This window comes from Streptomyces sp. CA-142005, assembly GCF_050942335.1.
GTDB lineage: Bacteria > Actinomycetota > Actinomycetes > Streptomycetales > Streptomycetaceae > Streptomyces.
Genome location: NZ_CP192079.1, coordinates 1 through 55,238 on the forward strand (window position 1 = coordinate 1; position 55,238 = coordinate 55,238).

Consider the following 55,238-nt stretch of genomic DNA (forward strand, 5'->3'; position numbering starts at 1 on the left):
CCGCAGACACGACGCGCCGCCGCTACGCGGCGGACAACTCCCTTGCTCCGCAAGGGAGTTGCTCGGATCGGCACTCCGTGCCGATCGGCCGGATTTCTCCGAAATCCGGCCACAGAATTCGCTCCGCGAATTCCTGAAAACGCGGCTAAAGGGCGCCGGTGGCCTTTCCGTGACAGCCGGTCAATAACTTGCAAACCTTCTATATTCCAAATATCTCCCTCTATGAATCGGGGGGTTTGAATTCCCTTCCTTAGTCCCTGATTTAACCCTTCCTCAATTCCCTTTTCCCAGTTGAATTATGCAAGGCGAGAGTACACCCATCTTTCCGGAAACCCGTGGCCAGAGGCCAAGCTGAGCGTGGGCAACTCAACACCGGCAGCTCTGGGCCGCGCCAGCAGGCCCAGAGCTGCACCCACCACCCCGCCCATCCCAGAGGACAGGGATCCGGCACCACACCGGCCCAGCGCGGCGGCGGAGTCGACGCGCAACACATCCCCACACTGCTCCCCCATCCCCGAAGCATCCACCGCACACCCGCCCCGCCCCAACTCCTCACTCTCCTTCAACCGGCGCGGGATAAGTGGCAGCAGAGGGGATGTCAGCGGGGCAACCACGCACCCGCAGGGAGTTGACCTGGGGCGACGTAGAGGCCGGCCGCCAGGCCGCGCAACCTCCAGCGCAACATCTGACGCAACATCAAGCGCAACGCTGTATGCAACGCGGGGCGCAACGGGTCTTCCAATCAACCCTGAGACACACTATTATTTGAAGTCCTGGGGGAGGCGACCCTCGGGAACCGCAGAAAGCCAACGAAGGGGAAGACGTGGAGATCCAGATCTCTGACGGAATCGTCCGCCGAGTACACGGCGGTAAGGATGCACCCATGACAGGCCTCGCAATTCAGGCCCGCACCGTTGCAAACTTCCTGCCCCTGCTCGTCCAGCGGGTAGGCGCGAACATCGTGCACAACTCCGACGCGAATTACACCGGAATTCGGTTCGACACCAAGGTTGGCCCGGTGGTGCTGGAAATTCCGACGGGTGACCGTCCTTACCGTCTCGTTCACGAGCTCCCGGAGCCGGACGAGAACGGGCGCACCGAAGTGGAAATGCGGCGATTCCCGCAGATCTACAAGCCGCAGGGAATCGCGCACATCACGGCCGAGTTTCTCCAATCGCGTGGGTTCCTGAAGTAATCCTCCGGGGTGCCCCGGTCGGGGCGCCCCCCTTCACCCGGCATCACCGAGAGGAGAGGGACAACCGTGGAGAGTACGCGGATTACGGAGCAGCCCGAGGAGGCCAGGGCCCCGCTCACGGACGCGGAGCGGGAGCAGGCGACTTACGCGCTGCTGGAGTTGGCGCGCAGCGAGAGCGACCCGAGCGCGCTGAGGGTGCCGAGAGAGCAACTGGAGTTGATCCGGCCGTTCTTCGAGTTGGGTTGGGCGATGGGTGTGCGCACCGGTCACACGGGCCCCGCCATGGTTGACGTGCCGGTGGACCGCACCTCGGTCGCGCGCGCGTTCGTCCTGCTGATGTCCGAGCGTGTGGCGGATCAATTGGTGATCGCGGTTGCGCGGAGTCTCGACCCGCAGCACGCCGGACCGGTGCTGTGGCAAAAGGTCGACTACCACGGCAGTGTGAGACAGCGTCACGGGACCTATTGGGTGAACGCGATTCACGCCCACGCCGACCCGTTCGGTGAAGCCCCCGAGCTGCGCTACGACCTGTGCGAGATGCGCGGTGTCAGGCCAGTGCCGATGGTCACGAATGTGCGCCGGTCGAGTCTGACGCCGTTGCCCGTGTACCGCATGAGCTGAGTGTGCTGGTCGGGGGTGGGTTCACTCACCCCTGAAACACACTATTATTGAATTTGTTCGGGGGTGGTGGCCCCACCCCCGAACCGCAGAAGCCAACACGAAGGGGAGAACACGGCATGACTCAGCAGTTCGCCGAGCGCGCCACGAACGTGGCCTCCACGGGTGCACGTAACGCCGACCTCTCCGACCTGGTCCGCATCCTGGAGGACCAGAGCCGGCGCAAGCTGGACGTGATCGCTCCCGCGTCCGCGCTGCGGTTGCGTGAGGGAAACGTGCACGTCGAGGGTGTGGAGTCCCTGATTACCGAGGACGGTGTCACGGACGTGGACGGCATCTACCGGCCCACCGCCGTGGCCGACGAGGGAATCGCGGACAAGCTTCGTATCCCGCTCGCCTACTTGCGCCGAATGCGCGCCGAGAACGTTCCGTTGTTGCACGAGAACGTCAACGCGTGGCTGTGTGAGGAGCCGGAGCGCCGTTTCATGCTCCGCGCGTTCCGGGGCGACAGCGGCCCCGGCATGCCGTCCGCCGAGGGCGTGGCCCGCGCGCTGCTGTCCGACAGCTACAAGCTGATGGACAACTTCGACATGCTGCTGGCCGCCCTGGAGGGGGTGCAACAGTCCGGCCACCCCACGCGCGTGACCGGGTGCGACCTGACGGACCGGCGCATGTATGTGCGCGTGGAGTCCGAAGCGGTCGCCGTCCGGGCCCGCGAGTTGCTGCGCGGCTACCGCTCCCCGTTCGATGGCCGCAGTGGTGACGAACTACCGATGATCTCGGCCGGTTTCGTCATCACCAACAGCGAGGTCGGTTCCGGGGCGTACACCATCACACCGCGCGCGGTCATCCAGGTGTGCCGCAACGGCCTGACGGAGACCAAGGACGTCATGCGCGCCGTACACCTCGGAGGCAAACAGGACGAAGGCGTGGTGTCCTGGTCCGGCCAGACCCAGCGCAAGACGCTGGAGCTGATCACGTCCAAGACCGCCGACGCCGTGCGTACGTTCCTGTCGCGGGAGTACGTCGAGGCCAAGGTGCGCACGATGGAGGCCGCCGCCGGTAAGACGCTGCCCGAGCCAGCGAAGACGATTGAGCACGTCACCAAGACGCTCAGCATCGGTGCCGAGGCCAAGGACATGATTCTGTCGCACTTCGTCCGCGGCGGTCAGATGACAGCCGGTGGCGTGATGCAGGCCGTCACATCGACCGCGCAGACCCTCACCGACGCCGACCAGGCCGCCGCCCTGGAAGCGCTCGCACTGCCCGCCCTGACGGCCGCCGCCGCGCACGGCTGACAGACCCCCGTGCGGGCCGGGAACCTCCCCGAGCCCGGCCCGCACGGGCCCCACACCCCGCCCAAGCGCGGGCGGGTGCCCCTCCGACCATCCGGGGCGCCCGCCCGGTCCCAGAGCGCGGAACATTCCCCCACCGGAACACGGAGCGCGCCCGCCCCGGCCTCCGCCGCATAGCGGCCGCGGCGGGCTGCAGAGCAGGCCGCGCGCCCGCGCCCAGAAAACCGCCGCCGCGCCACACGACACGTACGCCGACCCCGGTGCTCACCGCCCCGTGCGCAAGGAGTACCCGCACATGCCCGCCCCCCGAAACTCACCCGCCCCGACACCGCCGCCACGGCGACCGCCATGAGCCGCGCCCTCGCCTTCGGCGAGCGCTGGGCGGCAGGCCCCAGATTCACCGAACCGACCGAAGCCGCCGCCCATGACCAGCCCGAGCCTGACCATCGACACGCCCGCCAGCTCCCTACGCGCCACCGCTACCTCCGCCAGGATGGCGCGTCGTCTTCGAGCTGGGCGGGGCGATGCGCGGCAGTGTGCACGTCCCCGGCGCCCACCGCCCCACCGCTGGGACCGGTTCACCGCCGTGCGCGCCTGTCTCGGCCCGGTAAACGCGTTCCAGGCCACCGCCCCCGCGAGGGCCTGCCGCGGCCCGCCTGCAGCCGCAGCGGTTACCGGGGCAGCCTGACTCTCTATGACGACGGCTACACCCACCGCCCCCGAGGTCGCGGTGTATCCGATGGAGTCCGCCGCCGGGCACGAGCCGTCCCAGAAGACGGCGGCGACGCTCACCGCCGTCCCGCGCGCCTGCGCCGCCCATGTCGCGCCTGATGGTGTGACCGCCCGGCGACGCCATCGTCGGACACCACCTGCGCGGCAGCGGCCGCACCAGCACCGACCTGCCCAGCGTGCCGGCTGGCCCCTTCATGCCCGAGTGGCGGCAGGACGCCGACCTGGTCGCGTAGGAACGGGGAAGCCCCGCCCGTGCGCCTCGGGGGGATGCGCGCGGGCGGAGCCGTATGTAGGCGGTCAGAGCCGCTGTGACCAGCTACCCCGCGACAGGGTCGCCGAGCCGTCCGGGTCGATGCTCACCCTCGCACCGTAGACCGGAAGGGCGCCACTGCGGTTGAGCCGATTGCGGATGCGGTCCATCTCCGACCACAGCCGCTGAGGGCCGCTCTCGTGCACCACCGGCGAGTCCAGGAACCCGCCGGCCGTCGCCCGCGCCCACGAGCCGTCCGGATGCAGCAGCCACACCGTGCGGCTCTCACCGTCCTGGTCCTGACGGTAGAGGAGGCCGGGCAGCTGGAGTTCCAGCATCGACATCACATCCCAGGCGTCCTCCGGATACAGCAGCGGGTACCGGCTGGTGAAGGTGTGCTCGCCTTCGCCGTCGGCCGCGCCCTTCCACGTGTCCTCGTCCTGGTACTCGTAGTCGTCGCCGTGCCGGGTACGCATGAACCCCGCCCGGTCCCACTCGATCTGACCCACTGCGCTGCCGTCCGCCTGCTTGTCGGCGGTGAGGATCAGCCCGGTCCCCGCGATGGTCGTCACCAGTCGGCCGCCCGGGCGCAGCGCCTGCAGCCACGACGCCGGGATGGGGCGTACGGACACGGTGGAGACGATCCGGTCGTACCGGCCGGGAAGGGGCCCGGTAATGTCGCACACCTCCAGGTTCGGGCGCTCCCCGATGAGCCCCAGCCGGTCGCCGGCCGACGTCACCAGGTGCTCGTCGATGTCGATGCTCGTGACGTTCTCCGCGCCGAGCCGGGCGCAGGCGAGCGCGGTCCCGTATCCGGTGCCGGTGGTAACGAGCAGCTGGTGGTCGTCTGCGATCATCGCGTGCCGGTACATACGCACCACCAGGCTCGGCAGCGTCGAGGACGACGTCGGCACGCCCCCGTCAAGGACATCGCCGTCGTTCGCGCGATCGGCGTGGTGGGTGCCCACCTGGGTCGTCAGCGACCGGTCGCTGTAGGCGGCTGCCAGCCACGCCTCTTCGTCCTCGTCCCCTGCGCGCAGGGCCCAACTACCGTCACCCTGGTTCTCCCACCAGCGGGGCACGAACACGTGCCGCGGCGTTTCGGACACGGCGCTGTGCCAGCGGGACTCCGGGCGTACGACCTGGTGAGCCAGAAGCCGGGCCCGTGGAAGCCACTTCATCGGTCCAACCGTTCTCTCGTCGTCCTAGTACGCAGGATTGCAGGCTTCGGTGTTCGCCGGGTTGCAGTCGCTGGAGTCGTCCGGCGGGCACGCCGCAGCGCTGCGCGGCGGGATGCTGGCTGCGGTGTCCTTCCACTTCTGCCCGCCGAACACCGCAGCCAGGCCCTCGGTCTTGGCATTGCCCGTCGGCAGGAACCGGCCCAGCACGCACGGGGTGACCGTGCCGTCCGTCATCACCGCCGCGCGCCCCTTCGCGCACCGCCCGCACAGATCCTTCGTGCTCGGCAAGTGCTGCTCGCCGCGGCCGACGCTGCGCACACGGTCCACGTTCACCGTGCGCACACCGAGGGCCAGCAGCTCCTTTCGGGCCTGGCTGACGCGCTGTCCCTCGAACACCTCGACGACGCCGACCTGGAGGGGGATGCGGCGCTGGAGGGCCTGGATGATGTTCGCCCGTGTCGCGTCGTGCGAGCCCTTCCGGCCGGTCACCCGGTCGTGCTCGGCCGCGTCGTCGCTGTAGTACGACGTCCCCAGGGACACCTTCGGGTGCGCGAACAGCTCCCAGTGCTTGTCGCAGACCTCGAAGAGGTTGCTGTAGACCTGCACCTGAAGCGCGAGCGCCAGGGCGCGGTGCACCAGGGCGTCAAAGGCATCGTGCTGGGTCGGCTCGCCGCCGATGAACTGCACCTTCCTTACGCCGACTTCGGCGGCCTCGCTGATCAGGCGCTTCCAGTCGTCGGCCGTCATGCTGCCGTGGTCGCGTTTGGGACCGGCCTTGGCGTAGCACAGGGACGGGCAGGTCAACTGACACCGTCCGGTGATCTCCAGTTCCAGGAACTCCGGCACGGCCAGCCGGGCAGGTGCCTCGGGGGCGATCGTCATGGTGCGTCTCTCTTCCTTGTGTTGGCGGTGCATGACGGCCCGGCGCGGGGGGGGCGTCGCCGTGGGGGGAACGGTTCGCAACAGTGCGCTCCCGCGCCGGGGGTCGTACCTGTCCGGTGGCCCGGGCCGTCACGTCACCGGGCCGCCGGACAGAGCAGCGGGCGCCGACTACGCGGCGTCCGGGCAGGACGGCTCCTCCGGCTGGCCCAGCGGCGTATCGGGCTCGGCCCGCGACGCGTGAGACTTGCCGGTAGCGCCGTCGTAGACGGTGATCCCGAGCAGCGTCCAGGCGGCGATCTGGCCGGCCACGAACAGCGCGGTGACGGTGCCACCTAACGGGTCCAGGCGCCTCATGTGATCACCGGCGCGGCCGCCTCGTGGCGGTGGTTGTGGGCGGACATGACCTTCAAGAGGGAAGGCGGGTGGAAGACACCGGCCGGGCGCGTCAGGGGAAAGCACGCCCGGCCGGCGTCGCTCAGGTGGCGTGCCTCGGGTCGGCCAGGCGGCAACCGCCGCTGTCCGGGGCCGCATCCGGGCCCGGCGGCTACAGCGCCGAGAAGACGTGCGCCGGCGGTCTTCCCGTCCGATGTCGGCATGTGATGGCGGCCCGTCACTGGTCGCCGCCCCTGATCGCGATCTCAGCCCAAACGCGTTTCCCCCACGGGAGGAGGTCGGTTCCCCAGCGGTCGCAGAGGGCATCGACCAGTACCAGGCCCCGGCCGCCGAAGTCGTCCAGCTGGGCGTGGTGCATCTCGGGCATGCGGCGCGACTTGTCGGCCACGGCGACGCGAAGGCGGTCGGGATGCGGCTGCTCGGCGATCACGCGGACACTGTGGGAGTGAGCGTGCCGGACTGCGTTGGTGGCGAGTTCGGACATCAGGAGTGCACCAGTCTCTGCAGTGTCGGCGCTCATGCCCCACTCTTCGCATGCCTCGCGGACCATCTGACGCGCTACCGCAACACTGGCGGCCTCGCTCGCGAGGGTGACGCTCTGGCGTGGGACCTGCCCAGGCCCTACCTGCTCGTCGGTCATCGTCATCGTCAACGCCTTGGTCGGGGCGGGTGAGAGTCCCGCCCGCTGTATCTCGGAGAGAAGCAATGCGGGCGAGGCAGCCGCGAGGAGCAATCATTTGTTCGCCCCGCGGCGGCTGACAGACAGTCAACGACCGTGAAGGGGGACGAGGAGACTCCAGAAGGTGACTCCAACCCGGAGTCACGGAATCACGGAGCCACCTCAAGCCTGTTGGTCGTAGCATCGGTTCACCGCTACTCGGGGGAGTCGCAGATGGACCGCCAGTCACCGGACCCACGTGAGGTCATCGCCGGTCTGCTCGGGGATGAGCGCCTCCTCAAAGCGTGCGCCCAGCGGGACATGGGCGCGGTGTTCCGCATGCTCAATGCGCGGGGGGTCAGTACACGGCGCATCGCTGCCGCAGTCGACATCACACAGGGGCGCTTGTACGACTACATGAACGGCAAGAGCCGGGTGGAAAAGCTGACCCTGTTCGAGCAGATCGCCGATGCCTTCCACGTCCCGGGCCACCTGCTGGGGCTGGCCCGCCGGTCATGGGAGCCCGCGCCCGCAGCGCCGGAACATCAGCAAGCCGATCATGCGCCGCCAGACGATGACGACCTGGTGGCCATGGATCACTTCCGCAGTGCCGACCGCCAGACCGGCGGCGGCCGGCTGTACGGGGCCGTCGTCAGGCACCTGAGTGACCGGGTAGCGCCCCGGCTGGTCGACATCGGCTCCGGCCCGCAGGTGTTCGCCGCCGCAGCGGCGCTTACCGAGATGGCCGGATGGATGGCTCACGACTCCGGCCACAACGACCGCGCCGCAGGCCACTTCGCCCGCGCTCTCCCCCTGGCCCGGACGTCCGGTGACCTGCCGCTGGCCGCCCACGTCGCCGCCAGCAGCAGCCACCTCGCCCTTCAGACCGGAGATGCGGCAGGGGCTGTCGGCTGGGCACGGACCGGGCGCGACCTGGCGGCCCAGGGCCCGAGGATTCCTGCGCTGACGGCGCGCCTGCACACCATGCAGGCGCGGGCCTTAGCGGCCGCGGCTCAGCCCATTCCGGCCGCCCGTGCGCTGGACGCCGCCCACAGCGATCTCGAAACGGCGCCCGCCGCCGACCACCCGTGGCTGAGCCCGTTCGACGCCGCCGCGCTGGCCAGCGAGTCAGCACTGATCCTGCGCGACCTGGAGCGCTACGACGAGGCGCTGACGCACGCCGAACGGGCGGTGACGCTGCGGGAAGCCGGACGGACACGGTCACTGGCACTGAGCCGGATCAGCCTGGTGGACATCCATGTGCGCCGCGGCGACCTGGACGCCGCGGTGAGCGTCGGTCACGACCTGCTCAGCACGAGCCCGACCCTGAGTTCCGTCCGGGTCGTGCAGCAGCTCGACGGGCTGCGCCGGCTGCTCCAGCCGCACCGCGCGTATCCGCCGGTAAGGGACTACCTGGCGCGGTTCGACGACGCGCGCCGGGCGAGAATGCTCCTCCTGGCCGACATCATCCCGCCGTCACCGGGAGGCACCACCCCATGAGGCCCACCCAGACACCCACCCCCGCCGACCCCGACGCCTGGAACGCCTACCTCGCGGAAGGCAACGCCAAGCAGGCCCGCAAGCGCGTGGCGGCCGATGTGCTGCTGCGCGACAGCTCCGGCCGCGTGCTCCTGGTGAACCCCACCTACAAGCCCGGCTGGGACCTGCCCGGCGGGATGGCAGAAGCAAACGAGCCACCGGAGGAAGCGGTACGCCGGGAACTGGTGGAGGAACTCGGCCTCCACGTCACGCTGCGCGGGCTGCTCGTGGTGGACTGGGTCGCACCGCACGGCCCCTGGGACGATCAGCTCGCGTTCATCTTCGACGGCGGCACGCTCAACCAGGACCAGGCCGACCGGCTACGACCGCGAGACGAAGAACTGTCCGAGGCCGCCTTCGTCACCGCCGCCGAAGCCGGTCTTCGCCTGCGGGAGCGGATACGACGGAGGTTCGAGGGCGCCTTGAAGGCACTCGACGCAGGACGGCCGCTGTACCTCCGAGACGGCACACCCCTGATGTGACCAGCGCACAGCACCAGGCCACAACGGCGCACCAGCCGCGGCGCCGTGCCTCGAGGGGCGGGGCGTAGGGAGCGCCGCATCCGGTGCAGTGTGCGAGGCAGGAGGCGGATTCCTCGGCTGCGGCGGGCGGTTCGACAGCTCAGCGCGTGGGGTTACCTGAGTTCGGCGGAGTACGAGGCACCGGGAACCCCCCATCCGTTGGTGCCTGCGCCGATGCCCGCCACGATGATGTCGTCGACGAAGTCGTCTTCGAACTCGTCGTCGGTGAGCTCGCCGGCCAGCCAGAGTTCCTCGATTTCGTCCCAGTCGCCACGACTCCCGTCAATACGCAAAGGTGCGGCGCGACGGTTGCCGCGCTCACATTCGTCGCCAGCCGTCTTGACGAGGCCGCTGATCTCGAACTCGCCCCCCTTGACGTGGTCGGGGATCGGGTCGGCGGGGACGATGGCGGCGTTCTTGTAGGCGGTGTGGATGATGTCGCGGCAGCTGCGGCGGATGTTGGACTCGGGATCGGACAGCCCGTTGGTCAGGACCTCCGTGGCCTGTGGGCCCGGCCATCAGTCACCGTGCGACGGCTGCGCCGCTCCGCACTGAGACGACGACCACTGCCGATCTTTCCAAAAGGCATACTGCTGCTGATGACGACGACCACCCAGCGCCTTCTCGACCTCGCCGCGGCCGCACCGGACAGCCTCGACGAGGACCTGGTGCTGCTCCTGCGCGAAGCGAGCGAGCTGTACCAGCAGGGCTTTGACAGCCTGCGCCATACGGTGGCGGCCCGCTTCGCCGGGCTGTCCTGCGGGGATCTGGTGGCGGCCGCGACCGCGGCCGGCATGCCGTGCAACGTATCCCAGGACCGCAACGAGCTGCTCCTGCTGCTCGCCCTGGCCGAGTGGGAGACGACCCCGGCGGCCCTGGCCTACACGGAGATGGCCGAGGACGCGGCCCGCCGCGGCGTCTGCCTGATCCCGGAGGGATGACTTCGTTCTCGTGCCAGCCGGGACAACCTCCAGCGCACTGGACCCCCAACCCAAACTCCTGCCATTATGTGAGTTGTGGGCCGGGCAGGCCGGCTCGCCTCCGACAGGACGGACACCTCTGCCATGACCTCGCGCCGTGAGCCTCGCCTGGCCGACGCTGCCGAGATCGCGGCCGAACGGGGCCTGACGCCCGCGCGGATCAGCAGCCTCTACAACAACCGCGCCGAGAACGGCTTCCCTGAAATCGCCAGCATGCGCGGCCGCGCCCGCCTGTGGGACCACGCGCAGGTCAGCGAGTGGTTCGCCAGCCGCCCGCCGGCACGCCTGCGCGAGCACACACCGCCCGCCCGTGACCCGCAGGACCTGCTGAACGCCGCCGACGCCTCGAGATTCCTGGGCTACAAGAATCCCAACCAGGTCACCACTTTCGTCCGCGACCACCCCGGGTACTTTCCCGACCCGGACGCCGTCGAAGAGCTGGGCACCGCCGAAAACCCCTACCGCCGGCAGCTGTGGCGCGTGCAGACCCTGCTGGACTGGATGGCCACCCGGCCCGGCCGCGGCAAGCACGCCGGCGCCAAGCGCACCGCCCCCGCACTGCCCGACGTCCCCGTCGACGGCGACCCCGACGAACTCCTCGGAGCGACTCACGCCGCGGCACTGCTGGGGTTCAAGAGCGTCAACTCCTTCTCCAGCAGCCTCTCCCAAGGCAACCTGCCCTTGCTGGAAACCCCCGACGCACTCACGGAAAAGGGCGGGCGCCGGCGGTGGACGCGCCGGCGGATCCTCGAGCAGGCCGCCCAACCCCGAGGCAGAAACCGGCGGTGAGCGCGCCTTCGCCCACCGCCCCATAGACGCGGCATCCGGTTACGGGTCGTTGGTCCCTTGCGGACCGGGTGCCGCACGATGGCCGGCATGGCGTGGCTCGCCACCACGCCCCGCAGCAGCCCAGCTGCTGCGGACCGGCCATCGCCGAACTTCTCGCAGGGCCGCCGCCCTCTTCCTGGTTCGCCAGCGGCCCTTGCCGAGGTGGTGGCGAACCCCCCACAAGCACAAGCTGCCCTGGCGCGGGTGCGGCCCGTGGTCGGGGCCATGGATGTCGGTCACGGCGCTGGCCGCGCGGCTGTTTCGGCCTCGTGACCATGGTCGGGACTTCATGGTCGGGGGTCTGGTCGGGGCCGACGGGTTTCCTCAGAAGACCGAAGGTTTCCGTCGGAGACCGCAGACCGCGGAAGGAAGCACCGCCATGAGCAGCGCCGCACGGAGCACTCCGGCGACAAAACTGGCCCCCAGCCCCGCTGAGCCCCTGGCCCACCAGACACTGGCAGCGCTCGCCCAGCACCGCATCGCCACCACCAGCCAGTTGCGCCGGATGCTGCGCCCGGACGGCACACGACAGCTGATGTCCCGCGTTCTGAACAGGCTGCGCTCCGACGGCTTCGTCGACTGCACGGTGCTGCCGGACGCGAACCGCACCCGCACCAAAGCCTGGTATCTCACGCAGGAAGGCGCGCGGCTGACCCGGGACCTGCCCGTCCTGCGGGGGCGGCCGCCCTACCCCATCACCTCGACCACGGCAGCGTCACTGAAGACCCCGCACACGCTCGCCGTCGTACGCGCCCACCTCGCCTTCGCCCAAGACGCCCGCCGGCTCGGTCACGAGCACGGCCCCTGGGACTGGACCCCCGAGGTGTCCCACTCCATCGGCGAGGGCGAGCGGCTCGTCGCCGACGCCCTCATGTACTACACCGTCGTCGAGAGCGAGCACCGCCGAAAACTGCGCGCTTTCGTCGAAGTCGATCGCAGCACCATGAGCAGTGAGCGGCTGGCCTCGAAGCTGATCGAATACGCGCGTCTGTTCCAGCACGAGATCCAGCCCGTTGGCCGTCGCAAGCCGCACGGCACCGGTCCTGCCTGGCTCCGCTGGTACCCAATCTTCCCGCGCGTCCTCTTCGTGCTCACCGGCGCCTCCCAGGCCAGGCTGGAGAATCGGATGAGTGACATGCAGGCGATGGTTGCCCACCACCCGCTCGTAGCGGCCCTCGCCCGCGAAGCCCCCCTCGGAGCCGCCATACTGGAAGACCTTGAGCAACACGGTCCCGCCCAGGCCGTGTGGACGCCCCTGGTCGGCGACAAGCCCCGCCCCTGGACAGACCTGTGAGTCGCCTGCGCAAGCAATAGTCGTTGATCAGCTTGCCGTTCCCAGGACCTCGGTCCTGAAACGGCAGTCATTACTGTCGGGGGCGTCTGACCAGCGTCGTCCTGCCCCCACATCGCTCTCAAACGCCCTGGCACAGCGGCGGCGAGGTCCGTCGCGTGCTGCCGTACTCGCCGATCGGCCTGTACATCCCGATCTTGCCCTGAGAGCGCTGCGGGGCGAGTCGGTGTTTCCGGGGGATCCGGCCGACTGACTGTGCGTGGCATGTCGGTCAGTTCAGTACCTGTACCTCTCGCACGTTCACGGTGAACGTGCTCTCGCGTACTTCGGTGAGCTGGCCGGTCCCCCCGGCACCGCCCATCACGCGCCAATCGACGGTCCAGGTGGCCGTGGCCGTGCAGTGGAACCGGCCGTCGTCGGTGGTGGAGATGGTGTCATAGACATGGCCGCAGTCCGGCGACATGGCCTGGCCGAACGACGTGTCGTACTTGGTGCCGGGGCCGTTGCACACCACCGGTTCGGTGCCATCACCCATGTTCCACGAGATCGTGGACACCTTCGCCGTGGCCGTAACCGTGACACCGCCCGCTGTCGCCGTAGCGGTCTCTGGTCCGTACGTCGTCGGCGTTTGGTCCACCCACATCCACATGGGCATGCCGATCACGTACTTCCCACCCGCACGTGGGCTGGCCACCTTGGGGCCCACGAGCTTCATGGCATCCACCGCGCGGCGTGCGACGACTTCCGGATCGATCGTGGGCGTGGCCGGGGCGGTGCCGTCCGGGATCCACACCACCCCGAAACGGCCGGTGTCCGGGCACCACACGCGGTAGACCGCGCCCTTGCCGCCCTGGCGCTTACCGTCCTGCATGGCGAGGTTTTCCGCCGGAGGCTGCGGGGTGAGCTTCTCGTAGGTGCACTTCGGCACGCCAGAACTGGCGGCGCTCGAAGTGCCGGCCGAACCTTTCCCGTCGCCTGAGCCGCCTGTGCCGGGCACGCTGGTGCTGGCCTGGGCGCACACCTTCACGTACATCGACGTGCCATGACAGACCCCGCCGGACCCGCCGCCGTCGGTGTGCGCTACGGGCGCGAGCACGCCCGCCAGGAGCGCTGCGGCCGCCGTCGCACGTCTCAGCATGAGCCGCCACCTTGGGTGTTGATGTCGGTCACCATCCAACGGCCCTGCCAGCGCTCCGCCTTCGCTGTGGCGATGTACCGCAACGGTTGGTTGGTCGGGAGCGGGATCACCCTCTTCGTCCTCGTGTCATACGTCTCGTACTTGGAGAGGTCGACGCAGTCCGACAGCGATGCCTTCGGCGTCGTGGTGGTCATGTCGAGGTCGGTCACCTTCGCGTCGTGCCCGATCTCGCCGCGCACGACTGTCCCGGCCTCCTTCATCCGGTACAGGTCCACATCGATCTTCGACAGGGCGTCGAGGGTGGCGTACTTCTCCAGCGCCGTACCCTTGGCCGACGCCTGCCGATAGGCCTTCGCCTGCTCTGTCGTCATACGGTTGTACGCGGCCAGCACGGCCACCTTCTGGTCAGCGTGCGGGTCGGGCGGCGCGGTCAAACCGGCAGACGCCGACGTGGGTTTCTGCGAGACGTTCGGAGCCGTGGCCGGGGCCTTGGCGTCCCCATCGCTCCCGCCGCATCCGGCGAGCACCCAAGTGAGCGTCACAACCCCGCACAGCACCGCCGCACCGCCTGCCACGCGACCTCCAACCGCGCGCTCCTGTCGTGCCGCCACCACTCGGCCTCCCCCATGCGTTAGCAAATCAGCAACCATCACCGTAACGCACAGCACAGAAGCGACTACAGCACTTTCGGCCGACCTCGCAGCAAACGAATCCTGCCCGTCCCGACGGGTTCCGGCCATCTGCCTCCGGCAACCGCGGAGACAGAGGTGTCGGCGAGCGTTCTCGGCTGCCCCTGGGGCTGAGCCAGCGGTAGCGGTCGGGCCCAGGCAATGCTGCATCTCTCGGTGCGACCGTCGGCACAAGTCGGTCCGTATCCGAGAGCTCCAGGGCTCGGGTGGATGCCGTCGATGGGTGGCGAGTCGTTGTCGGTGACGTACAGGGCCCTCTACGACGACGTGGACACCCCCGACGCCCCAGAGGCATGGAAGACTGCGTCGCCCAGGACGATCCACCGGTCGGCGGCGTAGAGCTTGGCCAGCGTGGACAGCCGCGGGAAGAGGTTGGGTTGATGGATGGCGCATATCCCGCCAGGCTGCCGGAGGGGTGCCGTATCAGCTGTTGATGAGGCGGCTGTCGAATCCGGCGCGCAGAAGGCGCTCGTAGGCGTCATAGACGTCCCTTGGTACCTCCTGCTCGACGGCGAAGCCGAGCTTCGGGTACTCGATCACCCGTTGCAGGTCACCGACGAGCATGTCGACGACGAGCTTCTCGTCGCCGATGGATTTGATGTAGTCATCCAGTTCCAGCGGCTCGGAGGCGCAGACGACGTGCACCTCGGGCCACAGCTTGCGGCACGTTGCGTACGAGCGGCGCTCCATATAGGGCTTGGAGATCAGCAACAGCGACTCGACCTGAACGCCGGCTTCGGCCAGCAGTTCGCGGGAGAAGGTGATGTTCTGGCCGGTGTTCGCCGCGTTCGGCTCGACCAGGATCACCTCGCCTGGTACGCCCAGGCTCAGGGCATGCTCGCGGTAGTGGACGGCCTCGCCGCGCGGGAAGCGGGCGCGGGTGGTGGGGCTGTTGCCGCCGCTGAAGACCAGGACGGGGAAGAGGCCGGCGCGGTAGAGGTCGGCTGCCGCGGTGGCCACGCCCAGATCGTGGCTGCCCAGTCCGATCGCCGCCGAGCAGGGGCGCGGTCGGTGCCCCATCTGGTGGCAGTTCCAGATCAGCGTCGCATCGTGGAACTGCTCGTCGGTAATCTGGCGCTGCTGGTGCCTGGGCACTGACACTCCCTGGCTCATTGCTGCCGGCCCTTTCCGATGCCCTCGATGCCCCGTAACTGATGGCTCAGCCCATACTGCCGGGCTACCAGTGCCGCTTGGTCGAGGACGGACAGCCCATCATTCCGGGTCGCCGCATCCGACAGAAGGATGTGTCCATAGGCAGTGTCCAGCCGCACCCGCTGCATTGGGGAGTCGACCGTACCGGTCGTGCGTGCGATGTCGATGTAGTACAGAGCCTGCTTCAGGTCGCCAGTGCCGCGGTGTGCGAGGGCCAGTTGGCTCACCGAGCTCCTCGAACTCGCGGGTGGCGGTCGCCATGACCTCGGTGGCGTACTCGTTGTCGCCCTCCTTGCTGAGCGCGGTGCCGACCCACAACCGGGCACGAGCTCGGTTTTGCGCCGGCTGAGACGCTCGTCGGTGATGAGCCGTTCATAGCTGCGGGCGGAGGTTTCCAGCTAGGCGGACATCTCCTGCACCACGGCTAAGGACAGCTCGATCTGGGCCACTCGGCGTGGGATGTCGAGCTGGGTGAACATGCCGCGTGCGGTCAGGTAGGAGTGAGAAGCGGAGAGAGGTCCAAGGATCGCTCCCTGGTCTCGTTGGAAGTCGCCGAGCAGAACAAGTGAACGGCCGTACAGGTAGATGCCCTTGTCATCGAGGGCATGGGGGTCGTGGCCGGTCAGCCAGCGGTTCAGCAGGGTTGAGGCGAAGGGGAAGTTCTGGCGGCTGATGCAGACCACGGCGCGCTCGATGTCTTCAGTCCAGGTCTCGTAGTCCGCCGAGCGGGTGCTCTTGCGCTCGGGGAACAGCAGCGCCTCGAAGCGAGCTTGGGCAGCAGCATCAGCGCGGGCAAGGGCGGTGTCGAGGATGGCCTGGGTGTCCGGCCGGGGCTGGGTTTGTGGGCCAAGGCTCTCCCATTTGGCAACCGTCCGCAGGGCAACGCCGAGGTGCTCGGCAAGGGCCCGGGTGCTCATGCGCAGCGCGGCGCGCAGGGCGCTCGCCTCCCTGCCTGTCCACTGCTGCACGGTGACCACAGCTGGCCTCCCTTCGCTTCCCATGGAAACACTCTCGGTGACGAAGCAGGGTGGGAAGTGCAACGGAAGTGCAACAACAGGTCATTTCGAGGCCGTTCGCGGCAGCCGACGCTAAAGGCATGGACGACGAACTCATCACCGAACGCCGCCCGGTCGCTGGCCCTCAAGTCTTCGGCTACCTGCGCCACGTCACCGGTGGGCCGGCCCGTCACGCGGCCCTCATCGAATGCCTCGTGGAGTACTGCCGCTGGCACGAACTGTCCTTGTGCGGCGCCTTTAGAGATCGGGCAAGGCCCGTGGCTGTCCGCTCTCCCGCCTTCGTCGGTCTCCTTGACGCCCTTGTGCTGCCCGGCACCTACGGCGCCGTCATTCCGGCCGTCTGCCACCTTGGCCCCCAGCGCATCGCCTGCGAGCGTGAGCGGCTGATAGCAGCAACAGGCGTCCGCCTGCTCGTCGTCCGCTCGACAGCACTGAAGACAAGCCGCGCGCCGCTGCTGAGCGCCGGCCCCGGCGGCTCGCGGTCGGGAGCATGTGATGTTCATGCGTGACGCGCTGCGGAGTCCGGCAGAGGCACGTTGTATTGCGGATCGGCTCGTCTGCTCCGCCCCCGCCGCAGAGGGCGATCCCGACGTGGGCTCGTTCACCACGGACCACGCGGAACGCGTGACCATCGAAGACGGACCTGATGTGGTGCCGTCGTCACCTGTTTCGCTGCTCCTGCACCTCCCGCGCGCCGCGTCCCACGTGAGGGTCGCCCGCAGCGTTGTGGGCGCCTGGCTCACATACCGATGCCAGATGCCCGGCGACCGTGCGGACGCGACTGTGCTCATCCTCTCGGAACTGGTCACCAACGCCATCCAGCACGGCCGGGGCGAGCACGTCGCCGTACGGGCCAGCGCGCCTACCGGCGGCACTATCAACGTGGAGGTGGACGACTTCACGCCCTCGGTCGTGCCCCGCCCCACGCAGACCGATGCAGAAGCGGAAAACGGGCGTGGTCTGTGGCTCGTGCGAGCCCTCGTCGAAGCGTTGGACGGCACATACCAACACTCGCTCAACGGAACGACCGCTCAATGCCGCATTCCGGTGCAAGCACCCGACGCAGCCCGCTCAGGCGGGGATAACACGAAATGACCAGCACAGCGACACGAGTAGTAGGGCATGACCCAGGTCCCTGCGAGCCAGTGGACTTCATCAAGGTGCTCAGCGCGGCCTACCGGGCGGAACAACTCGCCACCACGGGCCCCAGCCCGGCAGACACCGTTGCTGTCGAGCTGAACAGCTACCTGCCCTCCTTGCTCGCTGTGACGGAAGGAGGGCCAGCCCTCACGACCGACAACGACTCCTACGCCCACGTCTTGGAACACCTACACGCGCGCGGAGCCTTCCTCACCTACCTCCCCGTCGCCGGCGACGCCCCGTAGACCCCTGCCTGGCGCCCAGGAGCTTTCTCCCTGGCCATCAGGCAGGCCCAAACTCCGCCCGCAGTCGATCTGGCAGTTGGCACGGGCGGAACACGGCGCTGGGGCCACGCCCCCCGACGTGCCTCAGCGCCGCCTACCCACCATCCGGACTCATTCGAAGGGGCCACGCAGTGGATGCCGTTCTTCCGCGATTCGTCGGCCAGCTCGTGGCACAGAGCCGTGACGCCAACCACATTCCTGACATCACCGTGTTGGCCGCTACTGGTTGGCTCTCGCCCCTCGCGTCTCGTGTCCTGCCGCTCCTCGACACCGGCACGTACCGCTCGGAAGGGTCGTTCCTCGTGCACGGCTACGCGTACCTTCCGCTCCAGACGCCGGACGACTTCACGGTCTACCTGCGCGTCTCGGAGACGCGCGCCATGAAGCCCTGGCGAGTGCACGCGCCCGCAGCGGTCCTCACCATGGTCGGCGCCACCACGTTGGAGATGTACCGTGACTCTAAGGACGCGCAGGGCGGTCGGCCTCAGTACGCACGTACGTTTGGCGCCGGAGAGTTCTTCACCGCGCATCCGGGCACGTTGTGCGCGACTCGGGGGACCGCGTCCACCGTGCAGATACTCGTCACCACGGAGCCGGTGGCCGAGCGCGAGGGGCCCCTGTCCGGCGAGGCGTACGCATCCTTCGCCCGGCGGGCGCGCCGGTACCTCGAACGGGCCTCTCTCGCACCGGCAGGTGGACCGTGCTGACCTCGACGGCTTCGTGGCTGGATGCCGTGCCGTCGCTGGACATAGGCGATCTGCGCAGGTTCCAGCGGGTCAGCCGCGTCATGCTCGATCGCCTCGCCGGTGATCGGGAGCTCCTCACCCTGGGCTTGATCCGCTTTGACGGACACTCCTGATCAGGGGCTTCGGCCTCGGAAGGATGATGTCCATCATGGAGAGTATGGGGAAGAAGAAGCCGAGGCCCAGGCGCTCGTTCACGCCGGAGTTCAAGGCTGAGATCGTCGACCTGTGCCAGCGCGGCGACCGGTCCGTGGGTCAGGTCGCGAAGGACTTCGACTTGACCGAGACCGCGGTGCGGGACTGGGTGCGCCAGGCCGAGGTCGACGCCGGCGAGCGCGACGGGCTGACCAGCGACGAGCGCGAGGAGCTGGCCCGGCTGCGGCGGGAGAACCGCAGGCTGCGCGAGGACGTGGACATCCTCAAGCGGGCCACGGCTTTCTTCGCGCAGGAGACCCGGTGACGGTCCACCCGTTCATCGAGGCGGAGAAGCAGGCAGGCCACAACGTCAAGCGAGCGTGTGAGCTGCTCAAGGTCTCCCGTGCCGCCTTCTACGCGCGCCGCAACGGCGAGCCCGGTCCCCGCGCTGTCCGCGACACCGAGCTGACCTCAAAGATCACCGAAATCCATGCGTACTCCAGGGGAAGCTACGGAGTCCCGCGTGTCCATGCCGTGCTCCAGCAGGGCGGTGACCGGTGCGGACGGCGCCGGGTCGCCCGGTTGATGCGTCAGGCCGGCCTTGAGGGTCGGCACCGCCGTCGACGTCACCGCACCACGGTGCCCGACCCGAATGCCGCTGTGCGGCCGGACCTGGTTCTGCGTGACTTCCAGCCCGATCCGACCGGCCTCGACGCGCGCTGGTGCGGCGACATCACATACATCCCGACCGAGGAGGGCTGGCTCTACCTGGCCACCGTCATCGACATTGCCTCCCGTCGCGTCGTCGGCTGGGCCACCGCCGGCCACCTGCGCACCGAACTGGTCGCCGACGCCCTACGGGCGGCCTGGCGGACCCGCCGTCCATCGGGTCCGGTGATCTTCCATACGGATCGCGGCTGTCAGTACACCAGTCGTGAATTCGCGGCGCTGGCAACAGGATTCGGTGTCCGCCTGTCGGTCGGCCGAACTGGGCAGTGCTGGGACAATGCGCTCGCAGAGTCGTTCTTCGCCACCCTCAAGCGGGAGCTGATCAACGACCGGCCCTGGCCAAGCCGCACGGCTGCCCGCTCAGCTATCTTCGAGTGGATCGAGGGCTGGTACAACATACGCAGGCTGCACAGCAGCCTCGGCTACCGCAGTCCCGCCGACTACGAGAACGCCCTGGCGGCTTGACCACCACAGCGAGGGTGTCCGTCAAAGCGGAGCAAGTTCACCCAACTCGTCAACGACGTCCTGCACGACCCGGACCGTATGTCCGCGAGCCGCATCACGTTGCTGCTCAACCGGCTGTCGTTGTACCAGGCCCCGGACCGTGGGTTCGAGATCAGGCTCAACATAAACCCTCGACCAGACAACCAGCGTGTTCCGCACGACCACTGCTACGCCTTCGCCACCCGCATCCTCACCGGCGGCTACGTCCACGTCCTACGGCGCCGAACAGACGGCTGGACGGGCCCGTTCACCGGCGCGGACCTGGAACCGGCCGTGGTGACCGTCGAGCGGCCCGGCAGCGCCTACACGCTCGGCGACTCGATAGTGCACCAAGCCGTGATGGAACCGCACACGGTCACCCTGTTCGTACGTGGCCCCCGCCGGAAGAAGCTCTCCCACACGGCCGAGGAATTGATGCCGCCGCCGGAGAACTGGCCGGCCGCCGCTATCCCGGGGGATGCGCCGGAGGAATCCCGGCCGTGCACGCTCGCGGAGTACCAGCGCATGCGCACCTACCTGATCGAACGCGACCTCATCGGCTGACACCGCCAATTCCGTGGCTGCGGCGCGTCGTACGGCTGTGACGCGAGAGGCTGCGGCGAGCACTGCCAGTACGCCAAGGAGCAACCGATGAGCAACGTTCTGACGACCGATCACCCCGCCTGGCAGGCGTACGAGGACGGCACACGCGCGCGTGCCGTCCGTACGGCCTCCGGCATCTGGACCGTGTGCCACGACCGGTACGGCCTGCACATGGTGTGCGTGGACGGCACCGAGGACGTCAAACCCGAGTTCCTCGCCACCGACCCCGCGCACCTTCCGCTCGCCGCCCCGGCCGCCCTCCGCCAAGGCCTCGCCGAGCTCGGCGTCATCCAGCGTCTGGCGAACCCCTGGCTGTGGGACGCGATCACGACGGCGATCCTGCGGCAGGTCGTCCGCGCCGACCAGGCCCGGAAGTTGTACCGCGCCTGGTGCAGCACCTACGGCACCACCGTTGAAGGCCCGCAGGGCGAGCTCGCCGTGGCGCCCATGCCGGACGCAGTCCTCGACCTGCCCGACGAGCAGTTCGCCGCCGTCGGTGCAAAGTTCCATCGCACCGCCTTGCTGGTGGCCGCAGAGGAGTACAGGCGGCACCAGCGCGACTGGGAGCACATGAACGCCAGCACCCTGGCCGTCGCGCTCACTCGTATCCCCCGCATCGGCCCGTGGACCGCTGCGGCCGCCGCGGCGGACTTCACCGGCGACTTCAGCGTCTACCCGCACGACGACCTGGCCGTACGCACCTGGGCCGCCAAGATCGACCCCGCCTACCGCTGGCCCAGCAAGAAGGACACCGCGTTCGGTCCGCTGTGGACCGGCTGGGCCGGGCCCGACCGCACTGCTCTGCACACCCTCACCCTCGCGACCCTCACCTGGGGGGCGCACGCCAGATGACATGGAGGACCCATGCAGCAGTTACCGCTGATCGCGGGCGCCGACAACCGTCACACGCTCGACGCCCTGTTCATCAACGCGCCGCTGCGTGACTACACCTTGCGGCCCCGGACCAACGACTACACCCTTCCTGTGCTCGGCATGGCGTACATCGCCACCTACGCCCAGCAGCTCGGCTACAACGTCGGCGTGCTCGACGCCGAAGCCCACGGTCTGGGTATCGAGGCGACGGCCCGGATCGTCAACGAGGCCGCGCCCCGCTGGGCCGGCATGAATCTCCTCGCGCCCACCTACGAGATGTCCGCGAGGATCGCCGCTCAGCTTGATCCGGGCATCGCGCTCATGGTCGGCGGCCACCACGCCAAGGCCATGCCGGACCGGGTCCTCGCCGACCCCCGGATGAGACACCTTCGTGCTCTCGTCCTTGGTGAAGGAGAGCTCCGCGTCGCCGCCCTCCTGGAGGGCGAGCAGAACCGGCGCACCCTGCCGGGCGTCCTGTGGCGCGACCATCTGCTCGGCACCCGGGCCGCCGGCGTCCCCGACCCGAAGACCAGCGCGGCACTGCTGGGCCCAGACATCAACAGCCTGCCGTACGTGAACCGTGCGTTCCTCCCCCAGGACCCCTACCAAGCCGCGCCAACGGCGACAGACCGCTGCCTGGCCGGCCAACGGCCCTGGCTCGGCCGGACCAGCGGCCACTGGGAGGCCAACATCGTCGGCAGCCGCGGCTGCCCCTACAACTGCACGTTCTGCGGCGCCGCCGTCTCCGCCAACCCCGACGTCACGAACGGCCGACCCAAGACCACCCCACCTATGCCAAACTCCCCCCCGGCCAGGCCGTTGACCAGGAGTACTACGCTTCATGAAGGCGCGAGGTTAGACCGATGAGTTGATGCTCACGGTGTCCCGTCAGGGCGGAGCCGCATTGCTGCCGCCGAAGCGGCAAGCTCTCAGTTGGTTCAGTGAATCCGTCTGGACCGGCTGAGAAAAGGAGCATGTACGTGAGCGATAAGCGCAGGTTTAAGAGGGTCGGGGCGATTGCCTCGCTCGCGCTGGTCATGGCTGCCGGGGTAGTTAGCCCCGCCATGGCGGAACCGACCGTCACGGATGTGCAGCGCGGACACCTGTCGGGCTGCACGCAGGGAGAGCCGCCCGCGGCGGCTGGCCGGGCTCAGTATGGCGGTGATCACAGCTGTGGTTTGGAAATCAACGCGGTGTCGAACACCACCAACGTGGCTCCCGGGGAGCCTACGAACGTTACGGCACAGTGCCCGGCCGGTCAGACGGCGATCAGTGGCGGCTTTGAGGCACCCGGGTTCCAAGGCGGTTTCCAGGCATTCAGGCAGGATACGACCGACACCCCAGGCGACACCTGGCGTCTCACAGTCATCAACACCGGTCCCAACCCTGTGCCCTTTACCGTCTTCGCGTACTGCGTAGACGGTGACCACGACAAGTCGTAAGCGATCAACCGCCATGGCCACCGCGCCATAGCCGTCCCCGAAACATTGAGCTTGTTCAGTTTGGCCACTGATCGGGTGACGATGAGACCGGGAGAACTGTGTTGGCGTCTGTCAGGGCTGTGTGCATGCACGGGCGTTCACCTGCGTTCATGGCCGCCTGGCCGCCTGCGCTGAGACGGCATTCGGGTCCCGCCTGAACGACCGTGAACAGGGCTGAAGGAGACGGGAACTGAGACGGCCCGGTGTATGGCCGAGCCGTCTAGAGATCTTTAGACCGTGTCCTATGTTCGATTGGCAATACGGTGGCGTGTTCCGCGAGGGCCCCCATGCCGGGGCCGCCACCGACCAGGACAAGGAGTGGTGGGAACAGGCGGAAGCGCTGGTCGGTCTTCTTGACCTCTTCGAACTGACCGGAAATCCGCAGGCCATGTGTGCCTTCGTAAGTGTCTGGAATTTCTGCAGTCAGCACTTGATCGACCGAGACATAGGTGAGTGGCGAACAAGAGTCAGTCGGACCGGAATGCCATTGGACAGTGCTCTGGGGAGCGTATGGAAGGGTCCTTACCATAGCGGCAGGTCGGCCCTGGAAACACTTAAGCGCCTGGACCGCATCATCGAAAGAGAGGAATTGACTTCATCCACGGCAAAGCAATCATAGCCGTCATTGGACCGCTGGCCGAGCTGGGTCTGAGCGGACGAGTCGGCATGGGTGCCGTGCCCGGACTGCGGGACGCCGTCGAGGGGCGCCACCGCGGTTACCGGCGCCGCCTCGCCGACGGCACGGGCGGTGGCCCGGCACGCCCGCGACTGGATCTGTCCCGCAACACCGTCCGGCGCTGTGCTCGGGCCGACACCGGGGAGGAACTCGCCACCGACCACTGGCAAAAGCTACCCAGCTGCGTCGGTGTGTCCCTCACGCCAAACGTCGATGGCAAACGGCGGGCGGGGCGGGACACCCCTGCTCCGCCAACGCGTCCTGCTCGGGCTGCGCCGGCAGAAGGCACACACGCTCGCGACACTCTCCCTTGGTCATTGCGCCTGTTGGCCTCTGTTCCGGCCACTGAGGTCATGAACGAGCCTGCACCACCCCATGGGCTCCGTTGTCCTGCCGCACACTTGCCACTCAACCGAGATACGGGCGGCGATTGCGGCCTCGCACTCCGACCTCGAGACGTCCCTCAGCGGTGCGGGTGGTTACGACCACTGCCGCATGTTCCTGCGAGGACCGTCGTGTTCCCGCGAGGACCGCCACATCGCCGCCACAGCACCGCCACCCACTACCGCGAACAGGCAGGCGGCGCCGGTGACGGTGCGCAGCGTGCCGAGGTGTACGGAGAGGACACCTGCGACCACCACCGGCACGGAGAAACCCAGGTAGGCAGCCATCAACAGGGCCGAAGTGACACCGGCGCGGTGGGTGGGGGGGCGAGATGCGGTTCACCGTCCCTTGTGCCCCTCTGAAGGCCAGCCCGGCGGCAGCACCGCAGATCAACGTGCCGGCCACGAAGACGACCAGGCTGGAAGCCGCCATGGCAGCCGCCAGGACGGCCAGGCCGATCGGCTGTGCCACCAAGCCCGTAGTCAGGACGCGGCGGTCGGAGAGCGATCGCGTTGCGATCTGGGTGACGGCCGCGGTGCCAAACAGCAGGAAGATCACGGCACCGCCCAGCAGGTGACTGCGTGAGTGCATGTCGTGAGCGAGGAAGGAGGGGACAAGAGCGGCGAACAGCCCTTGCGCGAAGAAGCCCGAGAAGATACCACTGGCCGCCGGCCAGAACTCCCCGCGTCGCCGGGGGGGGGTGCCTCTATGTCCTTCGTCAAGCTGAGCTGGTCATGCGGCGGCCAGCTCGGGGTCTCGTGGTTCGTAGAAGGTGCCGTCGCGGAGCATGGCGAAGAGCACGCTGATGCGGTGGCGGGCGAGGCGAAGGAGGGCTTGGGTGTGAGTCTTTCCCCGGGCCCGGCATTTGTCGTAGTAGGTGCGGGACGCGGGATCGTGCAGGGCAGCGAAGGCCGAGAGGAACATGGCTCGTTTGAGCTGCCGGTTTCCGCCTCGTGGTGCGTGTTCGCCGTGGATCGAGGTCCCCGAGGACTTCGTTGTCGGGGCGAGTCCGGCGTAGGAGGCAAGGTGGGCGGCGTTGGGGAAGCTGGTGCCGTCGCCGACGGTGACCAGCAGAACTGCGGCGGTCCTGACCGCGACCCCCGGCATCGAGGTCAGGACCTTGGAAAGAGGGTGCTCCTCCAGCAGGGCTTTGATCTGGGCTTCCAGAGCCCGGCGCTGTTCGTGGACGGCGGCCAGGGAGCGGGCCAGGGACGGGATGACGACGTCGAGGGTGCCGGTGCCGGGAACGACGACGGTTTGTTCGTCGAGCGCGTCGAAGATCTCGTCGATCAGCCGGTCGGCCATGCGTGGGGCCTTGGGTCTGATCACCTCGACGAGTTTGCGGCGGCCGGCTTTCCGCAGCGCGGCCGGGGAGCCGTAGCGTTCGAACAGCCAGGTGACGGCGGGGTGGTCCAGGCGGGGGCCGAGGACGCGTTCCAGCGAGGGGTGGAACTGAGTGAGCAGGCCGCGTATCCGGTTGGAGGTGCGGGTGGCCTCGGCCGCGAGGTCCTGGTCGAAGCCGACCAGCACGGTCAGTTCGGCGGTGATCTCGTCGGTGAGCTCCAGCGAGCGCAGCGTGTGCGGCATCGTGCGAGCGGCGTCGGCGATGACCGCGGCATCCTTGGCGTCGGTCTTCGCCTCGCCCGGGTAGAGATCGGCGATCCGGCGCATGGCGAGTCCGGGCAGGTAGGCGACCTGGCAGCCGGTGTCCCGTGCGACGGTGAGCGGGAGGGCGCCGATAGAGGCGGGCTGGTCGACGATGACGAGCACGGTGCCGAACTTCGCGGCCAGCTTGTCGAAGACGGCCCGCAGCTTCGGCTCGCTGTTGGGCAGCTGCTTGTCGAAGACCTTCTTGCCGGCCGGGGTCAGTCCGTGGCCATGGTGAGCGGTCTTGCCGACGTCCAGGCCGAGGAAGACGCCCACGTCGCCGATGTCGAACATCGTGCTCCCAACTGCTTCGCTGCGGTGCTGGCCAGGGAGTTGGCGCCGTACGCGCGCATCCACGTTATGCAGACCTGCCGCCCACGGGCGGCCGGGCATTGCGCCAGGCCAGGCGGTAGTCGGACCTCTCATCAGCGTCTCCAACGGCACCCCTCGGGCCCGGTGACACCACCCCCCAGGTCATCCGTTCGACAGGGGGGAACAGTCATGCCGGGCCCGGAGGCCAGCGGCCCTCTTGCAGGACCGCGAAGAACATAACGGGGGAGGGTCACGGTGGGCCGCAGCGCCCAGGTCCCGTCCCTGGCGCCCACTGTCTCTGGGACGAACACCACCACAGCGGCGACGATCACCAACAAGACGAGATACAGGGCGTAGACGGACTGCATGGGCGCTGGTACGACCTCCATCACGAATCCGGAGTACAGCGGGCCCAGCCCGAACCACACAAGCTCGCGGCGCCGGAAACGGTGGCCGCGCGTTGCAGGTCCCCTGACGGAATGAGTTCACTCAACGCGGCGGCAGCCGTAGCCACTACCAGAGCGACCGAGACCCCGGCCACCATGCGGGCAACGAGCAGCAGCGTAAGGTCTGTCGCCGAGAGGAAGAGCAGCGCGCTCACCGCCGCTCCGCCCGTCGTCGCGGCCAGGACCGGCCTTCGCCCCAAATGATCAGACGTGCGTCCGAGGAACAACAGCGCCACCAGCGCGCCCGCGGTGTACACCGCGAAGACGACGCTGGTCATGTCCGGCCGGAAATGGAAGCGTGCTTCGTACAGCACATACATCGGCGACGGAATGTGCGATGCCATCGCCAGCACGACCAAAGCGCCCGCCAGCAACGCGAAACTCACGTTGGTGTAGTGGACCCGCCGCAGGCCAGACATGTCGTCAGGAGATCGCTGCTCAGCCAACCCGTGTCTTCCATAGCCGCCCTGCGCCGGCCGTTCCCCCGGCGAGCCGATTCTTCTCACCGTACACGGCTGACGCACGACGACACACCCTGGTGACGTCCGTACGGCCCAGTGGCAGGTGGACCTGGGAGGCGGGCAGCGTGATGCTGCGGTCATGCAGCGGCGGCACCGGCTCGGTGATGGTGAACAAGCGGTAGGCGGCCATCACCCCGCGCAGCTTCCACGTATGGCCGACCATGCGCTTGACGCCTGCCTCCAGTTCCGGGTCTCCGGGGTGAGGGTGCCGCCGAGGTGGTCGAAGAACGCGCGCAACGGTGCCGGGCGGCGCAGGAGTTTGACCACCGCTCGGGCGAACGCCCGGGGGATCTGGAGTGCCTGAGACCGGGTCGGCCGCCGCTCCTCTTCTGTCCTTGTCGGGTCGACGGTCGAAGAGCCCGCGTGCTCCGGCCGGGCTACGTCCGCGCGCCCGCGGCACCTTCGTCAGGTGATGTCTTCGGTGCTGCGCCTGATCAGGGCCTGATCGAGCCCTCGGATGACACTCCACGGGTGGGACGGCGCGTGTCAGCGGAGCTGACTTTCCTGGCACGAACTCGTGAGGACGCGAGGGTTGCGCCCTGGGAAACTGACGTCCCAGTGTGCCGACCCTCGTCCATAGTGAACACGGTGCGGACGGTGGCCGGGATCATCTCCGCGGATCCCCTGGGATGCGGGCCGGCAAGGAGCCGTGTCGGTGTCGGTGTGCCGCCGGCTACCGCCCGCGTTGACCTCGACAGCCCACAATGGCCGCTAAAGTAACGCTGTCTCTCAGTTACCCGTCGTGGGAGCCGCGGGCAAGTCCGGGGCCTGGCGAAAGGCCGCGGGCGGTCGTCGGCGAAGCACGCAAGCGGCGCGCAGTTAAGCGAGGACCGTGCCATGGGCGCGCCAGGATCGGTATCCCCTTCCGGCCCACGTAGGGGGTTCGTGCTTGCTGCGACGGGGTGCGCAGGCGGGATGGTCCTGTTCGACCAGACCGTGGTGGCTGTGGTCCTCGAGCCGATGGCACAGGGCCTAGGCCTGACCGTCTCTTCCGTTCAGCGCTTGGTGCTCATCTACGGCCTGTCACTCGCGTCCCTCACTGCCGTGGGAGTCCTGGCCACCCGCCGGTTCGGCATGGTGCGCACCTTCTACTTCGGAGCAGCTCTCTTCGGGGTTGCCTCCGCCAGCTGCGGACTCGCGCCACCGGGCTTGGCTGCCCAGCCGTTTCTCGACTCGGCGAGAACACTCCAGGGAGCGGGGGCAGCGCTGATGTTGCCGGTGGCTACGAGCGCCATCTCCGGCATTTACGGGGAGCGAGAGAGGGCCAGGGCGTTGACGCTCTATGCCGGAGTGGCCCAGATCTTCTTCGTGCTCGGCCCCGTAGCGGGTGGTCTGCTGACCCACACGCTGGGGTGGCGTTCCGTGTTCTTCGTCAACCTCCCCCTCAGTGCGGCCACCGCGTGGATGATCACGCACTCACGCCTGCACGGCGCCCCCGCGGGCGGGTCTCTTCCCGTGCGCCAGCCTCTGCTGGTGGTCTCTGCACTGGCATTGACCGTGCTTGGCCTCTATCAGTGCGGCATCTGGGGTGTCACCGACCCGAAGACGGTCGCACTTCTTACCACAGGCATCCTTCTGCTGACACTCTGCGTTGGGATCCTGCTGAGGTCGCCATGTCCGCTGCTTGAGGTGCGATTGCTGCGAGTCCGAGCCACTGCCGTCCCCATGGCACTCACTTTCCTCATCCAGGCAGCCCAACTGATCGTGATTGTTCACGGCGCGGTGTATCTGCGCCATGTGACGAACCTGTCGGCGGTGCGCGCAGGAGCCGGCCTGTTGTCGCTGGTCGCGGCATTGGCCATCGGGACGTCGCTGTCGGGATACGTGCTGGACTTGTTCGGATCGGTCACCGTGCCTGTGCTGGGCGGGCTGGGGATTGCCTGCCTGGGCATGGCGGCGTGGGCGGTCGGCATGCGGACGCACGACGCCCTGTGGCAAGTACCTGGGATGCTCGGCGTCGGGCTCGGGATCGGTTTGCCGGTTCCCACGCTGAGTTCGGTGATCATGGGCTCCGTCGGGGCGGCCAATTACACGGGGGCCTCGGTCCTTCGCCAGACGCTGAGGCAGCTGGGCGGGGCCGTCGGGATCGCAACGGCCGGAGCCGTCGTATTGGCCACGAACCCTCAGAGTCTGAACGCAGCAGGAGTGGTCAGCGCCTCGGCTGCCGAAGCCGGGATCCTGGTCGCGGGACCCTTCTTGGCAATCGCTCTCCTTGTCGCGACAGCACTCCCGACCAGGGCAGGGCGGCCGCGAGCGGGGTGAGATGCGCGCGGGCAGCGCTGACGGCGAAGGCCTGCCTCTCGCCCATGCAAGGCAGACGTCATCTTGCGCGATCAGAACAACAACGATCGCGAACCGCGGTCACGGACCCGCCGCCATGTGACGGCGGGTCAGGTCGCTGTACTTGGAGGCTCATGACCAGCGGCGACAGCGAACTGGACCGTCCCACGGCACGTTACTCCTCCCACCCGTCTGAGCTGCGCAAGCGGGCTTCAGCGGCTGTCCTCTCCTCGGCGATCTTGCGCAGGTAGTAGTCCTGTCCGCGGCCGCCGTCGCGGACTGGCAGACGGCAATGACGTGCCGCACGGAGTTCAGCGCGCGCATGCCGCCATTGTTGAGCCGGTGGAATGTCTTCGTTTAGTTCCATCGATCCCGGAGCGGTTCACCTGTGCCCGGGGTCGAGCGGTGTGCGGGGCTGCTGTGGCTGCCGCTGGTCTGCGAGGGCTGCCCGCAGCTGGCGCCGCGAGGTCAGGCCCAGCTTCGCGAAGACGTGGCTCAGGTGGTATTCGACGGTTTTGGTCCTGACTGGTTGTTTTTGAAGGCTGGTTTCGGGGTCTGACGGGCTGGATGATCTGGCTTGTGGGTTCTCGTGGGGTGGGTCGGCGGTACTGCCGTGAGTGTGGTGATCCGCTGCCGGTCTTGATGGCGGCGGAGGCGGTGTTCTGTTCGTCGCGGTGCAGGTCGCGGCGTTGGCGGAGGCTGCAGCGTGCCCGGCTGAGGGTGGTTGCCCTGTAGGGCGGTGAGTCGGCTGGGCCCGGAGTTCCCTTATCGGTTGCCGCGGGTGGCCGGCTCCGGACCGCAGTAGGGGTGGTGGGGCTGTGTCGGACATGGTCGGGAACGTGACCGTGCGGCGTTACGAGGAGATCGTGGCCGAGGGCTGCGAGCTGGTCGAGCAGGTCACGGGGGCTCAGTTCGCTCTCGGGGACCTGGCACTGGAGATCGAGCCGATGCGGGCCTGGGGCAGCCCCCCAGCCCGGCGCGACCAGTGAGCCGGAGTTCACCGTGAAGGTGTCGCTGCAGCGGTTCGCGGACGACATCGGTGTGTCGGAGCGGACGGTGGCCGCGTGGCGGTGGACGGCCGCGAAGTGGCCGGCCGCCAAGCGCCGGAAGGGCATCTCCTTTACGGTCCACCGGATCCTCGGCTCGGTGGTAGACGAGGCCGGGCGGTGGGCGTCGCTCGATGATCCGCCGTTCAACGAGCGCAGTGGGCGGCGGCAGTGGACGCCGGACGGCGCGAAGCGGCTGCTGGGCCACAAGGTCGAGACCCCGGTCACGGTCGAGGAGAAGGTCCGGGCGGTCACCGAGCTGACCCGGGATGAGGAGGTCGCGGCCGCGGTCACGGCGGACCTGCTGCGCAGGCCGGCCGCGGCGGCCCGGGTCAGCCAGGAGGACCGGATTCGAGTGGTCGCGGAGCTGACCCGGGACGACGAGATCGCCAAACAGGTCACCACGGATCTCCTGCGCCGTCCGCAGGTCGCGCGGGAGGCGATGCGCGATGACACCGCCCGGCTCCTGGTGAACCGGGCCCAGTTCGACAATTCCGAGCGGGTCCGCGAGTCGCTCCGGGAACGGGTTCCGGCGGTCCGGAAGATCGAGCACACCATCGAGTACCTCGATCTGGTGGGTTCCTGCCATTCCTATGTCGCCTCGCTGGGCCGGCTCGTTCCGCGCCTGCGGGGGCAGGAGTTCACCGCGGACGAGCGCGAGACCGTCCGCCGGGGCATAGCCAGGGTGCGGGCGGCGGCCGACTGGCTGGAGTCGGCCCTCGACGCCGGGGTGTTCACCCTGGACGAGCAGCTTGCCCGGCTCCTCAAGGGCGAGTAGGCCATGCCTGCCCGCCCGGTCCTGCCGCTCGCCGAGCACTACGGCGACCTGGTACGTGTCGCTCTGATGGAAGCCCGTCCGGCCGGTCTGCAGTCCCGCCAGCTCGTCGCCGCCACCCGGCTGAAGAAATCGCAGGTCATGCGGGGTATTCGGCAGCTGCGGGACGTGGGGGCAGCCGAGCACCTCACCCCGATCATCTGGCGCCGCCGCGACGGCTACATGTTCTCCGACGACCCGGCGGACTGGATCGAGTACGAGAAGAAGCAGCTCCTGCAGGCCCTCGGCCGCCTGACCCGGGTCATCACCGGCACCGTCGCCCCGCACTTGGCACGGTGCCCCGAAGACGAGTGGGCCCGACTGGTCATCGCCCAGCTCACCGGTGTCCGCGCCACCCTCGCCCAGCTCGCCAAATAACCGGCCGAACCGTCATGCCCAAGCACCGGCCCCGCCGCTACCCCTCCGACACCACCGCCGCTGAGTGGGTCCTGATCGAGCCTCTCCTGCCCGTGCCCGCCTGCCAGACCAAGACCGGCGGGCACCCCGAGAAGTGGCCTCGCCGGCAGATCGTGGACGCGATCCGCTACATCGTCGACAACGGAGCAAAGTGGCGGGCCCTGCCCTCGGACTTCCCGCCCTGGGAGACCGTCTACGGATTCTTCGCCCGCTGGAACCGCGCAGGCTGTGTCACCTACATCCGCGACCAGCTCCGGCGCCGCATCCGTACCGGCCTGGGACGCTGCCCTCACCCCGTCACCCTGATCGTCGACTCCCAGTCCGTGAAAGCCGCCCACACCGTCAGCCAGGCCACCCGCGGCTACGACCCGGCGAAAAAGATCAACGGACGCAAGAGACACATCGTCGTCGACACCAAGGGCATGTCCGTCATGATCATGGTCACCCCCGCCGACATGACCGACCGCGACGCCGCCCGAGAACTCCTCTGTCGCCTGCGCCTCACCCAGCCCCAGATCACCCAAGTCTGGGCCGACTCCGCCTACGCCGGCCAGCTCGTCGACTGGGCCCGCACCTTCCTCAACATCACCCTGCGCACCGTCTCCCGGCCCAAAGGCGCGAAGGGCTTCGTCGTACTACCCCGTCGTTGGCGGGTGGAGCGGACCATCGGCTGGATCATGAACGCCCGCCGCAACGCGCGAGACTGCGAACGCCTGCCGCAGCACAGCGAAGCCCACCTGAACTGGACACTCATCACCCTCATGACCAGACGCCTCACCCGCGGCGCCCGTCCCTCCACGGACCGCTGGGACAAGAAGCCCCGACCTCAGAACTGACCCCGGCCAGGCAGACAGGAAGGGGATATTCCGGCCCGACAGACCTGCCCAGCAGAAATGCTGTGGTCCCAACTCCGGTGGGGCGCAGCCCATGAAGACCAGCTGCAACTTGGTTCTGCCAGACGCCATTCAGGTCTGAAGGCATGCGACTGGTGCTGCCAGGCCTTGTTAGACGTCGTTTCAGTTGGTGAGTCTTCGGTAGCTGATGAGTGCTGCGGCGATGCCAACGAAGGCCAGGAAGTGTTCGGCCTTGCGCTCATAGCGGCGGTGCAGGCGCCGGCAGCCGGCGAGCCAGGACACGGTCCTTTCGACGACCCAGCGGTGGCGGCCCAGCCGCTGGGAGGACTCGATGCCTTTGCGGGCGATACGGTGGCGGATGCCGCGTTTGCGGAGCCATCGGCGCAGGTGGTCGTAGTCGTATCCCTTGTCGGCGTGGAGCTTGGCCGGTCGTCGGCGGCGTGGGCCTCGCCGGGATCGGATCGGTGGGATCCCGCGTACCAGCGGCTTCAGGCCGAGGCTGTCGTGCATGTTGGCACCGGAGATGCCCAGCGACAGCGGCAGTCCGTTCCGGTCCGTGATCAGGTGGATCTTCGATCCGTTCTTGCCGCGGTCGGTCGGATTCGGTCCGGTCAGTGGCCCCTTTTTGCCGCCCGGACGCTGACGGAGTCGATCGCGCACCGCGACCAGTCCAGCTTGCCGCGGGCGCCGAGCTCGTCCAGGAGGATGCGGTGGAGCCTGGCCCACACCCTCTCCCGGCTCCACTGGGCGAAGCGCCGGTAGACCGTGGGCCAGGCCGGCCCGAACACCGGCGGCAGCTGCCGCCAGGTACAGCCCGATGTGGCGACGAAGATGATCGCCGCTAGGCACTCGCGATCACCCGCCCGCCGCCTGCCTCCGCCCTGCGGACGCTTCACCTCCGTCGGCGGGACCACTCGGCGAAACAGCACCCACAACTCGTCCGGTACCAACCGCTCGACCAGATCCGTCATGCACGATTCAACGAGCGATCACGCCAAAGGAAACGACGTCTTATTCCTCCGGGCGAATCCATGTCCTGGCGAGGCCCTCGACCCAGACGGCCGCCGCGTCGGGAGTGGGCGGGGGCGCCCCGACGACAACGAGTTCGGTGACGCCTGCCGCAGAGAGTGCGGGGAGATGCTCCGGCGCGCCGTCGCTCAACGCGACAGCGACCGTGAGCTCGCCAACAGCGCGACCACGGAGGGCGCACTCGTCGGCAAGAACGGCGATGCGCCCCGGGACGTCGGCCACCGGGACATTGAACCCATACCAGCCTTCAGCGGACCTGGCGGCGCGGCGCAGGGCCGCGTCGCCATTGCCGCCGACCACGACCGGCAGCTGGCCTCCGCGCAGCGGCTTCGGGTTGACCCGGGTTGCATCGAAACAGGTGAACTCTCCTGTGAAGGAGGCCGGGTCCTCTGCCCATAGGGTACGCAATACGGCGAGGTACTCGTCGGTTCGCCGCCCGCGCCCGGTGAAGGGGACTCCAAGCGCTGCGAACTCCTCCGCCGACCAGCCGACCCCGACGCCAAGGCTGAACCGACCGGCGGAGAGCACATCGAGGGTGGCGGCCTGTTTGGCGACAACGACTGGGTTGTGCTCAGGCAGCAGGAGCACGCCGGTGGCAAGATCGATCCGGCTGGTTACCGCCGCCGCGAAGGTCAAGGCAAGCAGCGGGTCCAGCCAGTCCGCGTCTGCTGGCACGGCGATCCGGCCGTCTTCGGAATAGGGGTAGCGGGAAGCTGGCGCGTCCACAAGCACCACGTGCTCACCACACCAAAGCCGAGCGAATCCGTGATTCTCCGCGGCTGTGGCCACCGAACGGATCACCTCGGGACGGGCACCGTCACCGATGCCGAGCGCGTGCAGCCCAACTCGCATGCTCCAACTCCTGGCGTCACGCTAGATGCCCCTTCTGCTTTCCGCGCGGGATCATGCGGCGAGTCCGGAGGAGAAGTGACAGCTGATCGTCCGGTTGGGCCCTGCTGACACCCTCAATGCCAGCGCGCTGGGCGCGACCAACACCCGCATCGAAAATCACGACAATGCCAAACTGCGGATCAAAAACAACTACTGATGAGGAGTTTCTTCGCGACTTCTTTGTTGGTCATGCCGTCGGCTGCCAGGCGGGCGACGTCGGTCTCCCGCCCGGTCAGCGCTGTCAGCGCGCAGTCGGAGGCAGTGCAAATGCGGGCCAACCGCGGTTGTCGGTTGCGCAACGCCCGCCTCCTCCCCGCGCTCTGACCCCGGCCGGCCCCAGAAAGCGGCTATGCCGACGTCGGCGGCGTGGCCGCTGCGGGGATACCGGCGGCGGCTCTGCTGTGCGTTGCGTTGAGGACAACCCGCATTGTCGTCGTTGCTCCTGAATCCCTAGCCTGGCTTGTACTCAGCGGTCGGGAGCAGCAATGCAGGAGATGATCGCGTTGGACAGCACACTCGTGGAGACGATCTCGGAAAGAGTCGAAGTCTGGATCGAAGGAGGGCACTACGCCCTCTCACAGGCTCGAACGGCCTGCCGCCGCCTCGCCGAGAACGCCGCATGGCCGCCTGAAGCCCAGGGAGATCTGACCCTGGTGGTGTCCGAGCTCGTGACGAATGCCTGCCGCCACGCATCAGGCCCGTGCCGCATGAGCCTTGAGGTGTCAGCCGACGCCGCAGTGGTCGAGGTATGGGACAGCGATCCGCACATTCCACCCCTCCCTGCGCCCTCCAGCACCCCCCTCTCCGACACAGCCCCGGCCTGCAGTGGTTACGGACTGGGCATCGTGGCGTCCCTGTCCAAATGCCTCGACTTCTTTCCCCAGGAAACCGGCGGCAAGACCGTCCGGGCTGTCCTCGCTCCCTGACGAGTCAACTCGGGGAGGTGGCCGACGGCATGGCGTCCCACCGGCCGGGCACGCACCACCGCAATACCGCCGGCCTCCGGTGTCGTGCCGCTGCTCACCTCACGGCAGCCTTACGCCGCAGCCCTCGGCAACAGGCCAGGCCGTTCTGCGCCCCGGACTGCCTCCGGGCGCAGCCGACGGGCCCGCCCCAGGACGGGTTTCGCTGGCAGACCCAGCCGTCCCCTGGCCTTCCCTGCCGTGCCTCGCATCGAAGGGAGGGACAGTCGCCCCGTCAGCAGGCGGGAGGGGCTGACCGATGCGGAGGGCATGCGCCCCTCACTTATAGTTATGCCGGTGGAACCATCGATGAGAGGCCTCGAGCAGTATCTCGGGTTCTGGTTGCGCCGCCTTTCCGACACCGTCGCCCACCGGCTGGAGCAAAAGCTCGCCGAGCATGGAGTGACCGTCTCCCAGTGGGACGTCCTCATCTCCGTCTACCGCGGGGACGCCACCACGGCGAGTGAGGTGTCAGCCCTCATGAACATCGACCCAGGCGCCGTCTCACGGCTCGTGGACCGGCTCGAAGCCAAGGGACTCATCTCCCGCAAACCGGACCCGTCCTCCAGGCGCAGCTTCGTCCTTGCCCTCACCGATGCCGGACGCACGCTGGTGCCGCAGCTCAGTCTCACGGTCGACCGCCACGACCAGTACTTCTTCGGCCACCTCGACGAAGAGGAGAGGGCTCGTTTGAAGGAGTGGATGACCGGGCTCCTGGAGCACAGCCACAGGATGCCGGATTCATTGGACTAAGGGCTGTCCCGCAATGGCGAGGCAGCGATGGTACGAGCCGTTGATGGGGTAGGGCATGAGGGGCCAGGAGCTGGCCGTCTACCCTCGTGTCGTGGAGAAGTCCTGGGAGCCGCCGAATAGCACCGATGCCCTGGTGAGGGCGTTCCCGTCCCGACTTGCTGGTGACGTCCGGAGCGTTCTTGCAGTCGTACCGGAGGGCAGGCTCTCATCAGCGGACCCGTTCCAGGTCGAGGTGTGGGGTGAGACCGTCACCATCCCCTCGCGGATCTATCACGATGAGCCGAACGCCGACGTGGTGCGTTCACTGTCCGGGATCCAGCAGGTGATCTTGCACTGCCTGTACTCCCGGCACTGCGATGGCAGGGTCCGTCAGCGTCACCTCGAACAGATCGTGAGGCTGGACGAGGCGTGGGTGGTCCCGTTCGTCGTGCAGCTGGCCGGTGAGTACGTGGTGGAGATCCTTGAGTCGATCTACCGAGGGCTGCCCGGACTCGGTGTCCCGGACTCGGTCCAGCGCGGACTCTATGGGGAGTTCATCGCTCGGAATCCTGTGTTCTTCGCCCGCGTGGAACGACGTGTGGTGAGCTACTGGTCCTGCTACTACCGCTGGAAATACCCGGACTTCGGCACGTATCCGGGAGGCTTGCTGGCGGAAGCGTTTCGGGCTGCCGCCTCGGAGCGGGTAGGCGCACCATGGCCCCGCCACACACCGGCCCCACTGATGAACACAGGCGGACAGACGACCTGAGCCCTCCACCGTCTATCCGGTAAGGACGAGGTTGTGCAGGCGGGCGATGCCGAGCATCGCGTGATGGACGCCGGAACCTTTGAGCCGGCAGTCGCGCAAGATCTTCCAGCCCTTCATACGGGCGAAGGCGTGCTCGACCCGGGCGCGCACCTGCTTGTGGGACTTGTTGTGGGCTTCCTTCCACGCGGGCAGTTCCTCGCCCCTGCGGCGGCGGTGGGGCATCACGAGTCCGGTTCCGGGGTAGCCGCCGTCGGCGATCGTCAGCGTCCTGCCCACGGCAGCCTTCGCTCCGGACTCCGCCCACGCTTTGCAGTCGTTGCGGTTGCCTGGCAGGGGTTGGCCGACCACGACGATCAGGCGGGTGTCGGCATCGATGACGACTTGGTGGTTGGTGGAGTACCGATAGTTCTTCGACTGCTCGGCCACCGTGTGGTCGCGGGTGGGTACCAGGGTGCCATCCACAATGAGCACCGCGTCCTTCGCGAAGCGGAGCCGGGGCTGCAATGCGAGGAGCGGACCGAGCTGATCGATGATCCGGTCGGCTGCGGACTTTGAGATCCCGAACAGCAGGGCCAGCTGGCGCATCGTCAAGTTCGTGCGCCAGTAGGCCGTGACCAGCAGCACCCGATCCTCCAGCGGCAGACTCCAGGGCCGACCCCGGCGCACCCCATCGCCGGCCTCGCGGCGCAGCGCCGTCACCAACTTGCGGAAGCAGCGCGGACTCAGGCCGGTGAACGGGCCTATCCAGGACGGCTCGGATGCCGTGATCACACCAGCCACATCGAGATCATCTCACTCGTGGCCAGCCGTTACGGGACAGCCCTTAGCAGCCTTGTCCGGTCTGCACGGGGCCGCCGCGCTCCCGCCCTCCAGGCGCCAGAGCGGACAGCCCAGTCAGAGTCTGAACGACTAATGCCGCGGCAGGAGACCGCCCCAGGAGCGCAGCCGCAGTGCCCCGGGCCGCGAAGCGGGAGGCTGAGTCCCTGCGAACGGCGGGGCATGCTCCGAGAAGCACCCCGAAAGGATCGCCACGCGCGACATGCCGCGGGTGCGACCCCGGACACGCTCCCCGGCTGCGGCCGACCGTTGACCCAACCCGGTGCCGGAAGTCAGGAAAAAAGGTGTCTTGACAACTATTGCCATGGCAGTAGAATCTCTGTAGAGACGGTCGGAAACGACCACATACGCAGCCGCAGCGCCACGAGCTGCGAAGCAGGAGAGCTGAACCCCTGCCGAACGGACACGGGCACCCCGCGACTGCCCACCCCATCCGGCCCCACGGCAATCAGTAGGGTGTGAGGCGTCATGGACCATCCGACCTGCGTATAGACAAGCCGTCGCACGGCCAAGCACCAAGCCCGGCATGGCCTGTGGCCCTCCATCGGCCATCGCCATCCATGCAACTCCCGTGGCAAGCAGTCACCTCCTGATGCCCCTCCTGGCACGCCCGGGGCGACCAGAACGCTTCAGGCGGACACCCGCTCGCCGCGGTGTTGTCCTCGCGTTGATCCGCCGGAAGCAAAGCGGACCCCCTGCCGCCTCCACGCACGGGCGACTCGCGCGTCGAAAGTGCCATGGCACGTCCAACGCCACGCTTCCATGAACACCGCATCAGCATCATGGACAGAGAATGCAAGGCGGAAGTCGGTTTCTACGACGAGCCGCCCCCAGAACACACCAAGGGCTCCGAAATCTTCGGACACCCGAAGAAGAGCGCAAAGTACCCTGCCCTCCCGAGAGAACACGGCCAGCTACTCGTGGTCGGGGGAGGACCCGCCGGCGTCGCCGCCGCCACCGCCGCCGCACGTTCCGGCGCTCGTGTAGTGCTTGCCGAACGCAGCCGCCGGCTCGGAGGACAGCTCGCTCTCGTCGGCCACACCGTGGCAAACCGGCTGCTGTGGCAGCGGTGGCTCGGCTGGGCGCAGGCCGAGTTGACCGCGGAAGCTGTCGACGTCCGCTTGAACACCACCATCACCGAGGACGACTGCGCCCACTTCGAACGGGTGATCCTCGCCACGGGCGCGCGGCCCATGGATCCCGCCACGCTCAACGGCGGCCCCTACGCCGTCCTGAGCGCGTACACGGCGATCTCACGACCGGCCCCACTCACCGGCGGCAGCGTACTGGTGATCGACCACGGCCACGAATGGCCCGCCGTGGACGCCGCAGAGGTGCTGGCCACGCACGGCTACGCCGTGATCCTCGCAACCGAGGCAGCCACACCAGGTGCTCTGCTGAGCCAGGAGGAGCAGGAGGCGTACGCACGACGACTGGCAGCCCTCTACGTGCGTGTACTGCCTCACCACCAGCTCCTCATCCCCTCTGGCGGGGAGCCATACATGCTCCGCGACATGGCTAGTGGACAGGCCCGGCCGCTGGCGGACAACGTCGGCACGATCGTGATCGCCTCGAAGCGAGTACCCGACACCGATCTGTGGCAACGACTTCGATACCGTTCTCCCCACGTCCAGCGCATCGGGGACGCCATGACACCGCGCTGCGTCCAAGACGCCATCGCCGATGGCAGACAGGCCGTCATGAGCTCCCACCGATCGAACCGCGTATGAGCACGACACGGCGGCTCCCCCAGCCCATTGGCCCCCTCCCTCTTGCCGCCGAAGCCTCACCTGCAGACGGCACAGGAAGCTGCGACGCTGCCAAGCCACGTCCTCCAACGATCCGACGAGACCGCCATCCCCCTTCTTCGGAGGGAATCCCCGCCGTCAGGGGGGAGGGAGTCCGATCCCTGAACGCTGCGGCACGGAGCGCCGCAGCATCGCTTCGGAATGTCCGCGCTGCGGGCAACAAACCGCTCGGCCAAGGACGTCGCCGAACAGTTCGTTGTTCATGGTGCCGAAGAACAGCCCGGCCAGCGCGTTGTCGCAGTACTGGCTGCTGCGGCCGACCGCCCGCCGGATATCCAACTCGAATTCAGGTGCGGCTCAAGAACGTGCGTTGCGCCTGCCCCACCGACGCGCTGAAGACGTTGCGGGAGCACCGTCAAGGCAAGTCCGACCTGATCGAACGCAACGGCGTCTTCTGCCTGGCCGCCACCAGCGGCGTCCCCCAGGCCACACCGCACGAGCCTGACGGTTTCCTCGGGGTGGGTCTCGACACGTCAACATCGCGGCTGCGTCTACCGGTTACCGGGCCGCTGGGCGTCGACTCAACCGCTACCGCAAACGTCAGCTCGCCCCTGCGGGCAAAGCTCCAGAGCAAGGCGTCAAGTCCGCCGAGTGCCGGCTCAGAGAGCGCTCGCGTCGCGAGCAGCGCCACGTCAAGAAACCAACCACATCATCGCCAAGACGATCGTGACCGAGGCTGAACGCACCTGTGTGGTCACATCAACAGGAAGAACCGGACCAAGCAGACCCTGTTCGCCTGCCGGAACGGCAGGGTCGTCGTTGCCCACGCAGACCACAACGCTTCCCGCAACATCGCCCGCACCGGGCGAGGCCGCGTGGACGCGGGGCGTCAGTCACGGGCCCCTCGCGCCCCCAGGGTGTCTGGACCCAGGAGCCCACCCGGCGGCCAGTCCGGCGCCGCCTCCAAACCCGGTCCTTCAGGACTTTGTTGGCGGATTCGGTGTTCAGGCGGTCAGTTCCAGTCCGAGGCTGGCGAAGCGGCTGATGTGGGTGGTGCCGATGGGGGTGTCGGTCCACCAGGTGTTGAGTCGGTGGAGGTTGAGTCCGGCGGCGGTCAGGACATGACCGAGGTGGGTCTTGTGGAGCCCGCGGTAGGGCGTAGTCCGTGTCCGCGTCACCCGGACCGCCTGGGAGATGGTGCCTTCGACACCGGCGCGTGTGCCGTAGGCGGCCCTCCACTCAGCGGTCTGCTGTTCACGTCCGCGCTGGTCAAGAGCTTGCTGCTGGGGCTGGGTGAGCAGGGTCAGGCTGCGGCCGTACTGATGATTGGTGGCGCTGGTGCACTTGGCGCGGACCGGGCAGGCGTCGCAGTCGGCCTTGGCGAAGTGGACCCGGATGATCTCGGTGCCGGTGGGTTTGCGCTGTGCGGACCAGCTGACGCTGCGCTGTCCGCGCGGGCAGGTGACTGTGCGGGCCGGCCAGTCGATGGTGAAGGCGTCCTGGCCCAGGCCGTCCCCGGCCCTGCCCTGGGCGGTGGTGTCGGCGAAGACCGGCCCCATCAGCTCGATGTCCTGCGCGGCGGCGGAGACCAGCAGCGCGGCGGAGGTGTACCCGGAGTCGACCAGATGGATGCCGGGCAGCAGGCCGCGCGCGGCCAGAGCGTGGTGGACGGGCGCAGTGATCTCCGCGTCGGGGACGGTGGCGTCGGTGGTGACCACGTTCGTGATCAGATGCGGGGCGTCCGGCTCGCAGGTCTCGGTGAAGTGGACCTTGTAGCCGTCCCAGCCCGCGCCGCGTTTGACGCTGTAGCGGGAGTCGGTGTCGTAGGGCTGGACAGCCTCAATCTGCCCGGCGGGAGATCTTTGCCCTCCCGCCAGCGCACCCCCTCACCGTCACGGTGGTACTGCTGCACCCACGCAGTGCGCAGGACCTGCACCGCCTCGATCTCCCGCAGCCAGGCCGGTGCGTCGGGTGCGTAGACGGCCTGAAGCAGTGTGAATCCGTCCTCTCCCACGGCCAGCGCCCACTTCTGGCGGGCGTCAACCCCTTTGGGGAAGCGGAAGGAGTCGATGCGCTTGCCGTAGCGTTCGAACCACTCCGGCGCGGCGACCTGCCGCAGCCAGCCGGGCGCCGCGACGGTCAGCGCCTCCAGCGCAGCGCGCAGGGTCTCGCCGACAAACTCCATCCGGTTCAGCGTCCGCACCTGGGCCAGCACGTGCGTGGAGTCGGTGCGCTGGCGGCCTCCCGCCCGCAGCATCCCCAACTCGCTGACCCGTTCCAGCAGCCGGTCAAGGACCAGTTCCTCCAGACCGTGCGCGATCAGGCGGTCCCGGAACTCCGACAGCACGGAAAAGTCGAACCCTGGATCGTCCAACTCCAGACCGAGCGCGTACTTGACGTCGATCCGCCCACGCACCGCGTCGGCAGCCTGCCGGTCCGTCAGGCCCTCCGCGAACTGCAGCACGCTGACCAACGCTAACTGGCCCGGCGACCAGGCTGGACCACCCCGGCGCGGGAACGCCGAAGCGAACTGCTCGTCCTCGAACAACGGACCGAGCTCGTCCCGGATCCGCATGGCCAGACAGCCCTTGCGGAACGCTGCCCGCGCCACCCGCGCGGTGGCCTCCGGAACGGACGGAGCAGGCACAGGGCGCAGCGACATCGCAGCCCCTCCTTGCCTCCCCGCACGATGGAACCGAACCTCCATCAGACTGCCCGACCAAACAAGATCACCACGGGCAATCACCGAATCCGCCAACAAAGTCCTTCAGAGTCGGGGCAAGTTGACTGACTGGACGGCTGCCTTCCTGCCCTGGGCGATGGCGGCCTCGACGGTACGCGGGCACACCGCGTCGCCGGCCCGGCTTGCGTGGGGACGGCCGTCGACCTGGGACCACAGACCGGCCCGCGCGGTGCGCGCGCCTGCGATCACGAGAGCACCGAGATGCCGGGGCAGCGGCCGCTGTGCACCGCTGCGCCCATGGCACAGAACCAGGCAGGCTCCTTGGTGCTCGGCCACAACCGTGTAGCACGTCAGCACCTGCCCCCCGAGCTCGGCCAATCGCTGCTGGTAGCGCACCTGGAGAGGGAAGGCCAGACGGTGGCCCACCACAGGTGCCGCGGTCACCAAGGTCACCGCGTGTCCGTGGGTCGCCAACGTGACGGCCGCGTCCGGAGCGGACCACTCCCCCTCCCGGTCGATGACGAGAACCGGTCCGGAAAGGGGCGCCGGGCGCACGATGACGCTCCAGGCGTCCACCACCACCATGTGGTCGGGCGTCATCAGGGGCCGGTCGCGCACGGCGGCGCCGGTCGCGATGACCACATGGTCGTAGCCTGTGGTGTCCTCGCGTCGGATCACCGTGTTCAGCCGCACATCGACCGCTCCGGCACGCAGGTCATGGCAGGCCCTCTCCCGCCACGCCCGCCACGACTGCTGGTGGCGCGTCGTGGAGCCGGACACGGCCAGCTGCCCGCCGAGATGATCAGTGGCTTCGGCCAGAACGACGCGGTCTCCGGCCTGAGCTGCTGCCACGGCTGCCGCCACGCCCGCCGGGCCGGCCCCGACCACCAACACGCTCGTCCGTCTCCCGCCCCGTGCGGGAGCCGGCACTCTCCATGCACGTGGGTGATCGGTCGCTCTGTCAGCGAACTTCCGGTGCCACTCCACCATCACACGCCTCCAGCAAGAGGTCGGGAGCACCGCGATGTTGTGCTCAGCCTGTGGTCGGCAAAAGCCCGGCCCGCCGGTGCGAGCGCCGCGGCCTGCAGTGGCGACGAGGGGCCGGGTGGCATGACTGCAGCACATACCTGCCGGTGCGAGCGGGGCGTACGCGAGGGCCGGGAACAAGCCGCGCGCCGCTGGGCAGGGCCGCCAGGACGGGGAGGGGCGCCAGCGTCCGCGCACTGCACGGGCCGTTGGCGCCGTGCTCGTCACGGCGTTGTTCGCATGCTGCGGGCCACGCCACGAGGGCGCGGATCGTCTTGCCGCCGTGCGGGGCGGCGAAGCCGCGCAGTTCCTGGCACAGCAGGGCGACAATTCCCAGGCCGTACCCTCCGCACGGCACTTCGCAGGTGCCGGGGAGCGGAGTTGCTCGCACACCCATGGGCGGCACCAGCGGATTGGTGTCCCACACCTCCACCGTGATGCCCCCGAGTACGGCTTCCAGGTGCAGCCTGCACGGCCCGGGAGCATGGCGGCAGGCATTGGTCACCAGCTCTGACACGATCAGGACCAGATCATCGCAAGCCTCGGCCGGCCAGCCGAGACGGGTGGCAAACCGGTGGGAAGCCTCACGGGCGTGCGCAACCACCCAGGAGTCTTCACCACTTGTCCGGCACCACCAAGAAGCGGCAGCAGCCGCTGTACGCGCGCTGCACATCATGCACCGTCTTTCCAGGAACGATGGTGAACGGCCGCCAGGTCGTCAGGCGGCCGGGAAGGCCCACCGCACCCGCAGTCTGGCTGCGGCGTGCGCCACCGGCACGTAGGCAGGCCGCGGGCCGAACGGACGGCCAAAGCGCCACCGGGAAGATGTGCAGACACGGACTGCCGCGGGACTTCATGCCCTCAAGCCTTCCGTGACAGCCAGCTCCGCCATCAGGGCTTGCCCCTAGTACCGGGCGGTACCAAGACCCCAGGCAATCCCTCGCGCAACACCAGGGGACCCTGGGGAGGCGTCTTTCGAAGCTCGTTCGAGCGGCGTGGAGCACGCCGCACTGCGTGTAGGGCATCGGCCGAGCCGAGGGGGGTCGGCGTTCGCAGGTCGACGCTCTCATGCCGATCCGGCAGGCGATAGGGCGCACGGCGCCGAAGAGACCGGTGAGAGTTCGTGCAGCACGAACCGTTCGGGGCCGAGCGCTCACCGATACGACGGGAGCCGAGGGTGTCCCTGGCCCGGGCCGGTGTGCCCCCTGAGGGCAGAGGGCCTTGAGCTGCTCGTTGGACCGGCGGCTCGTCGTCCTTGGCGTTCTTCGGCCAGGAACGGTGCGGGCGCCGCGGGCGCGGGCCGCGCCGGAACTGCTCCTGCCGCAGGTGTGCGGCCGGTTGCAGCACCGGCAACTGATGTTGATCGGTCTGCATCACTCTCATACTTTTGCCTTACGGCGCTGCCACCAGCACAGATAGAGCGTGCATATGAACTCACCAGACCGGAGCGTCCCTCGATCGCCCGCCATGTCGCCCCCTCTGTACGATCACGGACTGCTGGCGCAGCGCACATGCAGCGAGCCCGACCAAGTGAGGACCGCTGTTGTACTCGCCGGTGCAGCGAATATGAACGCAGCGGACCTGCGACTGCTTTCATCGATGCTCGGAATAAGTGACACCGATTTGGCGACCGCGAAGGAGTTCCTGCGCGGCAAGCGTGACCACACCGGTATCCTCATGCCCGAATAGTCGGGTGGTCAGTGGCGGCACCGCCCTATTCTTTGACCACCGCGCTACAGCGCTTGACTCGCCGTCTTTTCTTGCTGCAGTCGTTGCCCATTCGTCGATTCGCGCGGGTCGGAGTGTGTCGATGCACGCCGCCCACGGCGACATCTGTTCTGGGGGCGGCCATCCTTTATCTCTTTTCCCCGTCCCGTTCGAGGCATCTCGATCCGAGGCGGGCGATGGAAAATTTGTCCAATTTTATCCGAATGCGGTAAACGCCCTATAGGCCTGGCCATCGAGCGACGTCCCGTCCACCCCGCTTTCCGCGCCATAGTGGACCAAAATCCGATGGGATGTTCATGACGCGATCCGATACCCCCCGCGCTGAGGACTCACCGGCTCCGACACGCAAATTCGCCTGGGATGACTACGCAGGCCGTCGCCCGCCCAGGGGGTGGCCGGGTTCGGTACCGTCACCGGATTCTGCCCGCTTCCCTCAGGTTGCCAAGGGCTGGCTGTTCACACTGGCCCCGGCCCGCTGGCAATACGAGCCGGTGCTGCATCGCTTTCCCGCCTTGCTGGCCCGGATGGTTCGGTTCCATCTGGAGTCCGGCATGGCCGGTGCCGCAGTGAACTGCAGAACCGCCCGCAGCCGGTTGCAGAATCTGATCCCCGAAAGCGCTGTCGAAGAATTCATCCAGGCCTGCGCGGAAGAGTACCGCCGAATGCAGTTGCTGTCCTTGCAGGTCAAGTTGGCCGAAAGCGAACTGAAGCGCGTATGCGACTGCCGGCCGCCGGAGAAACCCGGCAAGAAGAACGGCACGAAGCTACGCAAAACCAAGCGTCCAAGGTGACAGGTCGGGCGGCATCCCGGTGCGTCCAGGAGGACAGGAGACGCCGCCTCTCCCCTGCGCCGGCTTCCGGCGGCGAGTGGCACCGCACCAGCCGCCCCGCATCGAGGCGGCTGTCTCTGCACGCCATGGATGACCATCGGCTTCTCAGGTGCACGCCGGCTTCCGGCATGAGAGATCGCTTTCTAGCTCAGATCGGATGACGCATCGCGCAGTGACTCGACCACACGAGTCCCCTCGGTGATCGCATCCTCCAGACAACGAGGCTGGACGGCATCGCCCACACGCCGGATCTTGGGATGCACGCGGAGCTGCGCGGCCAGGTGGTCCTCGGAGATGCGGCCGGCAGCGACGACGATGGCGCCCAGGTTCAGCGGAAACGGACGGACACGGCCGGCCGCGAGATCACGAAGCTGGGCAGGATGTCCGTCGGGACAAAGGGCCAGGTCGTGCCGGGGCATGAGCCGGACGGACAAGGCGTCGAGACGGTCGAGGTAAGCGCCTCGCTCGCCTTTGCGCAGCCCGTGGCCGGGGGTCTCGGCCGGTGTCACCAGGTATACGGCCAGCCCATGGGTGGCGAGGAGTTCGGCGGCGTCCAGCGCCGGCCATTCGCCGTCGCCGTCGAACACCACGATGGACCCCGTCAGGGGCGTCGGCCGCAGGATGGCCTCCCAGGCACTCAGAACCGCTATCCGGCCGGGTGATCTGACCGAGAGCCCCGCTGATCGCGCCCCCGTGGCCAGCACGACGCGCTCCCAGGCAGCACAATCCTCCGCGGTGACCGCAGTATTCAATCTCACTTCGACGGAACGCGCCTTCAATTCAGCTTCAGCCCAGCTCGACCAGCGAAGCCAAAGTGCCCGGCGGGAAAATGCCCTGCCAGCCACGGACAACTGCCCTCCCAGACGACAGCCGCGCTCCGCGAGGAGAACCCGGAAACCGGCCTGCGCCGCAGCCGTTGCGGCAGCCACCCCTGCCGGCCCGCCACCGACCACCAGGAGCCTGCCTTGCATCTTCCCGTGAAATTGGCCCGACAAGAGGGGCTGACGAAAGCGAGGGCGCCTGGCATACCCGTTCACATGATGTCGGTCCACGCTGCTACCTACTGATGGAACGTGGGGCAAGGATTTTCACTCCACGCCCGGCATGTACAGCTGAACCCATTTGTGCGGCCCTTCCGTCCCGATGGCCGTGCAGAACTTCCCAGACGATCTACAGGCACCTCGGGACGTTAAGGCGATCCGGGAGGGCCGACAATCGCAATTGCCGAAGCTGCAACGGCCGCTCTCACTCCCCGGCTTCCTTTCAGACTGCCCGCCCCTGTCGGCCGGGGGAGGGACCGATCCTTGGAAAACGGACCGCACCAGGACTTATGCTGTTGGCGACGGCAGTTGCCTGTGTCGCAACCCGAGGTGAGTCTCATGAGCGCACCGCGCATCGCTGTTGGTCTTCGCCGGGACCTTGAAATTTTGGAGGTGCTCCGCAGTCCAGAAGCGACGCGGGGCGCCGGACTGAGCGTGACGCGGATCGCCGAGCTGACGGGACGGGAGAAAAGCCAGGTTTCACGGGCTCTGGCGGGCATGAAAGAAGAGGGGCTGGTCGACAGGGACCCCGAAACCTTGACCTATCGGTGCGGTTGGCGGCTCTTTGCCCTCGCCGCCGCCACCGGTGAGAGCCGGCTTGTGCAGATGGCCGCCCCGTCCCTACGCCGCCTCGTTTCACAGGTGCATGAGACGGCGTACCTGTGTGTACTGCGCGGGCGCAGCGTCATGACGTTGCTGACGGAAGCCTCTCCGCATGCCTTTCGCAGCCTCGGGTGGGACGGACTGACCGTGCCGGTCATCCAGACGTCGGCAGGCCGCGCCCTCATATCGGACTGGGAGGACGCAGTGGTGCGGGCGTCCTTCGCGGACGAAGCTTTCCACGAAGCGCCCTCACCTCAGCGACTGCGTACCGTGGACGACCTGATCGATGAACTGAGCCTGATTCGGACCATGGGCTACTCCAAGGTCGACGGTGAGCTGGAGGACGGCCTGGTCGGCGTCTCGGCACCGGTCCGCGACTTCCGCGGCCGCATCGCTGCCGCCATCAACATCGTCGCCCCACGGAACCGCCTGCAAAACCAACTCGACGCCGCCGGCAGACTCACCGTCAGATGCGCGGCACAGCTCTCCCGCACATTGGGCTACGCGGGCGCGTCCGCGGAAGGGGCTCCCGACGACGCGCCTGCCCATCCCACCCCCTCCTAGGCGCGGAGGTGGCACACTGTCACGGCACGCGGGAGCGACCGGGGAGTTGCAGCGCGGCATCCCGCAGTTCAGGGGCGTGAACAGGGGCAGGTCGCCCCGCACTGCCTTCACTTCCGCAAAAGGTGACGGCGCCTCTTCAAACCGAGCGAAGCCGGCAGTGCGGCGCTTGAGCCTCCTGGGTAGCAGGCCGACCGCCAGGGTGTGGCCGGCGACCGAAGCAGCTCTGCCGTTGTCCACCCGCGGCTCAGACGGGCAGACCGCTTCCCCCACCGCACGTCCCGTCCGACGCGAACGGACTGCCCCTGTGCGTCGGTCTCTCCGCAGCCAGCCCCATGACAACCTAGCCCTGACCGACGAGCATCTCAGGCATCTCCTGGTACAGCCGTGCCCAGACACCCCGCCCGCGACCAGATCGGGAACCGGCGATGCACGGTCGACTTCGAGGCCCCGAAACACGGCGGCAGAGTCCGCCCAGGCACAGCCGCCGCCAGGACACAGAAGATGGCCGCGAACACTGCCTCGTCATAGATGTCGGCCACCCCGCCGGCCACTCCCGGGCCAACGACCAACTGACCATGTAGGCAACGGTGTTACTGCGGCGCTCGGGGGCGCGGCACACGGGCCAGCAGACCAAGTCCGTTGTAGCGCCTGGCTCTTTGGAGTGCACGGGGCAGGCTCGGAGTGGCGAATAGCACTACGCCCGTCACGGTGCAGACCACTGCCCAGCGCTCCCCCGCCCGCACCACGGCGTATCTGTCGTTCATGGCTCTCCCCGGGCCGCCGGACATGGTTTTCCAGGACTGTGACGCTCACCTTAGGAAGGCGGTGCAAAATTCGACATTACGGTTGCTCGAATTGCACCAAGTGGCGCGCCCCGGGACACCTGTTGCAATCTCGGCAACACATGTTGGGTCACCTCTTGGGCGGTCTTTAGCCTATGTTGCCGACCCCCACGCTCTAGGCGATATGAGGCCTGCAACCCGCAGGGGGACGATCGCCGGGCAGGCCGAGGGGAGCAAATCGATGCTGACAGTGGCCGATGTACTCGACTTGGAGATCATGGCCCGCAGCGCGCCCGCCGTGGTGGCCGGCAAGGAATGCATTTCCGCACCGGTCCGGTGGGTACACACCCATGAAATGATGCCAACCCAGATGCCCACGGCCGAGCGTCTCATCTTGACCTGCGGTACCGCTCTCCCCGACGACGGCCACCACATGGACCAGTTGATCGCGGAGCTGGCCGGGTCCGGTGTTTCCGGAATCGTGATCCTTCTGGGGCCCCGGTATCCCGTCTCGCTTCCTAGCGCGCTGATCCGGACTGCTGAGCGGAATAGGATGCCCCTCATAACGATCCGACCGCCTGCCCACCTGACCAACATTGCCGAGGACGTCAACACCGCTATTTTCGGGCATCGGCTCGACGTCCTGAGCACCGCTGACGAGGTGCACCGTACGTTCACCGAACTGGCCCTGGAGGGTGCCAGTTCATGGGATGTGGTCCACCACGTCGCCAGGCTGTCGGGGCGTCCGGTCGTGCTGGAGAACCTTGCACATCAAGTGTTGGCCTACGATCCGGCCCATCAGCCCCCACCGCACATCCTCTCCGGCTGGGAAGCACAGTCCCGCCAGATGCACATCAGCGGCTGGCTGGTCACGACCGTGGGGGCTCGCGGAAGGGACTGGGGGCGTCTGGTCATGCTGCCGCCCGGCAGCAGAGGCGATGAGGCGCAGGCTCCAGGCATCGACCGCCATACCGAGATCTGCCGGCTGATCCTGCAGCGGGCAGCGGACACCTTGGCGCTCAACCAGCTCATCGGGTCCAGCGACCAGTATCCGGAACGCCAAGCCCATGCAGAGCTCCTGAAAGGTCTCCTGACGCATTCGATTACCGTGAAGGAGTCGGCACTTCGCGCCGCCGCCCTGGGCCTGCCTCTTGAGCATGCCCAACTGGTGGGCATTGCCCTGCGGCTTCGCGGCACGCAGCGAGTCTCGGGGACGGATGAGCGCGGCCTGGAACGACTGGCCGTATCCGCACTGCGCCGTGACCACCCTCGAGCCCTGATTGCCTCCCTGGGCAACGGAGTAGTGGGGCTGCTCATCGCCCTGAACAAAAAGGGAGATACAGCGGGAGCCTTGGAAGTCATCTCCACCAGACTCCACAAGCTGGCACGTGAAAACTTCAAGGGCCGCTTGAACGCCGGGCCGCGCACCGGCTCGGATGTGATCATCGCTGTGGGGCCCGCCGTGGAATCCATACATGGCGCCCGCCATACCCTCTCCGCTGCTCTGCAGACTGTCGGGGCGGTCATTCACTCCGCATACTCGCAAGGGAAGGGAGACGGGCACCCCCTCTACTTCAGGCCGCAGGATCTGCATCTGACCGGGTTGCTGCGGCTGTTCCACGATGACAGCCGCATGCACAGTTACGTAGAGAACGAGATAGGCCCGCTCCTCGATCACGACGCCCGGCACGGCACGAACCTCGTGTCGGTGCTCGCCCAATACCTCGATCACGGACGGAACAAGACCGCTGCGGCGGAAGCAGCCCGTATCTCACGTCCCTCCCTGTACGACCGCCTGGAGAGAATAGAACGGATCCTGTCCGTGAACCTTAACGACGCCCAATCATGCCTGTCGTTGCAGGTCGCTCTTCAAGCCCTGGACACCATCAGGCAACAGGGCACCCCATAGGACCCGCACGCGGTGCCACCAGCACATGGCCGGCCAATGAGGCCAGTCGTCTTACGGGACCAGGCGCCGATACCACAAACAGACGGCGGGCAGGTCGCCGATCCTCGTGCCGGCTTCCAGCTTGACTCGGATAGTGGCCTTGCCGACGGCCAGGAGCCCCACCGGGCCGCGCCGGATGGTCCATCCTGTCCTGCTGTCCAGCTCGGTGGCTTCGAGCTCGGTCGCAGCCTCGTAGTTCGCCGCGTTCTCGCGCGCCTTGTCGAGCGCAGTAGCGGGGTCGTCAGCATATGCTTCGAAGACCCTGTAGAACGGCTCCGACTGCACCTTGTTCCACCTATCAATTCCCGCTGGCCACGGTGTGCACCGGGGAATCACGAGACCGGATACCACCATGGTCATCAAATGAACAGCAATCAGTCTCTGTTGACCAACATTGTGCTCGCCGCATCGTACGCACTGCCCGTATATGCCGGGCCTCCAGCGCATGCCAATCCAGCCAAGTCAGGACACGTCGCCGCCCTGTAAAGAGACCCTCGCAGTCCTTACAAGATGTAAGAAGCGAATATCGATAGAGGGTGCCCAAGGTTCTCTTCCGACCCGAACCGCAGGCATGTGTCTCGGCGTCGGCCGAATCCTGAACCTCTGGCGGCGAACGCGAGTGCACCCAAAGTGGGTTCGACCGCCGACCGGCACATGGTGTGGCCTGTCGGACGTGAAGCAGTGGCACAGCATTCTCGGAAGACGATGGCTCAAAGCCATCTCAGCGGGCCCCCTGTCCCCGGCTCTTGGCAGGCAGACCCGGTGGTGTTCCACTGCCGCACGACACGCCAGGGCGCGTCGGTGCCGCAGCAGCAGGTGATACGCGACATTGCCACGTCGCGTGCCAAATCCCTGAAGGACATCAAGGACCGGCTGTCGATGCACCGCCGGGCCCGGATGCCCCGCTGGAAGAAGAAGGCAAGGCGCGGCCCAGCCTCAACTACACCCGACGCGGTTTCCGCCTCAAGGCGGGCCGCCTGCACCTTGCGGGCCAGATCGTGCTGACGGTGGTGTGGTCGTGGGACCTTCTGGCCGATGCGTCGAGTGTGCGCGTGTACCAGGACGCGCTCGGACATTGGTACGTGTCCTTCGTCGTCCCGGCTCAGGTTGAGCCGCTCTGTGAGACCGGCCGCGTCCTGGGCGTGGACTGGGGTGTGAAGGAGACCGCCACCGGCTCTGTCCCCGCCGGCCAGCACGCCCGCGTCCTGCCTCCCCGCACCGCCGACGGCGGCCAGCCCCGCGGCATCCGGCTCAGCGCGAGCGGGGCAGGCAGCGGGGTCAAGACTGCTCCATGCCGCGCGCAGCAGGCGGGCATTCAGCTACCGGCTCCCGATTCCAAGCTCGCCGGCCTCATCCGCTTCCTCAGCCAGAACACGCCTCTTGGTGAATTCGCCGACTCCGCCCCCAGGAGCGCGGTCCCCAAGAACGTGAGACAAAGGCCGGTGTCACCCCGCCTTGCGGTCGAGAACATCGCCTCGGACTGCGCCGATGCCGGGCCGTAATGCGTGCAGGGACGAACAGTCCCGCTGAGCGCGCGCACGTCCCATATCCGGGCCTGGCTATGCCGGGCGTAGGGATCTTCGCAGCTGAGCAACGGCGCCGTGACGCGGATGTCAGCGAAATCCGTCGGGACCCGCGGGCGAACGCGCTGCCGCTACCGGGTGGGCAACTCTCCTCTGCGTCACAGGCCGCCGTGCGGACACCCGTCAGCGCTTGCCCGGCCCTGCGTGCCGGCGCGCCCGGCTGAAAACTGCGCCTGAGGACAGCGTGGTGGAGTCATTCGGCATGCCGAGTGGCCGCCGTTGCCGGCAGAGGCCTCACCAGATGCGGGCGCGTCGATGTGCACGTCTCCGACGAGCATGTCGATGATTTCTGGGTGGCCCGGCCCATGTGACGCGTCGCCGTGCGGGGACGGGCGCGGGCGGCCTGTGGCGTCGTGTGGATGCAGGCCTGTGGGCCGGTGCCGGTCCGCAGCCGCCGCTCTTCGGCGTACGCGGCCGGCACCCCCAGGTCCATTCGCGGGTGTGCAGCGACGCCTTCTGTGGACGTCACCCGATGGCGGCTGCCTACTAGCCGAAGTGTGCGGTCGGGTTGGTGAGGCACTGGCTCAGCTCGGCCGGCGTCATGGCCCGGCTCTGCGTGACAATGCCGTTTTGCGGGTTCCCCATATTGGGATCGATGGGTTTGGGAAGATCTCCGGTGAGGTCAACGACCGTCTGGAAATAGCCCTTGATGCCCTGGGGGAACGTCGCCGAGGGAGGCTGGTTGATCTCGACCGAGGCGACGCCGTGCGCGGTGCCGTGATCGGTCGCGTAGGCGAGCCAGCCGACTCTTCCCGGGGAGACGGTCACGCGATCGTTCTTGCTGATGGTGTCGGTCGTGCCCCAGGCATACGACCAGCTCGCTCCCACCGTGGTGGTGACTGTTTCGGTGGCTCCCATTCCCAGCGGTGCTTCGTTGAACGTCACTCCCAAGGACACGGACACGGAAGCCCCGAGCGTTGTCTGCGTGGTGTACGCATGGCTCCAGGTGACATCTGCTGTCGAATCCCTGTCCGTGCAGTTGTACATCGGATCGGTGACCGGCTGCTGGTAGCTGCGGTCGTAGCTCACGCGCTGCTCCTCATAGAAGCTGAGGAGGCGGCACTGCCCCATACCGTTGCCGAAGCCGTTCCTGCTGCAGTAGTTGCTGAGCCAGGAGCCCGGGTACACGATGGTGGCGGGATTGCTGCCCCAGGTTTGTGCCATCTGGGTGCCGTTCAGTATCTGCCTGTCGAGCGCGGTGATGACGACAGGGTTGGTGACGGCGGCGGCGTGGGCCGGCGCCGAGGACAGCACGGAAAACGCGGCCATCGTGGCGCAGGCCAGTGCCGCTTGGTGACGGCGACGCAATCGGATTCTCATGGTCCCTCCCGACCCGCCATGGGCGATCGTCCGGTGAGCACCGTGCGCCTTGGTGGCGCGGTGGCTGACTGAGTACGACCGATGCACCCTGTGCGGGCGAGACGGCAGTGTCACCCCCGTAAACCCTCCGCCCGTTGTCTTTACGGTCGTGGCAGCAGACAGGGCAGGCATCGTCCGTGGGGCGGGCGAGTGGGCGGGGCCGCGCACCCCCGGGCTGGTCGCCGTCGGACCGTGAGCCGGTATGCGTGTGGTGCGGGGCACGGCGGAGCGCGCTCAGTCCAGAGGCATCAGAGGTGGCTGGGCGTAGTCGCGGGCCATGAGGGGAACGGGACCGTCTTCCAGCACGCACTGGCTGACCGGTGCCGGCAGGCAGCCTGAGCCGCGATTGCCCCACCTGCTGCTGATGTTGAGCCAGGACAGCGATCCGGTGTAGGTGCCCGCGGGCTGCCATGTGTAGGGGGTCAGTGCCGTTGCGGTGTCCCACAGGGTGCCGTGGTCGGTTTCGTCGGCGAGGTGACCGCCGTTGGGCAGGTCGTGGTAGATGTGCCGGCCCGGGTTTGCATACAGTTCGTGCGAGCCTTGGCCCGCGTACACGACGGGCCGCCAGTCGGGGGTGAGGGCGAGGTTCTTGTCCCCGAAGGTGTACAGGGCGCCGGCGGAGTGCGCACTGACGTAGACCTGCGAGGCAAGACCGTCCACAAACCGGATCGCCAGGTGGACCCAGTCGCCGACGTGGTTGCCGAACGACTTGGTCCCTCCCACACAGCCCATCGGGGAGTCCCATCCCACACAGACGTCCTTGCCGCGATTGTAGGGAAAGAACATCCAGTAGAAGATGTCCGTCACGTTCGTGGCAGCGCCGTTGCGTGTGCGTGGGGCGATCTCCGCGTAGACGTCGACGGCGTTCCGGTCGGGGCGCTGGCCGCGCAGAAAGGGCGGATCGGTACACGTGTCGCAGCCCAGCGGCTCATTGGTGACCAAGTAGCCGCTGGCCTCGTGCACGTGCGGCAGGAAGTAGCCGACGCCGGAGGGGAAGTACTCCTCCTTGGAGTGAAGCCACACGCGCGGCGCGAAGGCCCTGGCTGTGGCAGCCGTGACGGGGCCGCGAGACCACACCGATGCGTCGATCCTGGTCTTGTCCAAAACCTTGTAGAGCTCCGGGCCGCCGGTGTCCGTATGGGAGGGGCGCGCGATGAAGGTGGAAGCGGACAATCCCTGCGCATCTGAGGGGTCGCTCTGCCAGATACCCAGGTCGCTGTCCGCACCCGACCCGGCGTCGTCCCATACCTTCACCGCCGTCCCGGCCACCAGATACAGCGACTTGACGCAGCGGACGAGGCCGGTGGAGGGCTTGTCGTAGCCCGCTGCCGCGACACTACCCAGGCATTGGTAGCCGGGCGGAGCCACCGGCGCCCACACGGATCCATCCTGGTCGCCCCCGGAACCGTGATCAGTCCACGTCAGCCGGTAGTCCACCGGAGGGGCCAACGCGTCCGTGGGCCCGCTGATCACGAACGAGGTGGCGGGCGGGGTGCCTTGACCTGCCATCGCGACATCACCGAGCGAGAAGTAGCCGGGCGTCTGGCTCACCTGGGGCCGCCAGATGGAGAGGTCGTCATCGGCTCCAGTGCCGGAGTCGTTATACACCTGGGTGAACACCCCGACGGGACGGACACTCAAAGGCGCGTCTGCAAACCGGGAGCGCGGTGATGCTGCCGGGGACGTGGGGGATGCCGCCGCCGGACAGGTCACCATCACGACGAGACACAAGAGCAGTAAGCCACCGGCATGAGCGGTAAGTTGGCGTCTCGCACAGGACACGGGCATAGGGAAGTGCCCCTCTCGTTCACAGGCCCGAGCAGGAGGACGTTGCACCGGAAACCATCTGCTCCACACGACCAGGGCCGGCAGATGACATGGACCGTTGGTAACCCCTG

At 67.8% G+C, this 55,238-nt stretch carries 53 protein-coding genes and 6 pseudogenes; 33 read left to right on the forward strand and 26 right to left on the reverse strand.

The window, feature by feature from the left end; all coding sequences use genetic code 11:
• Positions 1–823 precede the first annotated feature (823 nt).
• From ACQPXS_RS46535 to ACQPXS_RS46545, 3 genes are all read left to right on the forward strand, one after another.
• The gene (locus ACQPXS_RS46535; RefSeq protein ID WP_433456338.1) at positions 824–1,195 is read left to right on the forward strand and encodes a hypothetical protein; all 372 of its coding nucleotides are present in this window, start codon (positions 824–826) and stop codon (positions 1,193–1,195) included.
• A 66-nt stretch (positions 1,196–1,261) separates the two neighbouring features.
• Positions 1,262–1,816 carry a hypothetical protein gene (locus ACQPXS_RS46540; RefSeq protein ID WP_433456340.1) on the forward strand — a complete coding sequence of 185 codons (555 nt, stop codon included), beginning with the start codon at positions 1,262–1,264 and terminating at the stop codon, positions 1,814–1,816.
• Between the two features lie 116 nt (positions 1,817–1,932).
• Positions 1,933–3,111: a DUF932 domain-containing protein gene (locus tag ACQPXS_RS46545; RefSeq protein ID WP_433456342.1), complete on the forward strand. Its 1,179-nt coding sequence runs from the start codon at positions 1,933–1,935 to the stop codon at positions 3,109–3,111.
• A 1,026-nt stretch (positions 3,112–4,137) separates the two neighbouring features.
• Here ACQPXS_RS46545 and ACQPXS_RS46550 read toward each other — a convergent pair.
• The 4 genes from ACQPXS_RS46550 to ACQPXS_RS46565 all read right to left on the reverse strand — a co-directional run bounded on the left by ACQPXS_RS46550 (position 4,138) and on the right by ACQPXS_RS46565 (position 7,192).
• Complete coding sequence (locus ACQPXS_RS46550; protein ID WP_433456344.1) at positions 4,138–5,271, reverse strand: protein-L-isoaspartate(D-aspartate) O-methyltransferase; 1,134 nt, start codon at positions 5,269–5,271, stop codon at positions 4,138–4,140.
• A 24-nt stretch (positions 5,272–5,295) separates the two neighbouring features.
• Positions 5,296–6,153 carry a radical SAM protein gene (locus ACQPXS_RS46555; RefSeq protein WP_433456346.1) on the reverse strand — a complete coding sequence of 286 codons (858 nt, stop codon included), beginning with the start codon at positions 6,151–6,153 and terminating at the stop codon, positions 5,296–5,298.
• Positions 6,154–6,321: 168 nt separating this feature from the next.
• Entirely contained in the window at positions 6,322–6,507 is a 186-nt protein-coding gene (locus ACQPXS_RS46560; protein ID WP_433456348.1) for a hypothetical protein, read from the reverse strand.
• Between the two features lie 256 nt (positions 6,508–6,763).
• On the reverse strand, positions 6,764–7,192 hold the full coding sequence (locus tag ACQPXS_RS46565) for an ATP-binding protein (RefSeq protein ID WP_433456350.1): 429 nt from the start codon (positions 7,190–7,192) through the stop codon (positions 6,764–6,766).
• A 129-nt stretch (positions 7,193–7,321) separates the two neighbouring features.
• Here ACQPXS_RS46565 and ACQPXS_RS46570 point away from each other — a divergent pair, with 129 nt between their 5' ends.
• Both ACQPXS_RS46570 and ACQPXS_RS46575 read left to right on the forward strand, forming a co-directional pair.
• On the forward strand, positions 7,322–8,704 hold the full coding sequence (locus tag ACQPXS_RS46570) for a tetratricopeptide repeat protein (protein WP_433456352.1): 1,383 nt from the start codon (positions 7,322–7,324) through the stop codon (positions 8,702–8,704).
• On the forward strand, positions 8,701–9,225 hold the full coding sequence (locus ACQPXS_RS46575) for an NUDIX domain-containing protein (protein ID WP_433456354.1): 525 nt from the start codon (positions 8,701–8,703) through the stop codon (positions 9,223–9,225). Before ACQPXS_RS46570 ends, ACQPXS_RS46575 begins: the two co-directional genes overlap by 4 nt.
• Before the next feature lie 152 nt (positions 9,226–9,377).
• Here the strand turns inward: ACQPXS_RS46575 and ACQPXS_RS46580 are convergent, their stop codons facing one another.
• Positions 9,378–9,557: a hypothetical protein gene (locus ACQPXS_RS46580; protein ID WP_433456356.1), complete on the reverse strand. Its 180-nt coding sequence runs from the start codon at positions 9,555–9,557 to the stop codon at positions 9,378–9,380.
• Between the two features lie 306 nt (positions 9,558–9,863).
• Here ACQPXS_RS46580 and ACQPXS_RS46585 point away from each other — a divergent pair, with 306 nt between their 5' ends.
• The 3 genes from ACQPXS_RS46585 to ACQPXS_RS46595 all read left to right on the forward strand — a co-directional run bounded on the left by ACQPXS_RS46585 (position 9,864) and on the right by ACQPXS_RS46595 (position 12,366).
• On the forward strand, positions 9,864–10,205 hold the full coding sequence (locus tag ACQPXS_RS46585; RefSeq protein WP_433456358.1) for a hypothetical protein: 342 nt from the start codon (positions 9,864–9,866) through the stop codon (positions 10,203–10,205).
• A gap of 123 nt (positions 10,206–10,328) precedes the next feature.
• On the forward strand, positions 10,329–11,033 hold the full coding sequence (locus ACQPXS_RS46590) for a hypothetical protein (RefSeq protein WP_433456360.1): 705 nt from the start codon (positions 10,329–10,331) through the stop codon (positions 11,031–11,033).
• A 418-nt stretch (positions 11,034–11,451) separates the two neighbouring features.
• Positions 11,452–12,366 carry a replication-relaxation family protein gene (locus ACQPXS_RS46595; protein WP_433456362.1) on the forward strand — a complete coding sequence of 305 codons (915 nt, stop codon included), beginning with the start codon at positions 11,452–11,454 and terminating at the stop codon, positions 12,364–12,366.
• A gap of 268 nt (positions 12,367–12,634) precedes the next feature.
• On the opposite strand, the gene ACQPXS_RS46600 is transcribed toward ACQPXS_RS46595, so the two are convergent.
• From ACQPXS_RS46600 to ACQPXS_RS46615, 4 genes and pseudogenes are all read right to left on the reverse strand, one after another.
• On the reverse strand, positions 12,635–13,501 hold the full coding sequence (locus tag ACQPXS_RS46600; RefSeq protein WP_433456364.1) for an ATP/GTP-binding protein: 867 nt from the start codon (positions 13,499–13,501) through the stop codon (positions 12,635–12,637).
• The gene (locus ACQPXS_RS46605; protein ID WP_433456366.1) at positions 13,495–14,076 is read right to left on the reverse strand and encodes a hypothetical protein; all 582 of its coding nucleotides are present in this window, start codon (positions 14,074–14,076) and stop codon (positions 13,495–13,497) included. Before ACQPXS_RS46605 ends, ACQPXS_RS46600 begins: the two co-directional genes overlap by 7 nt.
• A gap of 537 nt (positions 14,077–14,613) precedes the next feature.
• The gene (locus ACQPXS_RS46610; RefSeq protein WP_433456368.1) at positions 14,614–15,303 is read right to left on the reverse strand and encodes a YdcF family protein; all 690 of its coding nucleotides are present in this window, start codon (positions 15,301–15,303) and stop codon (positions 14,614–14,616) included.
• A pseudogene (locus ACQPXS_RS46615) lies at positions 15,300–16,319 on the reverse strand (helix-turn-helix domain-containing protein). Before ACQPXS_RS46615 ends, ACQPXS_RS46610 begins: the two are co-directional and overlap by 4 nt.
• Before the next feature lie 119 nt (positions 16,320–16,438).
• Here ACQPXS_RS46615 and ACQPXS_RS46620 point away from each other — a divergent pair.
• The 12 genes and pseudogenes from ACQPXS_RS46620 (at position 16,439) to ACQPXS_RS46675 (ending at position 23,448) form a co-directional block, all read left to right on the forward strand.
• Complete coding sequence (locus ACQPXS_RS46620) at positions 16,439–16,867, forward strand: hypothetical protein (RefSeq protein ID WP_433456370.1); 429 nt, start codon at positions 16,439–16,441, stop codon at positions 16,865–16,867.
• Positions 16,854–17,453: an ATP-binding protein gene (locus ACQPXS_RS46625; protein ID WP_433456372.1), complete on the forward strand. Its 600-nt coding sequence runs from the start codon at positions 16,854–16,856 to the stop codon at positions 17,451–17,453. The genes ACQPXS_RS46620 and ACQPXS_RS46625 overlap by 14 nt, the downstream gene beginning before the upstream one ends.
• Before the next feature lie 50 nt (positions 17,454–17,503).
• A complete protein-coding gene (locus tag ACQPXS_RS46630) occupies positions 17,504–17,743 on the forward strand; it encodes a hypothetical protein (RefSeq protein WP_433456374.1) in 240 nt (79 codons plus the stop codon).
• Positions 17,744–17,913: 170 nt separating this feature from the next.
• Complete coding sequence (locus ACQPXS_RS46635) at positions 17,914–18,489, forward strand: hypothetical protein (protein WP_433456376.1); 576 nt, start codon at positions 17,914–17,916, stop codon at positions 18,487–18,489.
• Entirely contained in the window at positions 18,483–18,641 is a 159-nt protein-coding gene (locus ACQPXS_RS46640) for a hypothetical protein (RefSeq protein ID WP_433456378.1), read from the forward strand. The genes ACQPXS_RS46635 and ACQPXS_RS46640 overlap by 7 nt, the downstream gene beginning before the upstream one ends.
• 35 nt (positions 18,642–18,676) lie before the next feature.
• Complete coding sequence (locus tag ACQPXS_RS46645; protein ID WP_433446195.1) at positions 18,677–18,985, forward strand: transposase; 309 nt, start codon at positions 18,677–18,679, stop codon at positions 18,983–18,985.
• Positions 18,982–19,854: an IS3 family transposase gene (locus ACQPXS_RS46650; protein WP_433446197.1), complete on the forward strand. Its 873-nt coding sequence runs from the start codon at positions 18,982–18,984 to the stop codon at positions 19,852–19,854. Before ACQPXS_RS46645 ends, ACQPXS_RS46650 begins: the two co-directional genes overlap by 4 nt.
• Before the next feature lie 78 nt (positions 19,855–19,932).
• On the forward strand, positions 19,933–20,436 hold the full coding sequence (locus ACQPXS_RS46655) for a hypothetical protein (protein WP_433456380.1): 504 nt from the start codon (positions 19,933–19,935) through the stop codon (positions 20,434–20,436).
• Positions 20,437–20,523: 87 nt separating this feature from the next.
• Complete coding sequence (locus tag ACQPXS_RS46660; RefSeq protein WP_433456382.1) at positions 20,524–21,327, forward strand: hypothetical protein; 804 nt, start codon at positions 20,524–20,526, stop codon at positions 21,325–21,327.
• A 12-nt stretch (positions 21,328–21,339) separates the two neighbouring features.
• Positions 21,340–22,113: pseudogene (locus ACQPXS_RS46665) on the forward strand (B12-binding domain-containing radical SAM protein); the annotation flags it as partial.
• A gap of 215 nt (positions 22,114–22,328) precedes the next feature.
• Entirely contained in the window at positions 22,329–22,790 is a 462-nt protein-coding gene (locus ACQPXS_RS46670; RefSeq protein ID WP_433456384.1) for a hypothetical protein, read from the forward strand.
• A 283-nt stretch (positions 22,791–23,073) separates the two neighbouring features.
• The gene (locus ACQPXS_RS46675; RefSeq protein WP_433456386.1) at positions 23,074–23,448 is read left to right on the forward strand and encodes an AGE family epimerase/isomerase; all 375 of its coding nucleotides are present in this window, start codon (positions 23,074–23,076) and stop codon (positions 23,446–23,448) included.
• A 536-nt stretch (positions 23,449–23,984) separates the two neighbouring features.
• Here ACQPXS_RS46675 and ACQPXS_RS46680 read toward each other — a convergent pair.
• From ACQPXS_RS46680 to ACQPXS_RS46700, 5 genes and pseudogenes are all read right to left on the reverse strand, one after another.
• Positions 23,985–24,176 carry a hypothetical protein gene (locus ACQPXS_RS46680; protein ID WP_433456388.1) on the reverse strand — a complete coding sequence of 64 codons (192 nt, stop codon included), beginning with the start codon at positions 24,174–24,176 and terminating at the stop codon, positions 23,985–23,987.
• Positions 24,177–24,219: 43 nt separating this feature from the next.
• Positions 24,220–24,570, reverse strand: a pseudogene (locus ACQPXS_RS46685) (MFS transporter); the annotation flags it as partial.
• 51 nt (positions 24,571–24,621) lie between these two features.
• Positions 24,622–25,830 (reverse strand): IS110 family transposase, encoded by a 1,209-nt coding sequence (locus ACQPXS_RS46690; protein ID WP_433456390.1) that lies wholly within the window; start codon positions 25,828–25,830, stop codon positions 24,622–24,624.
• A gap of 406 nt (positions 25,831–26,236) precedes the next feature.
• Entirely contained in the window at positions 26,237–26,713 is a 477-nt protein-coding gene (locus ACQPXS_RS46695; protein WP_433456392.1) for an MFS transporter, read from the reverse strand.
• Positions 26,714–26,732: 19 nt separating this feature from the next.
• Positions 26,733–26,978, reverse strand: a complete 246-nt coding sequence (locus tag ACQPXS_RS46700; RefSeq protein ID WP_433456394.1) for a hypothetical protein — start codon at positions 26,976–26,978, stop codon at positions 26,733–26,735.
• A gap of 752 nt (positions 26,979–27,730) precedes the next feature.
• Here ACQPXS_RS46700 and ACQPXS_RS46705 point away from each other — a divergent pair.
• The 5 genes and pseudogenes from ACQPXS_RS46705 to ACQPXS_RS46725 all read left to right on the forward strand — a co-directional run bounded on the left by ACQPXS_RS46705 (position 27,731) and on the right by ACQPXS_RS46725 (position 32,303).
• Positions 27,731–29,077 carry an MFS transporter gene (locus ACQPXS_RS46705; protein WP_433456396.1) on the forward strand — a complete coding sequence of 449 codons (1,347 nt, stop codon included), beginning with the start codon at positions 27,731–27,733 and terminating at the stop codon, positions 29,075–29,077.
• Positions 29,078–29,934: 857 nt separating this feature from the next.
• On the forward strand, positions 29,935–30,084 hold the full coding sequence (locus ACQPXS_RS46710) for a hypothetical protein (RefSeq protein WP_433456398.1): 150 nt from the start codon (positions 29,935–29,937) through the stop codon (positions 30,082–30,084).
• 13 nt (positions 30,085–30,097) lie between these two features.
• Positions 30,098–30,919 carry a DUF6192 family protein gene (locus ACQPXS_RS46715; RefSeq protein ID WP_433456400.1) on the forward strand — a complete coding sequence of 274 codons (822 nt, stop codon included), beginning with the start codon at positions 30,098–30,100 and terminating at the stop codon, positions 30,917–30,919.
• A gap of 3 nt (positions 30,920–30,922) precedes the next feature.
• Entirely contained in the window at positions 30,923–31,333 is a 411-nt protein-coding gene (locus tag ACQPXS_RS46720) for a hypothetical protein (RefSeq protein ID WP_433456402.1), read from the forward strand.
• Positions 31,334–31,347: 14 nt separating this feature from the next.
• Positions 31,348–32,303: pseudogene (locus tag ACQPXS_RS46725) on the forward strand (IS5 family transposase).
• Positions 32,304–32,388: 85 nt separating this feature from the next.
• Here ACQPXS_RS46725 and ACQPXS_RS46730 read toward each other — a convergent pair.
• The 3 genes from ACQPXS_RS46730 to ACQPXS_RS46740 all read right to left on the reverse strand — a co-directional run bounded on the left by ACQPXS_RS46730 (position 32,389) and on the right by ACQPXS_RS46740 (position 34,445).
• Positions 32,389–33,197 (reverse strand): IS5 family transposase gene (locus tag ACQPXS_RS46730; RefSeq protein WP_365331516.1). Its coding sequence is split into 2 segments (ribosomal slippage): positions 32,389–32,850 and positions 32,853–33,197, totalling 807 coding nucleotides; the frame shifts between segments, so codons are not numbered across the junction.
• A gap of 40 nt (positions 33,198–33,237) precedes the next feature.
• A complete protein-coding gene (locus ACQPXS_RS46735) occupies positions 33,238–34,107 on the reverse strand; it encodes an LLM class F420-dependent oxidoreductase (protein ID WP_433456404.1) in 870 nt (289 codons plus the stop codon).
• A gap of 179 nt (positions 34,108–34,286) precedes the next feature.
• Entirely contained in the window at positions 34,287–34,445 is a 159-nt protein-coding gene (locus ACQPXS_RS46740) for a LuxR C-terminal-related transcriptional regulator (RefSeq protein WP_433456406.1), read from the reverse strand.
• 186 nt (positions 34,446–34,631) lie between these two features.
• Between ACQPXS_RS46740 and ACQPXS_RS46745 the strand changes: the two genes are divergently transcribed.
• The 3 genes from ACQPXS_RS46745 to ACQPXS_RS46755 all read left to right on the forward strand — a co-directional run bounded on the left by ACQPXS_RS46745 (position 34,632) and on the right by ACQPXS_RS46755 (position 36,609).
• Positions 34,632–35,072, forward strand: a complete 441-nt coding sequence (locus tag ACQPXS_RS46745) for an ATP-binding protein (RefSeq protein ID WP_433456408.1) — start codon at positions 34,632–34,634, stop codon at positions 35,070–35,072.
• A 345-nt stretch (positions 35,073–35,417) separates the two neighbouring features.
• Positions 35,418–35,861 (forward strand): MarR family winged helix-turn-helix transcriptional regulator, encoded by a 444-nt coding sequence (locus ACQPXS_RS46750; RefSeq protein ID WP_433456410.1) that lies wholly within the window; start codon positions 35,418–35,420, stop codon positions 35,859–35,861.
• 91 nt (positions 35,862–35,952) lie between these two features.
• A complete protein-coding gene (locus tag ACQPXS_RS46755) occupies positions 35,953–36,609 on the forward strand; it encodes a hypothetical protein (RefSeq protein ID WP_433446841.1) in 657 nt (218 codons plus the stop codon).
• A gap of 12 nt (positions 36,610–36,621) precedes the next feature.
• Here ACQPXS_RS46755 and ACQPXS_RS46760 read toward each other — a convergent pair whose 3' ends face one another.
• Positions 36,622–37,389, reverse strand: coding sequence for a transposase (locus ACQPXS_RS46760; protein ID WP_433446843.1), 768 nt, complete (start codon positions 37,387–37,389; stop codon positions 36,622–36,624).
• 794 nt (positions 37,390–38,183) lie between these two features.
• Here ACQPXS_RS46760 and ACQPXS_RS46765 point away from each other — a divergent pair.
• A complete protein-coding gene (locus tag ACQPXS_RS46765) occupies positions 38,184–39,176 on the forward strand; it encodes an FAD-dependent oxidoreductase (protein WP_433456412.1) in 993 nt (330 codons plus the stop codon).
• Between the two features lie 710 nt (positions 39,177–39,886).
• On the opposite strand, the gene ACQPXS_RS46770 is transcribed toward ACQPXS_RS46765, so the two are convergent.
• The 4 genes and pseudogenes from ACQPXS_RS46770 to ACQPXS_RS46785 form a co-directional block, all read right to left on the reverse strand.
• On the reverse strand, positions 39,887–40,021 hold the full coding sequence (locus ACQPXS_RS46770; RefSeq protein WP_433456414.1) for a hypothetical protein: 135 nt from the start codon (positions 40,019–40,021) through the stop codon (positions 39,887–39,889).
• Positions 40,022–40,198: 177 nt separating this feature from the next.
• Positions 40,199–41,856, reverse strand: a pseudogene (locus ACQPXS_RS46775) (IS1182 family transposase).
• 105 nt (positions 41,857–41,961) lie between these two features.
• Complete coding sequence (locus ACQPXS_RS46780) at positions 41,962–43,002, reverse strand: FAD-dependent oxidoreductase (protein WP_433456641.1); 1,041 nt, start codon at positions 43,000–43,002, stop codon at positions 41,962–41,964.
• Positions 42,911–43,579 carry an ATP-binding protein gene (locus ACQPXS_RS46785; RefSeq protein WP_433456415.1) on the reverse strand — a complete coding sequence of 223 codons (669 nt, stop codon included), beginning with the start codon at positions 43,577–43,579 and terminating at the stop codon, positions 42,911–42,913. The genes ACQPXS_RS46780 and ACQPXS_RS46785 overlap by 92 nt, the downstream gene beginning before the upstream one ends.
• Before the next feature lie 1,342 nt (positions 43,580–44,921).
• On the opposite strand from ACQPXS_RS46785, the gene ACQPXS_RS46790 reads away from it, so the two are divergent.
• Entirely contained in the window at positions 44,922–45,422 is a 501-nt protein-coding gene (locus ACQPXS_RS46790; protein ID WP_433456416.1) for a hypothetical protein, read from the forward strand.
• Positions 45,423–45,604: 182 nt separating this feature from the next.
• Here the strand turns inward: ACQPXS_RS46790 and ACQPXS_RS46795 are convergent, their stop codons facing one another.
• Positions 45,605–46,432, reverse strand: coding sequence for an FAD-dependent oxidoreductase (locus ACQPXS_RS46795; RefSeq protein ID WP_433456418.1), 828 nt, complete (start codon positions 46,430–46,432; stop codon positions 45,605–45,607).
• Positions 46,433–46,840: 408 nt separating this feature from the next.
• On the opposite strand from ACQPXS_RS46795, the gene ACQPXS_RS46800 reads away from it, so the two are divergent.
• Positions 46,841–47,668 (forward strand): IclR family transcriptional regulator, encoded by an 828-nt coding sequence (locus ACQPXS_RS46800; protein ID WP_433456420.1) that lies wholly within the window; start codon positions 46,841–46,843, stop codon positions 47,666–47,668.
• Positions 47,669–48,691: 1,023 nt separating this feature from the next.
• Positions 48,692–50,359 (forward strand): PucR family transcriptional regulator, encoded by a 1,668-nt coding sequence (locus tag ACQPXS_RS46805; protein WP_433456422.1) that lies wholly within the window; start codon positions 48,692–48,694, stop codon positions 50,357–50,359.
• A 51-nt stretch (positions 50,360–50,410) separates the two neighbouring features.
• On the opposite strand, the gene ACQPXS_RS46810 is transcribed toward ACQPXS_RS46805, so the two are convergent.
• Positions 50,411–50,758 carry a hypothetical protein gene (locus tag ACQPXS_RS46810; RefSeq protein WP_433456424.1) on the reverse strand — a complete coding sequence of 116 codons (348 nt, stop codon included), beginning with the start codon at positions 50,756–50,758 and terminating at the stop codon, positions 50,411–50,413.
• Between the two features lie 426 nt (positions 50,759–51,184).
• Between ACQPXS_RS46810 and ACQPXS_RS46815 the strand changes: the two are divergent.
• Positions 51,185–51,571 (forward strand): annotated as a pseudogene (locus ACQPXS_RS46815) (RNA-guided endonuclease TnpB family protein); the annotation flags it as partial.
• A gap of 896 nt (positions 51,572–52,467) precedes the next feature.
• Here ACQPXS_RS46815 and ACQPXS_RS46820 read toward each other — a convergent pair.
• Both ACQPXS_RS46820 and ACQPXS_RS46825 read right to left on the reverse strand, forming a co-directional pair.
• Positions 52,468–53,301, reverse strand: coding sequence for a hypothetical protein (locus tag ACQPXS_RS46820; protein ID WP_433456426.1), 834 nt, complete (start codon positions 53,299–53,301; stop codon positions 52,468–52,470).
• 273 nt (positions 53,302–53,574) lie between these two features.
• Positions 53,575–55,128, reverse strand: a complete 1,554-nt coding sequence (locus tag ACQPXS_RS46825) for a Vps62-related protein (protein ID WP_433456428.1) — start codon at positions 55,126–55,128, stop codon at positions 53,575–53,577.
• Positions 55,129–55,238 lie beyond the last annotated feature (110 nt).

What these genes read in the sequence shown, in the direction of transcription:
- ACQPXS_RS46720 (WP_433456402.1), top strand. Translation starts at nt 30,923, where the DNA reads ATGCCTGCCCGCCCGGTCCTGCCGCTCGCCGAGCACTACGGCGACCTG.
- ACQPXS_RS46750 (WP_433456410.1), top strand. Translation starts at nt 35,418, where the DNA reads ATGAGAGGCCTCGAGCAGTATCTCGGGTTCTGGTTGCGCCGCCTTTCC.
- ACQPXS_RS46700 (WP_433456394.1), bottom strand. Translation starts at nt 26,978, where the DNA reads ATGGTCGGCCATACGTGGAAGCTGCGCGGGGTGATGGCCGCCTACCGC.
- ACQPXS_RS46735 (WP_433456404.1), bottom strand. Translation starts at nt 34,107, where the DNA reads ATGCGAGTTGGGCTGCACGCGCTCGGCATCGGTGACGGTGCCCGTCCC.
- ACQPXS_RS46590 (WP_433456360.1), top strand. Translation starts at nt 10,329, where the DNA reads ATGACCTCGCGCCGTGAGCCTCGCCTGGCCGACGCTGCCGAGATCGCG.
- ACQPXS_RS46695 (WP_433456392.1), bottom strand. Translation starts at nt 26,713, where the DNA reads ATGTCTGGCCTGCGGCGGGTCCACTACACCAACGTGAGTTTCGCGTTG.
- ACQPXS_RS46610 (WP_433456368.1), bottom strand. Translation starts at nt 15,303, where the DNA reads ATGAGCCAGGGAGTGTCAGTGCCCAGGCACCAGCAGCGCCAGATTACC.
- ACQPXS_RS46560 (WP_433456348.1), bottom strand. Translation starts at nt 6,507, where the DNA reads ATGAGGCGCCTGGACCCGTTAGGTGGCACCGTCACCGCGCTGTTCGTG.
- ACQPXS_RS46550 (WP_433456344.1), bottom strand. Translation starts at nt 5,271, where the DNA reads ATGAAGTGGCTTCCACGGGCCCGGCTTCTGGCTCACCAGGTCGTACGC.
- ACQPXS_RS46765 (WP_433456412.1), top strand. Translation starts at nt 38,184, where the DNA reads ATGGCACGTCCAACGCCACGCTTCCATGAACACCGCATCAGCATCATG.
- ACQPXS_RS46690 (WP_433456390.1), bottom strand. Translation starts at nt 25,830, where the DNA reads ATGTTCGACATCGGCGACGTGGGCGTCTTCCTCGGCCTGGACGTCGGC.
- ACQPXS_RS46785 (WP_433456415.1), bottom strand. Translation starts at nt 43,579, where the DNA reads ATGATGTGCAGCGCGCGTACAGCGGCTGCTGCCGCTTCTTGGTGGTGC.
- ACQPXS_RS46800 (WP_433456420.1), top strand. Translation starts at nt 46,841, where the DNA reads ATGAGCGCACCGCGCATCGCTGTTGGTCTTCGCCGGGACCTTGAAATT.
- ACQPXS_RS46555 (WP_433456346.1), bottom strand. Translation starts at nt 6,153, where the DNA reads ATGACGATCGCCCCCGAGGCACCTGCCCGGCTGGCCGTGCCGGAGTTC.
- ACQPXS_RS46585 (WP_433456358.1), top strand. Translation starts at nt 9,864, where the DNA reads ATGACGACGACCACCCAGCGCCTTCTCGACCTCGCCGCGGCCGCACCG.
- ACQPXS_RS46565 (WP_433456350.1), bottom strand. Translation starts at nt 7,192, where the DNA reads ATGACGATGACCGACGAGCAGGTAGGGCCTGGGCAGGTCCCACGCCAG.
- ACQPXS_RS46820 (WP_433456426.1), bottom strand. Translation starts at nt 53,301, where the DNA reads ATGAGAATCCGATTGCGTCGCCGTCACCAAGCGGCACTGGCCTGCGCC.
- ACQPXS_RS46675 (WP_433456386.1), top strand. Translation starts at nt 23,074, where the DNA reads ATGTTCGATTGGCAATACGGTGGCGTGTTCCGCGAGGGCCCCCATGCC.
- ACQPXS_RS46795 (WP_433456418.1), bottom strand. Translation starts at nt 46,432, where the DNA reads ATGCAAGGCAGGCTCCTGGTGGTCGGTGGCGGGCCGGCAGGGGTGGCT.
- ACQPXS_RS46595 (WP_433456362.1), top strand. Translation starts at nt 11,452, where the DNA reads ATGAGCAGCGCCGCACGGAGCACTCCGGCGACAAAACTGGCCCCCAGC.
- ACQPXS_RS46805 (WP_433456422.1), top strand. Translation starts at nt 48,692, where the DNA reads ATGCTGACAGTGGCCGATGTACTCGACTTGGAGATCATGGCCCGCAGC.
- ACQPXS_RS46655 (WP_433456380.1), top strand. Translation starts at nt 19,933, where the DNA reads ATGTCCGCGAGCCGCATCACGTTGCTGCTCAACCGGCTGTCGTTGTAC.
- ACQPXS_RS46625 (WP_433456372.1), top strand. Translation starts at nt 16,854, where the DNA reads ATGTTCATGCGTGACGCGCTGCGGAGTCCGGCAGAGGCACGTTGTATT.
- ACQPXS_RS46575 (WP_433456354.1), top strand. Translation starts at nt 8,701, where the DNA reads ATGAGGCCCACCCAGACACCCACCCCCGCCGACCCCGACGCCTGGAAC.
- ACQPXS_RS46780 (WP_433456641.1), bottom strand. Translation starts at nt 43,002, where the DNA reads ATGTGCTGCAGTCATGCCACCCGGCCCCTCGTCGCCACTGCAGGCCGC.
- ACQPXS_RS46790 (WP_433456416.1), top strand. Translation starts at nt 44,922, where the DNA reads ATGTTCATGACGCGATCCGATACCCCCCGCGCTGAGGACTCACCGGCT.
- ACQPXS_RS46810 (WP_433456424.1), bottom strand. Translation starts at nt 50,758, where the DNA reads ATGACCATGGTGGTATCCGGTCTCGTGATTCCCCGGTGCACACCGTGG.
- ACQPXS_RS46545 (WP_433456342.1), top strand. Translation starts at nt 1,933, where the DNA reads ATGACTCAGCAGTTCGCCGAGCGCGCCACGAACGTGGCCTCCACGGGT.
- ACQPXS_RS46705 (WP_433456396.1), top strand. Translation starts at nt 27,731, where the DNA reads ATGGTCCTGTTCGACCAGACCGTGGTGGCTGTGGTCCTCGAGCCGATG.
- ACQPXS_RS46825 (WP_433456428.1), bottom strand. Translation starts at nt 55,128, where the DNA reads ATGCCCGTGTCCTGTGCGAGACGCCAACTTACCGCTCATGCCGGTGGC.
- ACQPXS_RS46645 (WP_433446195.1), top strand. Translation starts at nt 18,677, where the DNA reads ATGGAGAGTATGGGGAAGAAGAAGCCGAGGCCCAGGCGCTCGTTCACG.
- ACQPXS_RS46660 (WP_433456382.1), top strand. Translation starts at nt 20,524, where the DNA reads ATGAGCAACGTTCTGACGACCGATCACCCCGCCTGGCAGGCGTACGAG.
- ACQPXS_RS46680 (WP_433456388.1), bottom strand. Translation starts at nt 24,176, where the DNA reads ATGGCTGCCTACCTGGGTTTCTCCGTGCCGGTGGTGGTCGCAGGTGTC.
- ACQPXS_RS46600 (WP_433456364.1), bottom strand. Translation starts at nt 13,501, where the DNA reads ATGCTGAGACGTGCGACGGCGGCCGCAGCGCTCCTGGCGGGCGTGCTC.
- ACQPXS_RS46745 (WP_433456408.1), top strand. Translation starts at nt 34,632, where the DNA reads ATGCAGGAGATGATCGCGTTGGACAGCACACTCGTGGAGACGATCTCG.
- ACQPXS_RS46620 (WP_433456370.1), top strand. Translation starts at nt 16,439, where the DNA reads ATGGACGACGAACTCATCACCGAACGCCGCCCGGTCGCTGGCCCTCAA.